Genomic DNA, 57671 nt, shown 5'->3' with positions numbered 1-57671 from the left:
CCTGGACGAGCAGGAGCTGCACGTCACGCTTTACATTGACTGCAGCAAATCGATGGGCTACGGGGAGCCGCCCAAGCTGGAGCGTGCCGTGCAGCTAGCCGCTGCACTCGGGTACATCTCCCTGTGCCATCTCGATTACGTTTCGGTGTACGCCTTCGACCGGGAGATCATCGCCTCCTTGCGAAATTTGCAGGGAAAAAACAAGGCGGCACAGCTTTTTGACTTTCTCGCCTCGCTTTCGGTCCGTGGGACGGGCGATCTGGAGCAAGCGCTGCGCTCGCCCGGTGCCGTCCACGGCAAGACGGGCGTTTCCCTCGTTCTGTCCGACTTCTTGTTTGAATCCGGCTACGAGGACGCAATCGCCTATCTGCAGGCGACCCGGCAGGATGTCACACTGGTGCAGCTATTGTCCCGGGAAGAGCGCGAACCCGCGTACCAGGGGGAGCTGCGCCTGATCGACAGCGAGACGGGGACGGGCAAGGAAATTTCCGTGACCCATGCCTTGATGGATGAGTATCGGAAAACGGTCCGGGATTACCAGGCCGCACTCGCGCAATTTGCTTACCGCAGGGGGATTTCCGCCGTCGATGTAAAAACGGAGACGCCCCTGGAGGAAGTTGTCTTTCAAGTATTTCGGCAAGCAGGAATGATTCGCTAGGGAGGAGGAGCTTTGATGCAGTGGTTGGCTTTAGGCAATCTCGGTTTTTTGCTGATCGTGCCGGCGATCGCGGCTCTCTATCTCCTGAAGCGAAAGGTGGAAGATGTAGAGGTGCCCAGCACCCTGCTATGGCAGCGGACGCTGCAGAGCTGGGAGGCCGTTCGGCCATGGGAGAAGCTGCAGCGAAACCTGCTCTTGCTGCTTCAACTGCTGGCGGCCATCCTGCTGGTGCTTGCCTTGGTCCGCCCGGCTGTGCCGATGGCCGGAGCGATAGCCGAACACACGATTTTGGTTGTAGATACTTCGGGCAGCATGCTGGCCAGGGAAGGCGGGCAAACCCGCTTTCAAAGGGCCGTGGCAGAAGCGGAAAAGGCGGTGGAAAATCTGGGCAGCGGGCAGGCCGTGACGTTGATCGAGGCAGGCCGCGAGCCAAAGGTGTGGCTGTCCAAAAGCACGGAGAAAGAGAAGGTTTTGCAGGCGCTCCACTCGCTCGCTCCAAGGCCCGGAGAGACTGATCAGCACGCAGCCCTTTCCCTGGCGGGAGCCATCGCCTCAACGGAAGAGGGAAGCGGCGTGATGTGGTTTGGCGACGGCGGGGGAGAAGATCTGCACGAGCCGGGGCAGAGCACCGCTGCAGCGGTTTCCATTCCGGGGCCGTTCCGTTTCCATGCTGCCGGCCGCTCCACGGAAAACGTGGCTGTCGGCGCTTTCGTCACACAGACCGGAAGCGAAGGCACGGAAGGCTTGCTGCGCATCGACAATCACGGGTCGCAACCGAAAAAAGGCAATATCTCGATCTTCGGGCTTGACCAAAATTTGCTCGACGTAGGCACGTTCTCCGTCGAGGCGGGAGCTTCCCAGACGGTTGCCTTTGAACGATTGCCCGCGATGCCTGCGTACCGGGCCGTAATTGCAGCGGAGGCGGACGGTCTGGCCGAAGACAACGAGGCTTGGAGCGTTCCGTATGGTTCGGGCAAAGGCCGGGCCGTACTGGTGAGTCCAGGGGGAAACCGTTTCCTCCATCAAGCCCTGCAAACGGTAGGAACCGTAGAGCTTGAGACTGAGACGGCACTGCCGGGCGGGAAAAGCGGCGCAGCCGATCTGTGGATTTTTGACGGTGTGGTTCCGGACAAGCTGCCGGAGGGAAACATCTTGCTGATCGCGCCCGATAAAAAAACGGACTGGCTTCCGTACCAGGGAGTGGCGGAGGTGACTGGCAATCTCGAATCCGTGCAGGCGGATGACCCGCTGATGAAGTACGTGGACTGGCGGGAAGTGCATGTATCCAAAAGCGCTGTCTGGGGTTCGATTCCCGGCTTGCGCACACTCGTGCGGGCGGGAGAGAACGAGTTGATTGCAGCAGGTACGCTGGAGGGCAAAAAAGTTGTCATCATCGGCTTTGACCTGCACGACTCCGATTTGCCGCTGCGGCCCGCCTTCCCGATCTTCATGCAAAATGCCGTCACCTGGCTCTCTTCGGTGCAAAGCGTCCCGATTGGTCCCGCGTTGCCGGGCGAAGCGCTTGCGGTCTCCTTGACGCCAGGCGCGGCCAAGCGGGTGCTGACGCTGCCTGACGGCACATCGCAAACGCTGGATGTACAGGGAACGACCTGGCTGTTCCAGGTTCCCGAGCAGACCGGGCTGTACCGGCTGACAGAGGAAACAGACGGCGGGTCGGCCCCTGTCGAACGCTATTTTGCCGTCCACATGAGCGAGGCGGAGTCCGATATCGCTCCGCGTATGCTGCGTGTCTCTTCTGGCAAAGCCGCAGGGACGGACAACGATGAGGACAGCATAGAGGGCGATGCCGCTGGACAGAGCCTGGACGGCAACGCACAGGCGACGGGGGCAAGGGAGCTTACGTATTGGATCGCTGCGCTGGCGCTTTTGATTGTGTTTGTGGAATGGAGGGTGTATCGCCGTGGGTATTGACGTACAGCAACCGTGGTTTCTGCTGCTCCTTCTCCCGGCGGTATACGCGGTGCTTCACTGGTGGCGCGGGCAACAGCAGATGCCAGTCAGCCGCAAAAGCGTTATCGCCGCGATCCGGACAGCGGTCTTTTGTCTGCTGATTCTGGCTTTGGCCGGCATCCAGGTTCTCTACCCGGTACGGGCCGAGACCGTTGTTTTCGTCTGGGACAGCTCGGCTTCGATCAAGGACGATCAGCAGCCCAGCCGTTTTCTCAGGGAAGCGGTGGAAGGCAAGCGGGCAGAGGATCAGTACGGCATCGTCGCGACAGGGGCCAACGCGGCGGTAGATCAGCCGCTGACGACGAGCAGCCAGGTCCAGCCTGTCTTTGTGGAAGTAAACCGCCACGCCACCAATCTGGCGGAGGGAATCCGGCTTGCGCAAGCGATGATTCCTACCGGCGCCCGCGGCAAGATCGTGATCATCACCGACGGGATGGACACGCACGGAGATACGGCGCGCGAAGTCAAGCTGGCCAAAGAGCGGGGGATTGCGGTAGAAAGCGTCCTTTTCGAGCAGCCGCAGGGCGATGAGGTCGTGCTGTCTGCCGTTCAGGTGCCGGATCGGCTGTACGCGGGAGAGGAATACGCGATCAAGGTTGAGCTGGAAAGCACCGTTGCGACCAAAGCGGTGCTTCGCCTCTACGAAGGAAACCGCGAAGCCGGGACACAAGTCGTTCAGGTCGAAAAGGGGAGGAACCGCTTTCTCTTTTCCCAAAAGGCTATGAATGAGGGCTTTCACCGCTACCGGGTGGAAATCGAGCCGGAGCGTGATACGGTGCAGGCCAACAATCAGGCATTTGCCTATACGCAAGTGACGGGGACGCCGTCTGTTTTGGTTCTGGAAGGACATCCCGGTGCCGCCAGCAACCTCGTCCAGGCTCTCCAGGCTGGCAATATCAAGGTTGAGACGAAGGACGTGGCGCTGCTGCCAAAAGAGCTGGAAGGCTACAAGCAGTACGCTTCCATCATCCTGGCCGACCTGGCCGCAACACAGGTCAGCGATGCCGATATGGAGCGGATCAGAACGGCTGTCCGCGATCTTGGCGTCGGGTTGATCATGACAGGAGGCTCCGACGGTTTCGGTATGGGCGGCTGGTTCCAGACTCCGATCGAAGAGGCGCTTCCCGTGCATATGGATTTGCGCAGCAAGGAAGAGCAGCCTACGCTGGGACTTATGCTGGTCATCGACAAATCGGGCAGTATGGCATCCGATGCGTATGGCGTCGACAAAATGGAGCTGGCGAAGGAAGCCGCGATCCGGGCCACGACCATGCTCAACCGCCAGGACGAGATCGGCGTGATCGCGTTTGACGGCAGCCCGTGGGAAGTGGTGGCCCCTCAAAACGTCACCGATCTGCCTGCGATCCAGGGGCAGATCGGGAGCATATACGCAGACGGAGGCACCGATATATTCCCGGCGCTGCAGATGGCCTACGACCGGATCAAGACAATGAAGACGAAGCGCAAGCACGTCATCCTGCTCACAGACGGACAATCCGGCCGCGAAGACAATTACCAAGGCATGCTGGAGCAGATGATCGGGGAAAACATCACAGTTTCGACCGTTGCGGTCGGGGATGATTCCGACACAGGGCTCTTGCAGGACATCGCCGATTGGGGAAAAGGACGCTACTACTTTGCGAGCGACGCGACCTCGATTCCGAAGATTTTCAGCAAGGAAACGGCCCTCGCCAGCCGGACGTTTATCGTTGAAAAACCGCAATACCCCGAGCGCACGGGGGCAGGCGACTGGGGGACGCTCCGGCAGCCGCTTCCGCTGCTTCGCGCCTATGTGGCGACGACACTCAAGAAGACGGCAGAGCCCGTCTTGATGAGCCAGGACGCCGACCCGATCCTCAGCCGTTGGCAGTACGGTTTGGGCCGAGCCGTCGCCTGGACGAGCGATCTGGAAGGCAAATGGGGACCGGATTGGGTCGCATGGTCGGGCAACAGCCGTCTCTGGACGGAGATCGTCGGCTGGACGCTGCCCCAGGTCGAGACCGGACGTTGGCAGGTCGAGACGCAGCTTGACGGGTCCAGAGGAAAAGTGACGGTATCCTTGCCAAAAGGCGAAAAGCTGCCGCAGGAGCTGGAGGCTGTCGTCGTCAACCGGGAGATGAAGCGGGAAGTGGTCCGGTTGAAACCTGTCGCTCCAGGGACACTGGAAGGAAGCTTTGACGCCGCCGAGCCGGGCAGCTACCTGATTCAAGTGACAGAGAAAGCAAACGGAAAGGTGACGGCCGGGCAGACAGCCGGGCTAAGCGTATCGTATTCTCCCGAGTTCGGATTGCAGCAGGACGGCGAAGGGCGGATGCAGGAGTGGCTGTTGGCAGGGGGAGGCACGAGAATTTCCGAACCGTCAGAAGTATTTTCCGGCAAGCTTCCGTCCAAATGGGAAACACAGCCGATCGGCGACTGGCTGCTGATGCTTGCGGCTCTCCTGTGGCCTCTCGACGTTGCGGCCAGGCGCTTGCAGCTCCCTGAGCGTTGGTGGGCAAGGGTGACTGGATGGCTTCGGAAGCGAAGGACTGCAGAAGCTGTGGAAGAGACGGAAAGCGCCGCCGTGTTTGCTCGACTCGGGGAGAAACGGGGACAGCGTTTTAGAAGCAGCGAGAGCGGTCAAGACAGGCAAGGCAGCCAAACCAGCCAAACCAGCCAAACCAGCCAGAGCAGTCATAGCACTTCAACCAGCCAAACGAACTTGGGCAATCAGGCCGGAGGACAATTGGACAATGACTCCCATGCAGCCACTAGTTCCAACGGAGCCACTGGCTCCAACGCTGCCAATGTCTCCGCAGGCTTGAATGCCCGGGATCAAGGCACATCCGCCGGTTCGCTTTTTGACAGACTGGACAGGGCAAAGACCGAGCGCGGGAAAAAAGGGACTGGCACACCAGCGAGCGGGCTGGGGCCGTCTGCAGATTCCTCACGACCGTCCAGTGCTCCCCAGTCGGACCAGCCTCAAGCAGAGAGCAAGGGGACGGAGCAGACTGGAGAGACCTTCAACAGGCTGCTTGCCGCCAAAAAGAGAAAGCAAAAGTAATCACATTCATTAATTATGAAAGTGTGCGTTGGCGCTGAACTCCTGGATATAGAAGTTCTTTTGGGGAAAGAGGAGGAAAAAATGGACCGACAAAAATGGTTTGACTGGTTGCTCGAAGAAGCCAAAGTACCGTTTGAAGGCTGGGATTTTTCCTACGTCGGGAAAACAGGACGGTTGAAGGAAGCGCCACTTTCCTGGAATTACACCGGCCTCGTCATGCGCAAGCTGCCGGAGATCGGCAGCCTGCTCGATATGGGTACGGGGGGAGGCGAATTTCTCTCCATGCTAAAGCCGCTTCCCGCTCAAACATACGCTACGGAAGGCTACAAGCCCAATGTGGCGGTTGCCAAAGGCAGGCTGGAGCCTTTGGGCATTACGGTAGTCGAAGCGGATGGGGAGGACGCCCTGCCGTTTGCAGATGAATTTTTTGATCTGATTATCAATCGGCACGAGTCTTTCGATGCGGCCGAGGTATTCCGTATCGCCAAAACAGGGGCTTCCTTTCTGACGCAGCAGGTCGGGGGTGAAAACGATCTGCTGCTCAACCGGCTCCTCGGGGCGCCCATTCCAGAGGAATACTTGCATTGGAATGCAGACTACGCAGTCAAGCAGCTAAAAGAGGCGGGCTTTGCCATCGAGGATTGCCGCGAGGAGATGGTGCCGACCCGGTTTTACGATGTAGGAGCGGTAGTCTACTATCTCCGTGCGGTTCCGTGGCAGATACCAGACTTTTCGCTGGAGAACTACGCGGACGGCTTGTGGGAGATGCACTGTCGGATGGAAAAAGACGGATATATCGACATCCCGAGCCATCGTTTTCTGGTCGCTGCAGTCCGCCAGTAATCACGCGAGAAGCAAAGCATAGGCAAAACATTGCAGGCACCTGCTCAAATCAGAGCGGTGCCTGTTTCTGTTTACCCTTTGATTTTCAATCAAGCCTGCTGCTGCCAGTCCCATTCCGGCTTTCATGCGTGCCTGCCGTCGTTTATCGATGACATTCGCTCAAGATGACTTGGGCTCGTTGGTCCATGTCAGAGCAATGGTCCCTTGCCCGCCGTGAACGCCCAGTACCGGACTGAGCGGATACACGAGCACCTCGATATCCTGATACTTGCTTTTGATCGTTTCCTTTAATTCCAGCGCTTTGTCCATGACATTGCCGTGCAAAATTTCCACTTGGGTAATTTTGTGGATTCCCCGGGCCAGGTCAAGCTGATCCATGATTCGCCGGAAGGCTTTTCCTTCGGTTCGAACTTTTTCGAACAATTCGACAACACCGTTCCTGATGCAAAAGATCGGCTTGATTTGAAGCAGCGTGCCAACGATCAACTGAGCGTTTGACAACCGCCCGCCTTTATGCAGCTGTGACAGCTTTCCGATCACGATGTAGTTTTCGTTTTTGCTCGCCTCTTCCCTCAGGGTGGCGGCAATCTCCCGATAGTCCATGCCTTGCTCCGCCAGCGAAATCCCTTTCAACAGCAAGGTGGTGATCGGATAAGAGACGATTTGGGAATCGACGAACTCGACGGGAAACTCGCTCATGGCAGCGGCTGATTTGCTTGTATTGTACGTGCCGCTCAATTGGCTGGAAAGGTGAATGGCGATCGCGCAATCATAGTCCTCCGCCAGTTGCTCATACAGCTCGACAAATTTGCCGATTGCCGGTTGCGAGGTTTTCGGTACGGTTTTGGAGTGGTCGATTTTTTCATACAGCTCGCTGGAAGATAATTGAATCCCGTCCGCGTAGGCGCCGTCTTCAAAGATAACGTCCAAGGGAACGACGTGGATGTCGTATTTCTCCCGCAATTCATCGGGTACAACGGCCGTGCTGTCTGTAATCCAGGCAATTCGCTGTTTCAAAAAAGAAAGCCCCCTTTGCGTTCACTAGCCCTATCATACTAGAAACGCCAACGCAGGGGACGAAGAGATTATTCCAAAACGTTGACAAGTTCCTGGTAAATCAAGCCAACCGGGTTTTTCACCGATTCTCGTGATATGGCAGATTGCACGCAACTGACCGACAGAGTGAGGGCCTCCAAAAAGGAAAAAGCCCACAAGCAAAATAACGAGCGAATGGGGCAGGGCCGGGCAAATTCAGGTGTAAATCGGTGAATTACCTTCCTGTTCCCACAGATACTATATCCGTACATGTTCATGCGAGGCTTGTTTCACAGGAGGGAGAAAACATGGACAGCTTCGGATTGGTTCTCCAGGGAGGAGGCATGCGCGGAATCTATACGTCGGGGGTTCTCGACTGCTTTCTGGAGCACGAGCTGATTGCTCCGTACATCATCGCTGTTTCCGCAGGGGCTTGCAATGCCCTTGCTTACGTGGCAAGGGAAAAGGGAGTGGGGAAATACATGTTTATCGAGCATCTGTGCGACATGCGGCATTTCTCTCTGCGCAATCTGTATCGGCATGGCTGCATGGTCGGCATGGACTTCATTTTTGAAGAGCTTCCCCGGCGGATTCTCACCTCTTCCTTTCAGGGACTTGCGCAAGCACCGGAGAAATTGGTTGTCGCCGCGACTGATTTTAAGACAGGCGAGAGCATCTACTTTTCCAAGGACGAGCACGATCAAGAGCTGTTTCTCCTTGCGGTTCGCGCTTCGTGCAGCATCCCGCTGCTATCGGGAACGGTCTGTGTTCAAGGGGCGAAAATGCTCGATGGCGGCTTGGCAGATCCGATACCGATCGGCAAGGCGATAGAGGATGGAAACGAGCGGAACATCATCGTGCGGACAGGTACGGAGGAATTCATCCGGCAGCCAGCCAATCTCGCGTGGGCCACAGACCGGCTATTTCCCCGCTACAAGCATCTGATGCGGGTCGTTTTCGATCACCATCGGCGCTACAACGATACGCTTGCCCGCATCCGGCAACTCCGTGAGGAACAACGGGCCTTTGTCATAGCGCCGAGCAGACCGATGAACATCCGGCGTGTGGAGAGGAACCGAAATCGCTTGATGGAGCTGTACACGCTCGGTTACGAGGATGCGAATAGGTCGCTTCGCCCTCTCTATCAGTGGCTGGAGAAAGTCCGCCTATAGCGGGCTTTTTTTATTGCCATTTTGAAGTGTGCCAGGCCCGTTTGGACCAGGTCCGTTTGTACTGGATAACGTGTTCTTTCCATTCCGCTCCGTTGCACATTTTTTATAGAAATAATGAAAAATCTGGTCAGCGGTACAAGCAATGAAAGCGAGACGGCATATACAAGTAGTATGAGTCCGGAGGGGGTGGGACCTTGACGCCAGAGCATCAGAAGACGCAACAGGAGAATGTACTGCGGATTTCACAACGATTGGACAAATTCGAAGAACGGATCGACAAGCTGGAAGTTCAGATGACGGTAGCGACCAAGTGGCTGGAACGGATTGAGCATCGATTGGTAAAAATGGAAGAATCGCGCTCAGAACTTTTGCAAGCGATAACCAAATTGCAGACAGAGCTTGAGCTAAAACGGGGATCGAAAGAGAAGGAAATTATTTTGCAGATGTTGGACAATGACAAAAGCGATATGGAAAAACTCACACAGCTCATAGAAGGAGACAAGAAAAGAAAACAAGAGAGATTTTTACGAGTATGGGCCGTCCTGGGACCGGTAATCGCCTCCGTTCTCTCTTCTTTTTTCACCAAATACTTCATGTAATCCGTGCTGGTTCGCATTGTGGAAAGGTTGTGGAAAAGGATTCCATCTTTCTTCCGTACTCTGTGTCTATTATAATGGCACAAGGGATGAGAGAAGAAAGAGAGGACCAATGATGAAGAAGTTCGATTTATCCATGCTAACCATAGCCATACTGGTTTTGGCTCTTGTGATTGTCGGCGTTGCATTGAAGCCGGCTGATGATCCTGTCATTGCAACTACGGGCAAATCTCAAATTACGCAGGGGCAGCTCTACGAGCATATGAAAGAAAGCTACGGAAAACAGACGCTTGGCATTTTGGTCAGCCGCAATCTGGTGGTGGAAGAAGCCAAGGAGCTCGGCGTGTCCGTCCAGGAAAGCGAAGTCGATCAGGAAATCAACAAGCTGAAAGAGCAGATCGGCTCCGAGGAAGTTTATCAAAAAACGCTGAAAAGACAGGGCTACACCGAAGCAAGCTTCCGCGGTACGCTGCGGACACTTCTTTTGAGGGACAAGGTATTCGCAAAAGCATATCCGGTAACGGACGAAGAAATCCAAGACTACTACAATAAATACAAGAGCAACTTCGGAGATCCCGCGCCTGCTTTGGAACAGTTGCGTCCTACGATCGTTGAAGAGTTGAATGCGTCCAAACGCAAAAAGTACATGGACGAATGGCTGGACGGCCTGGAGAAAAAGTTTGGGGTGCAATATCTCGATCCGTCGCTCTCCTTGAAGAAGGAAGAGCCGAAAGCGGAGGAACAGAAAACGGAAGCTTCCAAAAAAGAAGAACCGAAGACGGAAGCTCCGAAAACTGAGGCTCCGAAAACGGAAACGCAGAAAACAGAAACCCCAAAAACGGAAGCACCGAAAAGTAATTGATCCGTTTGGGAAAGGTAAACCTGTGCCGAGTGCAATCGGCGCAGGTTTTTTTATTGACTTTTTTTTCTAGTGCCCGTACCATAAAGCAATTCAAGCAACAACAACGGCATACACAACACCCTTGATCGGAATGTTGTCTGGCTTATGTGGAGGGAAGGAAATACGGATGAAACCTGCAACAAATAAGCGTAATGTGACGATTGCGGTTATGATTGCGACCTTTTTGGCCGCTATTGAAGGAACGATCGTCAGTACGGCGATGCCGACGATCGTCAGCGACCTGGGCGGCTTTCACTTGATCAGTTGGGTCGTTTCGATCTATTTGCTCACCTCGGCGGTGACGACGCCCATATACGGCAAGCTTGCCGACTTGTTTGGGCGCAAGCCTGTGTTCAACATTGGGGCGATCCTGTTTTTGCTCGGATCAGCGCTGTCCGGCCTGTCTCAGACGATGGAGCAGTTGATCTGGTTCCGGGCCTTTCAGGGACTGGGAGCGGGTGCCATCATTACGATTACGTATACGATTGTCGGCGATATTTACCCGTTTGAGGAAAGAGGAAAGGTACAAGGGTGGATGAGCGGCATCTGGGGCATATCCGGTATCCTGGGGCCGTTGACCGGAGGCCTTCTGGTCGACTATGTTTCCTGGCACTGGATTTTCTACATGAATATCCCGTTTGGCATTGTCTCCATCGTTTTGATTTGGTTGTACCTGCATGAAAATATCGAGAAAGTCCGCAAGCACATCGACTATGCCGGAGCAGCAGTTTTTACGATCAGCGTTTCCGCGCTGCTGTATGCGTTGTTGAGCGGCGGGACTGAACATCCCTGGAGTTCGCCGCTGATCGTCGGTCTGCTGATCTTTTCGGCTTTGGGCCTCCTGCTGTTTATCTACTTGGAAAAAAGATCGCCGGAGCCGATGCTTCCCTTGCAGCTGTTTACGATTCGGAAAATGAGCATCGTGAACTTCGCCGGATTTCTTCTCGCTTCCGTGCTGGTGGCTGTCTCGTTTTATCTTCCGCTGTGGATTCAGGGCGTGTACGGATTGGGTGCGACCGGTTCCGGGCTGACTTTGATTCCGATGTCCGTTGGCTGGCCGATTGGTGCTGCGCTGAGCGGGCGTCTGCTGGCCAAGATCGGGATTCGGCCGACATCGCTCTTTGGCGTATGCGTCTTGATTGTCGCTACCGTCTGGCTGTCCATGATTGAACCGGCGACACCTCATGTCATGCTGTACGGGATTACGTTCCTGTTTGGCCTAGGCTTTGGCTTCGCTTTTACTTCCTTTACCGGAGCGGTACTGAGTGTGTCCTGGAATTTGCGCGGTGTTGCCGTTTCTACGAACTCCTTTATCCGCACGTTGGGACAAACCCTCGGGATTGCGCTGTTTGGAACCTTGCTGAACTCTTATGTACAGAGCGCACCCGGAGCGGAAAACATCGACGTCAACAAGATCCTGAATCCGCATGAAGCAAGCCTGCTGCCGCAGGAGCTGTTGCAAACAGTGAGGGAGCTGGTAGCCGGCGGGCTGCACCAGATTTTCGTCATTTTGCTCGCATTGGCGGCAGTCAGCCTGATCGTAACCTTGGCTTACCCGCGAGAAAGAGAGCAGGAAGCCGCCTAGTTGAAGCGGTCCAGCCAATCATAGGGCGCGTGGGAGGGGCTCGATGACATCCCACGGCACAACAAACGGCTGTTTTTGCTTCGACTAAGCGATTCTGTATACGGGCATACTGTGAAAACCTGAAAAAGGAGGAAGCATGCCTGTGTACGGATTGCTTGTCAAGCTGATTACTGCTCCGCTCGTAGTCGTCCTGGCCGATGCGCTGTTCCCCGAGGTAGACTATGCAACCCTTTACCAGTCCATCGGCGTCGGCCTGGTGCTTGCCGTTGCCGGACATATGCTGGAGCTATTGCTGCTTCGGCGCGGGACGCTGTGGATGAGTACGGCAGCCGATATGATTTTGGCTTTTCTGGTCGTCTGGCTGAGCAGCGGCCTCTTGGTGGGAGCGAGAATCACGCTGATCGGTGCCGGTTTTACTGCGATTCTGTTTGGTGCAGTTGAATACATTCACCACGTCTCGCTGATCAAGAGCGGACGTGCAGAAAAGACATAGGGCATATCTTTCAAAAGGTGTGCTCTATTTTTTTCGGGATTTTGACAGCGAGACCGCAGAGTTATATGCTTACAATTGAGAATCTTCAGAGAGTGGAACTGGAAAGAGGGAGTCAACATTTGAAGGCGATTGTACTTGGAATTGTCGCTGCATTTTTCTTCGCTTTTACATTTGTATTAAACAGAGCGATGGAGCTGGACGGAGGAAGCTGGATCTGGAGCGCATCCCTGCGTTATCTATTTATGGTGCCGTTTCTGCTGCTGATCGTGGCCATCCGGGGCAACCTTGGGCCGCTGTGGCAGGAAATGCGGAAGCATCCGTGGCAGTGGCTGCTCTGGAGTTTTGTCGGGTTTGGCTTGTTTTATGCTCCGCTCAGCTTTGCCGCTGCATACGGTCCTGGCTGGCTGATCGCCGGTACCTGGCAAATCACGATCATCGCCGGGTCGCTGCTCGTACCCTTTTTCGGGCAGAGGATCCCGTACAAGGGGCTGGCCATGTCTGTCCTGATTTTGGCGGGAGTGGCGATCATGCAACTGCACGAGGCGAAGATGCTGGGAGCGGCGGAGGTGCTGTACGGGATCGTGCCGGTCGTGATCGGAGCGTTTGCCTATCCGCTCGGGAACCGGAAAATGATGGCCTTGACCAGCGGGCGAATTGACGCGTATCAGCGCGTTCTCGGAATGACGCTTGCCAGCTTGCCGTTTTGGCTGGTCCTCGCAGGCTTTGGCGTGACGACGGCGGGAATGCCCAGCATGGGTCAATTGGCGCAGTCGCTGCTCGTCGCGATCACATCGGGAATTATCGCGACCGTGCTGTTCTTTCAGGCTACAGATCTGGTCAAGGGCAATCCGGTTCAGTTGGCCGCGGTAGAAGCTACCCAGTCTGCGGAGGTCGTCTTTGCCGTCCTTTTGGAAATCGCGATTCTCGCGGCCCCGCTGCCCTCGCTGTGGTCCGGTACGGGCATGCTCGTCGTCATGATCGGCATGGTCCTGCACAGCTATGTCTCTCATCTGCCAAAGCAGCCTTCCGCTCCGGTGAAATCGCCATCAGCCGCCTCATGAACGAGGCGGCCGCATCCGCTTATTCACCAGCGTCTCAAACCAGCGCCAGGGAAGCCACTGCTTGGCGAGGATGGAAAGCCTGACCCCGCTCCCGACAGGGTAGCGGAAGGAAGGCCGTGGAGCCAGAGCCGCGCGAACGATTACTTCTACCACTTCATCCGGGGCAGGGGCCCGCTCGGCTATTTTGGTTACCATAGTTGTCAGGGACTCCATTTGCCTGCTGTAGGGAGAAGCGGGGCGAGAGGGGGCATTTCCGAGTCCCTTTTCCCAGATGCTTGTCTTGTACGAGCCCGGCTCGACCAGGACGACATTGATGCCATGCGGGAGCATCTCCAGACGGAGCGACTCGCTGAAGCCTTCCACCGCATGCTTGGAAGCGGCATAGGCGGCCAAACCGGGAAAGCCGATTCGCCCGCTGATGCTGCTTATGTTGATGATCGTGCCGTATTGGCGTTCGCGCATATGGGGCAAAACGGCCTGTGTCACGCAAATCAATCCGAACACGTTGACTTCAAATTGCTCCCGCCATGCGGCAAGCCCGATTTCTTCGACAAAGCCGCCGCAGGCAAAGCCCGCGTTGTTCACGAGCAAATCAATGTTTTGATGACGCGCGAGCACGCCGGAGACTGCAGCTATGACTTCGTCAGGCCGGGTCACGTCCATTTGCACGACTTCCAGACAGTCGGTTACGCCATTTTGGGCAGCCAGCTTGTCAAGCTCTTCACGCTTTGAGATGTCCCGCATCGTGGCGATGACGAAGAAGCCCGCTTTGGCGAGAGCGACAGAGGTGTGCAGCCCAAAACCGCTGGAACTTCCTGTAAGGAAAGCGATTCGTTTGGATGTGTTGGTAGCCAAAACTATCACATTTCTCCCTTCTACTACCTGAATATCCGTCTGCTGGTAGTAAACTTTACGAAAATGTTCATAAATTTGTTAACAGAATTATAACAAATGGACTCCGATATTCAGATAAATTTATGTATACTGAAAGAGTTAATCGCAAAGGTAGTATTTTACTGCGGCCCTTACTCCTTCTTTAAATGTCTTTAAACCGATGTTGCTATTCCTTTTCGCTATTGGTTATCATAGTGGAGGAAAGTAGCAACTCCGACTATTTATTGGCAGCGGAGGAGTACGAAATATACGCTCCCGCCGTACATACGACAGGGCGTAATCAACATGAAAGAAAGAGGGGTTCATTGGTATGAAGAGTTGGCAACAATCATGGCGTCAGCTTTTCCTGTTTGGGTTGCTGGCGCTGACGCTCTCCGGTTGCGGCATGAGAGAGCTCTCTGCACTTCAGCCGCAGGGGCCGGTTGCAGCCATGCAATTCGACTTGATGAAGCTGTCGGCTTCCATCATGATCGGGGTCTTTATCGTCGTTATGCTGATCCTCACCTACGTACTTATTCGTTACCGCAAGCGTCCAGGACAGGAAGGCATTCCCAAACAAGTGGAAGGCAGCCATACTCTGGAGATCATTTGGACGGTCATTCCGTTCCTGCTGCTCATCGTAATGGCAGTACCAACTGTTACTACAGGATTTACTCTTGGTAAAGAATACAACAAAGATGAAGCGCTTCAAGTTCGTGTAACCGCTCACCAGTTCTGGTGGGAATTCGAGTATCCGGACCTTGGCGTATCTACAGCGCAAGACCTGGTATTGCCTGTCAATCAAAAAGTCCAGTTCACTTTGACATCTGCTGACGTTATGCACGCATTCTGGATCCCTGCACTCGGCGGAAAGATCGACACCAACCCGGGACTGGAAAACAAAATGTGGCTGCAAGCTGACAGAACCGGTGTCTTCTACGGAAAATGCGCAGAGCTCTGTGGAGCGTCTCACGCATTGATGGACTTCAAGGTTGACGTCCTGGAACAAGACGAATTTGCTGCCTGGGCAGAAAAAATGAAGGGCGTTCAATCTGCAGAACCTGCAGCGCCAGCTTCTGCAAACGCTGTCCAAGGACAACAAATCTTCGAAAAGAGCTGCTTGGGCTGTCACGCTGTCGCAGGCAAAGGCGGAAAACTGGGGCCGAACCTGACAAACTTCGCCGATCGCCAACGCGTAGCCGGTATCATGCCTAACGATGCTGAACACTTGGCCAAATGGCTGAGAGATCCGCAAAAAGAAAAGCCGGGCAACAACATGCCAAATCTGAACCTGAGCGAAGATCAAATCAATTCGCTGGTTGAGTACATGTCTACGCTCAAAGTACAGGAAATAAAAAGATAAAGTTAATGAATGGAATCGTCATGAGGCAGTGACGCTAAAAAGGAGGTAAAACCGTGTCTGCACATGCTTCTCATGCACCCAAGCGGTCGGGAATCGCTGATTGGCTCACTACCGTGGACCATAAGAAAATCGGCATTCTGTACCTGATCGCCGGTGGGATCTTCTTCTTGGCCGGCGGTCTTGAAGCCCTGCTTATTCGCTTGCAATTAATGTATCCAGAGCTCCAAGTGGTCGGTGCGAAGACGTTTAACGAACTGATCACCATGCACGGAACTACGATGATCTTCCTGGCAGCGATGCCGGTGATCTTTGCACTGATGAACGCGATCGTACCTCTTCAGATCGGTGCGAGGGACGTTGCGTTCCCGTTTGTGAACGCACTCGGTTTCTGGCTCTTCTTCTTCGGGGGCGTCCTTATCAATACAAGCTGGTTCCTCGGCGGCGCGCCGGATGCCGGTTGGACGTCCTACGCAACTCTTGCTTTGAATCAATATAGTGGATTCGGGATCGACTTCTACGTACTCGGTCTGCAGATCGCAGGTCTGGGTACCCTGATCGGTGGTATCAACTTCCTGGTAACCATCATCAACATGCGTGCACCGGGCATGACCTTCATGCGCATGCCGCTGTTCACCTGGGCGTCCTTCGTGACATCCGGATTGATCCTGTTTGCTTTCCCGGCGATTACCGTCGGCCTTGTACTTCTGATGTTCGACCGTCTGTTCGGGGCAGCGTTCTTCAACCCTGATGCAGGTGGTAACGTTGTTATCTGGCAGCATCTGTTCTGGATCTTCGGTCACCCCGAAGTGTACATTCTGATTCTTCCTGCCTTCGGTATCATTTCCGAGGTAGTAAGTACCTTCTCCAGAAAGCGCCTGTTTGGTTACAGCTCCATGGTATTTGCGACAGCACTGATTGGTTTCCTTGGCTTCATGGTGTGGGCGCACCACATGTTTACGACTGGTATGGGTCCGATCGCCAACACCTTGTTCGGTCTGGCAACGATGCTGATTGCCGTTCCGACCGGTATCAAGATCTTCAACTGGCTCTTGACGATGTGGGGCGGGCAAATTCGCTTCCCTACCGCAAACCTGTTTGCTGTTGGTTTTATCCCGACCTTTACAATTGGTGGTATGACAGGGGTTATGCTCGCGGTTCCGCCTGCTGACTACCAATACCATGACAGCTACTTCGTAGTTGCTCACTTCCACTACGTAATCGTTGGTGGTCTCGTATTCGGTCTGTTCGCCGGTCTTTACTACTGGTGGCCAAAAATGTTCGGCAAAATGCTGAATGAAACGCTCGGGAAATGGAACTTCTGGACCTTCTTTATCGGGTTCCACCTGACCTTCTTCCCGCAGCACTTCCTCGGCCTGATGGGTATGCCGCGTCGCGTATTTACGTACCTGGCTGGCCAAGGTCTGGAACTGGGCAACTTTATCAGTACCATCGGTGTCTTCGGAATGACGATCGGTACGATTCTCTTCCTTGTCAATGCATACGTTTCCGCGAAGAGCTCCAAGCGCGCGCCTGCGGATCCGTGGGATGGCCGTACGCTGGAATGGTCGATTCCTTCTCCGCCGCCGGAGTACAACTTTGCGCAAACTCCGCTTGTTCGCGGTCTGGATGCCCTGTGGGTAGAAAAAATGGCTGGCAACAAAGGCATGACTTACGCAGAACCGCTTGGTTCGATTCATATGCCGAATGGCTCCTTCCTGCCGTTCATCATGTCTCTGGGCCTGTTCATCGCAGGTTACGGTTTCATGTACCACAATTACGTTGTAGTCGGAATTGGTATGGTAATTACGTTCGGATGCATGCTGATGCGTTCTTTGAAAGACGACCCTGGCTACCATATCGAACCAGATGAAATCGAAGAAAAGGGGGTTAAGGCGTAATGGCGACCCATCACGTAAATGCGGTTCTGCCTGATGAACCGGAAAAAGCCACCCTTGAAGGCAAGAACAAGATTCTCGGCTTCTGGCTCTTCCTTGGTGGAGAGACCGTCCTGTTCGGTTCGCTGTTTGCGACGTTTATCGCGCTGCGCGACCAGACAAATGGCGGGCCAACCTCCCAGCAGCTGTTCGATATGCCGCTTGTGGCGTTGGCTACCTTGCTCCTTTTGACCAGTTCGCTTACCAGCGTGTTTGCGGTTCTGGCCTTGCACAAGAAAGACCTGAAAAAAATGCAAGCCTGGATGACTGTCACGGTTATCCTTGGCCTCGGCTTCCTGGCTTTGGAGATTTACGAGTTTATGCACTACGTCCACATGGGACATAAAATGACTTCCGGTGCATTTGGATCGGCCTTCTATACGCTGGTCGGATTCCACGGAGCTCACGTGGCATTCGGGATTCTCTGGATCTTGACCGTTCAACTGCAGACCGTGAAAAAAGGTCTGACAGTGGTAACGGCTCCGAAGTTTTACGTAGCCAGCCTGTACTGGCACTTCATTGACGTCGTGTGGGTATTCATCTTTACCGTGGTATATCTCATGGGTATGATCGGTGGAAAGGTGGGATAAGACGATGGGAGCACATGTACATGATGAACCGCGTAAGCCCAAGGTAAAGCACGATGGTGCGAAAAAGCATGTCATTGCGTTTATTGCATCTCTCGTCTTGACCGCACTGGCATTTGCCGCTGTAGCTTTTGAAGCGATTCCGGTCGGATTTACGGTTCCGTTTATCGTCGGTCTCGCATTTGTCCAGGCGCTGTTCCAGTTGTTCTTCTGGATGCACATGGACCAAAAGGGACACGAGTTTGCACGAATTTCGATTTTCGCCGGATTGACCTTTATCCTGATCGCGATTATCGTGTTCGTATTCTGGGTTTGGTGGTAAAAAGAGAAGAGGCAGACGAAATTTCGTCTGCTTCTTTTTTTTGATTCTGTGGAGAAAAAGAGTCTTCTTGAAAACGGCTCTGTTATACTCCGTCAATAGCTTGTTCATGTCAAAAGGTGACATGAATTTTTTTGTACCATGAACAAATTTCCCTACTTTAAAATTTTTTATGAGAGGGGGCAGCTCCCTTTTTCGTCTATAGTAGTGTACAACCAAAAAGGTACGGCTGCGCAGCAACCTTTTTGCGAGGAGGTAAAAACATGCAGGACGATCGGGAGATCATTGCGGAGGTACTTCAAGGAAACAAAGAAGCTTATGCTCTGATCGTCAACAGGTATAAGGGAAAAGTCGCTTCGATTCTGCGAAAAGCGATGGGGCATTCCCATGAAGTCGAGGACATCGTGCAGGAAGTGTTTATCAAGGCGTACTACAGTCTGCCCGACTATCGACCGGGACACTCCTTTTCGGCCTGGCTCTATCGAATCGCCATGAACCGGGGCATTGACGAATTGCGAAAGCGAAAACGAATGCCTGGTGTAGCCGAGGTGAGCAGTGAACTGAAGGACGAATCTCCGATCCCGGAGGAAGTTTTTTTGGAAAAAGAGCAACGGGTCGCTTTGCGGCAGCAAATCATGGCGCTGAATAAAGACTACGGGACGCTGCTGGATATGCACTATCTCCAATTTTTGAGCTACAGGGAGATCAGCAGCAGATTGTCGCTGTCTGTCGATACGGTGAGGATGCGCCTTTCCCACGCGAGAAGAAAGCTTCGAGACCGCCTGAGCAAAAGCGAAAAATAAGGAGGGAATCCACTTGAAATGCCTGACGCAAGAACTCATGGTCGACTACATGGAAGACAAACTATCTCCGGAACACAGAAGAAAGCTGGAGCAGCATTTCGAGCATTGCAAGCACTGCCAACGACAGTTGGAGCAATGGGTCGACGAGCTGGAGGAAGCGGGCAAGGCCCTCGTGGAAGAACCCCTTTCCGAGGATTTGGACCGCAGGATCATCAGCGCCCTTCCCGCGCATCCAGTGAAAATGCTGCACCGGGCTGCCGATACGAGGCAGTTGCCTATTTGGAAAAAGAGGAGTCTGGATATTATGAAAAAGACAACGATAGCCGCAGCGACATTGGCAGTAGTCATTTCCGGCGGCATGATGTATTCACCGACGTTTTCTACTTATGTGAACGGCGTATTTGCCAGCAGTCCGACGAACAAAGCGGAGCCTGTGGGCGTTGCGGGCAACGGCCTGCTTACCAGGCTGGGTGACGATGGCATTGAGGAAGCCGCCAAGAAAGGATTTCTCCAAACACCGAATGCAAGTGTTGCCGACCAAGGGTTTACCCTGACAGTCCATGAGGTAGTAGCAGATCCCTTTCGCATATGCATTCTGACTTCCATTAAGGATAAAAGCAATAAAAAGGAATCGCACTGGGATGCTTATCAGAAAGGACAAATCACGATCAAGGATAAACAAGGGAATGTTTTGCATTCTTCGACAGAAAAAGGAGCTTTGAAATGGGGGCTTACGGGAAAAGGCACGGGTAAAGGCGTGAACGAAGATGGCCCTTACATGGAGCTGGTACACGATCTCAGCAGCCTGAACGGCGGCAAAGGGCTTCCGGATGAGCTGATTGTAGCATTCGACATCAAAAAAATCGGCGAGACAAACGGAAACTGGCAGCTGGAGGTTCCGGTGGACCTCAAAAAAGCGAAAGCGGCGACCAAAACGTATGCTGTAAACAAGAGCTATACCACTCCGCAAGGGTTGAAGCTGGACGTCAAGCAGATTACGTTTGCGCCAACCGGTGTCGAGCTGGTCGTTGACCGGAACACAAAAGAGATGGAATACAGCTTTGAGCTTGTGGATGAACACGGTTCTGTTCTGGGAGCTTGGGCCCCTGGCTTTATTTACGGAAAAGACGGGGAGAGGAAAAATCTGATGAGCGATCCGAGACGGAGCAAGTGGCGTCCTTCTGAGGAAATCGGGGAAAGCGTAAGGGATTTCCACTACTTCCAACCGATCGACGAAACGAAGAACATGATTCTCAGGCTTGGCCCTGTCTATAAACAGGAGCCGGCAGCGTTCCAGGCAAAGCTCGACCTTGCGAAGCTTGAGAAAGCCCCGGTTACGGTAGAGGAACAAGGCAATCGCTACACATTTCAGCATGAAAAGAACCAAGCCGACGAACCTGATCATTACATCGTCAGAGTCGAGGCTACGATTGGGAACGGAACGGCACCGATGAACCCCTTGTCCACATTCGGAGTCATTACGGATGAAAGCGGCAAGAAATACGATAGCGCATTCCTCAACGATGAAAGAAAGTATGAAAACGGACAGCTTCATATTAACGGTGGACTTCTCCTAAAGGGCGTCAAAAAACTGCCGAAGGAACTGATCATCTCCTACGACAAAAAGTATACGGAGCATCACGATGCAAAATGGGAGGTCCCGATCCAGACCGGAAAGTAAGAGATGCGGCCAGGCATAGTCACGACAGGCACGGGCAAATGTTTGACAGAAAGCGATGAGTCAGCCAAAATTTGATTGCAGATCCCCTTTATGCAGACAGGAAATTGCATCTTCCTTCCTGTTGGCATGGAGGGGATTTTTCCATATTCGTTTGTCAACATATTGTTCATTTTTAGGAGAGGAAGTCGGGCTGAATTAACGGTATAATGAAGATTGTATAGAGGGCACCCTTTCTAATATGAAAGGAGGATTGAAAAATCCGATGCATGATCATCACCAACATGGAACGCCCGTTGATGGCGGGATTGGTTCGTTTTCTGATATGTGGAGCCCGACTGTTATTTTGATTACCATTTTGCTGACGATCCTTTACTTTGCACTAACAGGGCCGCTGCGTCACCGTTTTGCGGATTCAAAACCGGCAACGGCAAAACAGAAGGTGCTGTTTGTTTTGGCCATGCTGTTTTTTTATGCGGGTGCAGGCAGTCCGATCAACTACGTGGGACACCATTACCTGTTCAGCATGCACATGCTTCAAATGTCCCTCCTGTTCTTTGTATTGCCTCCGCTTTTGATGGTAGGAATTCCGGGATGGCTGTGGACGGCGATTTTCAGCAACAAGAGAATGTACGCCTTGCTGCGAATCTTCACAAAACCGATCGTGGCGGCTGTCGTTTTCAACGCTTTGCTGTCTTTCTACCACGTTCCGTTCATTCTTGATACCGCTTCTCTGAATCACGATGCGATGAATGCTTTCCACGCTTTCCTGTTCTGTACGGCTTTCTGTATGTGGTGGCCGATCGTAAATCCGCTGCCAGGCCAACCGGAGCAGCTCGCGGGCCTGAAAAAAATGGCGTATTTGTTTGCCAACGGGATTTTGATCACACCGGCATGTGCGTTGATTATCTTTGCCGGAGAGCCGATTTATCAGCATTACATGAATGCGCCACAGTTGTTCGAAGGGTATACCGCCTTTGTTGACCAACGGACCGGAGGCATCATCATGAAGCTGGTTCAGGAAATGGTCTACGGCTCTGTTTTGGCCTACATTTTTTATAAATGGCGCAAGGACGAAAAGCAGGACGACTTGCCGATGGATCAGCAGCCTGCAGCCCAAAATATCGGTGTGCTGAAGCCTGCGACCGATCAGGGCAGAGCATAAGGTATTGATAGAAAGAGAAAGTTGCGATACGAGGTGTAGATATGCACATTTTACTGCCTACGATAAGTACGTCCTTCATTGCCATTAGCGGGATTCTCGTAGCTTTTGGCTGGTATTTCATTCGCAGCCGCCAGACAGAAAAACACATCAAGACGATGAAGTGGGCGGCCATCTGTGCGACGATCTTCTTTATTACGTATGTATCCCGTACCGCTCTGCTGGGGAATACTTTGTTCGGCGGTCCGGACAACATTCGTATTTTCTATCAGATTTTCCTCATCTTCCATATCATCCTGGCAACGATAGGGGGAGTGATGGGACTGGTCACGCTTTATTACGGATTTAAAAGAAAGTACGACAAGCATAAGAAAATCGGTCCGTGGACGTCTGTCATCTGGTTTGCCTCTGCCATCACAGGCGTGACTGTTTACACTCTTCTCTACCTGATCTACCCAGGCGGCGAGACGACGGGAGTCCTGGATGTCATTTTCGGCTGGTAATCGAAGAGCTGATCATACAATGATTTTACGGTACGAAAAGTCTTGCAATGATTATGAGGGAATAGATTGCGTGATAAACTGCCACTTCCTTGTGAAGTGGTGGTCTGGCGTGTAAGGGATTTTTAGCAGACAGGAGGTACAAAACGTGGACCAGCAAGTGACGATGCAGGAGTCGATCAACACCGATCCTGCGGCGCAGTCCCAACCGGCAAGAAGGGCCACATTGCAAGATTATGTGCAGCTGACAAAGCCGGGCATTACGATGTCCAACCTGATGACCGCATTTGCGGGTCTGTGGCTGGCATCGTATGGATACCCGAACTGGGTTCTGGCTATTTGGACGATGATCGGAACCGCCCTGGTGATCATGTCTGGTGCAACACTGAACAACTATTACGACCGCGATCTGGATAAAAAAATGAAGCGCACCCAAGACCGGGCGATCGCTTCCGGCCGCATCTCCCCGCTGAAGGCATTGTTGATCGGAATTGGTTTGCTGCTTGTTGGACTTGTTGTTCTGGCCTATTTCGTCAATCCATTGGCAGCCGTATGGGGATTAATCGGCCATATCTTTTATGTGCTGATTTATACGCCGCTCAAGCGGGTAACCACGCTGAATACAGTTATCGGCGGCATTTCCGGCGCTGTTCCGCCAGTGATCGGCTGGGTAGCTGTCACCAACAATATGGACCCGGCTGCATGGCTTCTGTTTTTGATCTTGTTCTTGTGGCAGCCGCCGCATTTCCTCGCTTTGGCGATGCTCAAAACGGAGGAATATCGGGCAGGGGGCATTCCGATGCTGCCCGTCGTAAAGGGGTTTGCCGAGACGAAACGTCAGATGTTTATCTGGGGTGCCGTACTCATTCCCGCTTCGCTGCTGCTCTTTTTCTACAGCAGTGTCGGGTATCTGTATCTGGGTGTCATGGCTGTCATGGGCATCATTTATTTGGTGCTGTTGTTCAAGGGCTTCCAGCTTAAAGAGGAAGATGAACTGCCCTGGGCGAGAAAGCTGTTTGGCTATTCCATCCTGTACCTCACTGTTTTCTGCGCTGCAATTGTTGTGAGCACGATGCTGGACAACTTTTGACACGTAACGATCACAAAATGGAACGGAACATCCCTTGCACGGCAGGGGATGTTTTATTATCGTGATAGTGAGGATACGCAACATGAGCATTTTGGTACGATAAAATATGGAGGTTGTTCAAAAAGCTGAAATACCCCTCTTTTTGAACAGTTCTCTCTCGAAGTCAGGTGTAACAATTATGGACAAATGGCTGAAATGGTTTGCCATTGCATCCACCATTATTACCTTCATGGTCATGATCGGTGGCTCACTGGTGACCAAGACTGATTCGGGTTTGGGCTGTGGCAATGACTGGCCACTCTGTAACGGAAGATGGGTACCCGAATACACGTTGGAATCAATGATCGAGTATATGCACCGCTTCGTCACCGGAATGACCGGTATCATCGTCGGGATTTTTTCCATCCTGGCATGGCGGAGATACCCGCGGAATCGGGAAGTTCGCGGACTTGTGATGTTCAGCATGTTTTTCTTGATCCTGGAGTCTTTCCTGGGAGCATCCGCGGTTATTTGGCCGCAGTCCTCTGCCGTAATGGCCTTGCACTTTGGGTTTTCACTTCTGGCCTTTAGCGGGGTTTTGCTGTTGAGCATCTTCGTTCTGCAGCGGAACAAGGTGGAAAAGCTGGTCCGGGGAACGGTTTCCAAGGGGTTTCGATGGGCCATATGGATTGTGACCATTTACGCATATGGTGTCGTTTATTTGGGCGCGTATGTGCGTCACACCGGCTCCAATCTGGGCTGCAGCGATTGGCCGCTTTGCCAGGGCAAGCTCATACCGGAGCTGTCGGGACAAACAGGGATTCATTTTATGCACCGTGTAGCCGCGATTGTGTTGGCGATTCTACTGGCCGCCGTGCTGGTTTATGTTTTGCGCCACTTCAAAGAGACGCGGCGTGACTTGTACGGTGCGGGCATCTTGTCATTTGTGCTCGTGGTCATTCAGGTGCTGAGCGGCGGCTGGGTTGTCTTGTCCCGCCTGACGCTGTACTCGACGATTTTTCACTCTGCCGTCATTACATGTCTCTTCGGAACGATGTGCTATATGTGCCTGCAATCGTTGAAGGCACCGGAGAAGGGGACAAAAAGACAGCAACAATAGCAAGCAAGCAGAAAGCCGCCTTTCCCGGGATCGCCGGAGAGGCGGCTTTTTTATGGAGCAGCAAAGATGCCGGGCTTTGAGCGGGCTGAAATCCGCTGGTCAGTTCTTTGCGGCAGCAGCAGATGTAAAGCGGCCGTTTTCAAACGGAAAGACGTGAACTTCTGTCTGCACAGAGGAAGAAGAAAGGGGCTTTCCGCTATCAGGGTCCAGCTCACGCATCGTTTTCCAGTAGTAAAGCAGAGGAACAGGGCCCGTCTGGACAATTTGATATTGGCCGATCGTCTGGAATGACTGGCCTCCGGGTACGGAGCCCGTTTCCAGCATTGTCCCTTCCCAAGCCTCCACAAACTTTCCGTTCTCGATATACCACAGATGGGCGTAGTAGACGCTTATGCCGGTGCCCCCGGATTTGTTAAGCGTTTCAAACAGCCGTTTTCCCCCTACCTTGCCTTCTTCACCTGAAGGGATGGTTGACCAATTGGGATTGTCAAAATGATTGTAGTCCCAACGCTCCAGGTCCAAATGCGGGACATTCCACGGCTGCTCGGTCAAGAGCGCATAGGTGCCGTTGGGGCGGCGGTCGAGTACATAGAAGTGGCCCAGCCGCACACTGTCATTTATTTTTGCCACAAGCTCGAGCTCCGGGTCGTCATCCAGTTGAATCCAGCGATAGCTGAAGTCTTCCAGTCGATCGTCCGCTATTTTCCTCTTCGCTTCGGCATTGATCCATGCCTGTACCTGCCGGATTTCACCCTTTGCAGAAGAGGCAGCCTTTACTGATGGAGTTTTAGGTGAAGCTTTGGCCGGAGCTTCGACAGGAGCTGCTTTGGCCGGAACTACCGCAGAAGCTGTATCAGCCAAAGCAGCTGTACCGGCTTGATTGTTGCCGGGCGGAGATGACGCAGCATCGGCAGAGACAGAAACCGAAAACGCCAGCAAGAGGGCAGGGACAGCGACGAACAGGTTGGCAGGTTTCACGCGTTTGGTTAACCCCTCTCATGTTTTCTACAGGTGAGGACGAGTTTGAGAGAGAAAAAGTTACATGGAAGTGGCGATTATTGTTAACTGTTCAATGGCTCGGCAAACACCGGGTTTTCTGTGATACAATGAACGCAAACACATGATCGGGAGAAGGTGCAAGCATGCGTATTTTACATACGGCGGATTGGCATTTCGGTCGTCAGTTGGAGGGGCGTGACAGACGGGGAGAACAATCTGATTTTGTGGACGAGCTCTGCCGGATTGCGGAGGAAAAAGACGTTCAGCTCGTGTTGATTGCCGGGGACGTCTATGACTCAGTCAACCCCCCTGCCTGGGCGGAGGAGCTGTTTTATACGGCGCTGGAGCGCTTGTCCGCTGGAGGGCGGCGGGCTGTCGTCGTCATTGCGGGTAACCACGATCAGCCGGAGCGGGTTCGGGCGGCGGCGCCGATTGCGTCGAAACAGGGCATCGTTCTGTTGGGACTGCCCAAAGAAACGCCGATCTTGTCGGGGAGCGACGCCCCCAGAGATAAGGTGCGGGTACTGGACGGAGGGCCGTCGTGGATGGAGCTGGCCGTTCCCGGCGTGGAACACCACGCGGTCATTCTGGCCCTGCCGTATCCATCGGAAGCCCGCCTCAAGGAGCTGTTAAGCGATACGTTTACCCAGGAGCAGATGCAGCTCGCATTTTCTGAGCGGATCAAGACGCTGCTTGACGAGCTGTCGGTACATTTCCGTGAGGATACGGTCAATCTGGTGACGAGCCACCTGTTTGTCATGGGCGGCAGGGAAAGCGATTCCGAGCGGCCTATTCAGATCGGCGGAGCCTTGACCGTCTCCCCGTCGGCTTTCCCGGAAAAAGCGGATTACGTGGCGCTCGGCCACCTGCACCGTCTGCAAAAGCTGGGAGAGAAGCCGCTCATTCGCTACAGCGGGTCGCCGCTCGGGTACTCCTTTTCGGAGGCAGGACAGAGCAAGGCTGTCGTGATCGTGGATGTCGTTCCCGGAGAGGAAGTGCAAGAGGAGATCGTCTACCTGACAAGCGGCAGGCCGCTGGCGCGCTGGAAGGCTACAGAAGGGATTGCGCAGGTGGAAAAATGGCTGGAGGAAGGCAGGGACGCCGGCGCATGGATCGACTTGGAGCTGCACGTATCGGACGTGATCGACCCGGCTGAATTTCAGCGGCTGCGCAAAATGAGCGATGATTTTCTCAAAGTACAGCGGGTTGTGGTGCGCGAGGAAACGGCGGACTCGGCGAGCGAGCAGCGAGCGGAGCTGAGCGAGCTGCTGCCTGACCAGCTGTTTCGCCGCTTCTATGAACGAAAGCGCGGGGCAGAGCCGGACGAGAAGCTGGTCGCCTTGTTTCAGCGTCTGCTGAACCAAATCGGTGAAGAGGAGGGAACGAGATGAAGCCGATACGACTGAAGCTTGCCGGCTTGCATAGCTATCGGGAGATGCAGGAGATCGATTTTGAAAAACTGTGCGAAGCCGGTCTCTTTGGAATCTTTGGCCCGACCGGGAGCGGGAAATCGACGATTTTGGACGCGATCACGCTCGCGCTTTACGGACAGGTCGTCAGGCTCGGCGGCGGCAGCCATCCCAAGGATGTGCTCAACCAGTTGGAGCAGCGGGTATTTGTCTCGTTCACCTTTGAGCTGGGATCGGGTGCTGAGCGGAAGCGGTATACGATCGAACGGGAATTTGGCCTGAATAAAAACGGAAACTGGAGACAGCCGGAGGTCCGCCTGATCCAGTGCGGAACAGACGAAGAGACGCCGGATGTCGTGCTGGAATCGAAGGCGACTATGGCAACGGCGGCTGTCGAGTCTTTGATTGGGCTTACGCTGCAGGATTTTACCCGGGCTGTCGTGCTGCCGCAGGGACAGTTTTCCCGCTTTTTGACGCTCAAGGGGAGCGACCGCAATGAGATGCTGCAGCGGATGTTTCATCTACATATCTACGGTGAAAAACTGAGTGAGCGCGTTCGGGCGGGACTGGAAGCGACTCGGGAGCGGCTTCATAAAATCGAGCTGGAGAAGGCGGCGCTCGGGGATGCTGGACCGGAGGCGCTGGAGCAAGCCCGGAAAACGTGGGAGGAAGCCGCTCGGCAGGAGCGCGTCTATGCAGAGCAGCGGGATGGCCTCGCGGGAATGATCAAGGAGCTGGAGCAGGTATACCGCTGGCAGGAGGAGCTGGAGCGTGTCCGCGAGCGCCTCGCAGAGCAGTTGGCCCGGACGGAGGAAGCCGCTGAATGGGAGCGGCTCGCAAAGCAGCTAGATGCAAGTGTCAGGCTATGGCCGCAGGTCCAGCAGTTTGAACGTCTGGACACTGAGTGGAAGGAGACGGCTGTTCAACTGGAGGACGCGCGCAAGAAGCAGGAAGTCGTCCAGCAAGCGCATCTGCAGGCGGAGGAGTCGTATGTGAAATGCGCTTCCGAGCTGCAGCGGGAGGAGCCGCTTATGATCGAGCGGAAAAGCAGGCTGATCCAGGCTGCGGAGTGGGAAGAAGAGCTGTCCGCTCTGCGCGCGGAATGGACCGTGCTTGAACAGGAATGGCAAAAGGTGTCGCAGGAGCTGACTGTGCTAAAACAACAGCTGGCCCGTGACAAAGAGTCCTTGAACCGCCTGGAGAGCGAGCGGGCCGAACTGGAAAAATCGCTGGAAGCGGCCCAGGTAAAGCCGGAATGGCGCGATTTCATCGTCGCCCTGCGGGATGCCAAGCTGATCTGGGAACGGGAAGAACAGAAGCGCAAAGAGCTGGCTACCGAGCTGGAGGGTGTTGAATCGGAGCGGAGGTCTGCCGCCTCGGAGCTGGAGATGGCACAAAAGGAATGGGAGAAAAGCGCCTCGCAGTTGGCGGAAGCCAGGACGAAGCTTGCCCAGCTTGAGGCAACTCCGCCTTCGTCCGAAGCCGAGTGGACCGAGAAACTCGACGCCCTGTCCCAGATCAAGCAATGGGGCAGGCAATGGCGCGAGCAGGAGCAGGCACTCGCCAACTGGGAGGAGAAGCGGCAGACAGCCCAGCGCGAACAGGAACAGGCCGCAACCCGTCTGCACGCATGCGAAGCGAAAGTCAAAATGGAAGAGGAAGCCCAGGCGAGACGGCGGAGCGAACTCGAACGTCTCCGTGCTGAATGGGAGCAGTGGCGGGAAGCGAATATGGCCAGAATGCTGCGTGATCGTCTGAACCCCGGGGAAGCGTGCCCGGTATGCGGTTCGTCCCATCATCCTTGCCTGGAAGAGCCGGAGGAGAAAAAGCCTGAGTCGGACAATCAGCAGGCTGCAGGAGAAAGCATCCGTCAGCAGATGCGGGAGACGGAGGAAGCTGTTCGTCACGCGGAGCAGCAGATCCGGACAGCGTTCGAGGCCTTGCAGACGGCAAAGGGAGAGTGGAAGCTGTGGGAGCAGCGGATGATCTCCCTCGGCGAAGAGCGTGCAGTATTGATGGAAAGAATTGACGCGATCCGTCGCGAGTGCGCTGCCCTTGGAGAAAAATGGGCGGTGGGCGACATCACCAAACTGCTGCAGATGTACAAGCAGGAAGAGGCGGCTCTGAAGAGCGAAGCGGAAGCGCGAGAGGCGTACAGAGCGGAACGGGAACGCCTGCAAAAATGGGCGGATGGGCTGCGCGACCGGGAAGCGGAGAAAAAGCGCATGTATGAGCGAAGCGCCGTTCTCGGCGAACAGCTTTTGAAAAAAGAAGCAGCCGCAAAAGCCCGTCTGGAAGCCGCGGCCGTTCAAGCGGAGGAAGCCAAACGGCGCTTGGAGGACAGACTGGGCGACGTCAAGGTTGAGGAAATAGAAAAGCATTGGGAAGCGATCGGAAAGCGCGACCGGGAAACGTCGGTTCTGCAGCAAGCGAGGGCGGAAAAGGAGTCGCTGTACCAGTCGCTTTTGGCAGGCTATCAGGAAGCGGTCTCGCGCCATGCCGCCCTGCACTCGCAGCAGGCGCTGCTTGGTGAGCGGCTGGAGGAAAAAAAGCGGCTGTGGGAGCAAAAGCACGGGATGTGGCTGGAGCGGACGGGCGGACAGCCCGCGCGGAAGCTGCTGACAACCGTGGAGCAGACTCTGCAGCAGCTTCGCACCTCTTTGGACGAAGCGGAAAACAAGCGCAAAGAAACACGAGAGGCCCGGGAAGAGGTGCAAAATGCCGTAGTCAAGCTGTCAGAAGGCTATGCGGTACTGTCCCGGCAGCGAACGGAAGCGGCAGAACAAATGCACCGCTCGCTGGCGGAGAGCGGCCTCGGCACTCCGGAACGGGCAGGAGAGCTGTACCGTGAGCGGGATCGGCTTGTGTCTTTGCAGGAGCAGCTTTCCGCGTACCAGACGGAGCTAGCCCGTTTGCAGTACGATGAGGAGCGGCTGCTGAAGGCATTGGACGGAAGGCATGTCACCAAAGAGGAATGGGAAGCGGCCAAGCAGGCCTGGGACGAAGCGGAAGCGGGGCATCAGGCGGCCAAGGAGCAGGTGGCAGTCACCCGGCAAACGTTTGCCCAGGTAGAGCAGAACCATGAAAAATGGCTTTCAATCGAAAAACGGCTCGCAGAGGAGATGGACGAGCAAAGCCGTTTGGAGGAGCTGAAAAAGCTGCTGGAAGGAAAGGCGTTCGTGCAGTTCATCGCCGAGGAAAAGCTCGCCTCGATCGCCAGAGACGCTTCCTACCACCTGATGCGGATGACCAAAAACCGCTATGCGCTGGAAATCGGCGACGAAGGCGAATTTGTCTTAAGAGACGAGGGCGCGGGAGGAATGCGCAGGCCGATCAGCACGCTGTCAGGGGGAGAGACCTTCCTGACGTCCCTGTCGCTGGCTTTGGCCTTGTCCATGGAGATTCAGATGCGGGGCGGCAGATTGGAGTTCTTTTTCCTCGATGAAGGCTTCGGTACGCTTGATCCGGAGCTTTTGGAGGTGGTCATGGACGCATTGGAGAGATTGCGCATGGACGACTTTACAATTGGCGTGATCAGCCATGTTCCGGAGATTCGTGTACGCATGCCGCGAAGACTGATCATCACGCCGGCGGAGCCTATGGGCGAAGGCAGCACGATCAGGATGGAGACAGAATAATCAACAACGACGAGGAGGAGTGCTCATGGCAGTACAATTTGTCCTGGGCCGTGCCGGAACAGGCAAGACGCAAACCATCCTGAACCAAATGGAAGCGCGGCTGAAGCAGTCCGCGCTCGGTTCGCCGATGATTTTGCTCGTTCCTGAGCAGGCCAGCTTTCAAGCGGAGTACGCACTCGCTTCCATCCCGGGACTGCACGGTGTGATCGGCACACAGGTCCTCAGCTTCGGGCGGCTGGCGCATCGGCTGCTGCAGGAGCTTGGCGATTTGACGCTCGTGCCTGTCGATGACCTGGGCAAGCAAATGGTCCTGCGCCTGCTGCTGGAGCGCTACAAGGAAGAGCTGCAGGTATTCAGGCGGGCAGCGCTGCAGCCCGGTTTTACGTCCCAGTTGGGCCGTCTGATCAGCGAGTGCAAGTCATACGGCGTCAGCTTTACCCATACGGAAAACGTCGATTGGGGAAGCGGGACGCTCAATCAAAAAATACATGATCTGAGACTGGTCATGAATGCGTACGAGGCTCATCTCGCCCAAGGGTACTGGGATGCGGACGATATTTTGAACCGCGTTGCTGTCATGATCAAAGATTCCGCTTACATCGCCCAGACCGAGATTTTTATCGACGGTTTCAGCGGATTTACGAACCAGGAGCTGCGGGTGATCGAGCAACTGATGGTCTGCGCCAAAAAGGTCACGATTGCGCTTTGCCTCGACCCGTCCGAACGGGATGCCTCCCCTGATGAGCTCGGATTGTTTCATCCGACTCTGCGCACCTACCAAACATTGGAGAAGATGGCCAAAGAAGCGGGTGTAGCGGTCGAAAGCCCGATTCTGTTGACCGGGCCGGGGAGATTTGCCGACAGTCCGTGGCTTCGCCAGCTGGAGGATCGTTACTTTGCGTGGGGAGACCCGGGTACTCCTCCGCCTCCCGCAAGAGCGGATGAAGTAAGTCTGCTGTCGGCCGCCAATCGCCGGGCCGAGGTGGAAGCGGTCGCTCTGCAGATTCTCGAGCTTGCGCGCACGGAGGGGTATCGCTGGCGCGACATGGCGATACTGCTGCGCGAGATCGGCACCTATGCGGACGAGCTTGCGACCGTGTTTACCGATTACGGGATCCCGTTCTTCCTGGATCAGAAGCGCACGGTCATGCACCATCCGCTGATGGAATTGGTCCGTTCCGCTCTGGAGGTGGTCACGGCCAGATGGCGGTATGAAGCGGTATTCCGCTGCCTGAAGACAGATTTGGTCACACCGGAGGGACGCGTTTCCGACAGCGGGGAGCAGGTTCCACTGAACGTGATTCGGCGAGAAGTCGACTTGCTGGAAAACTATGTGCTGGCACATGGCGTATACGGCTCTTATTGGTCGGATGAGAAGCCGTGGCGGTTTGGCGGAGAGTCTGCGGAGGATCAGGCGGCAGATGAATTGCGAAGACAGTACGCAGCGCCCTTGCGCCGGTTTGAAGAAGAGCTGAAGCAGGCGGAAAAGAAAGATGTCCGCGCGATGGCGACAGCTCTCTACCGCTTTTTGGTCAGTCTCGACGTACCAGGCATACTGGAAAAGTGGCAAAGAACGGCAGAGCAGTCGGGAGAGCTGGACGATGCCCAGATGCACGGACAGGTCTGGAACGGGCTGATGAGCCTCTTTGACCAGGTCGTCGAAGTGATGGGCGAGGAGCAGATGGACATCGACACGTTTGCCAGCGTCCTGGAGAGCGGACTGGAAAGCATTGAGCTTGGCCTGGTGCCGCCTGCGCTGGATCAGGTATTGGTCGGGTCGATGGAGCGTTCCCGCCAGCCGGATGTACGGGCTCTCTTTCTGCTTGGGGTCAACGAAGGAGTCATTCCCCTCAAGCCGAAGGAAGACGGCGTGCTGGACGAGGCGGAGCGGGAAAGGCTCGCGGAAATGGGAATGGAGCTCGCGCCGACAGCCAAGCAGCGGCTGATGGCCGAACCGTTTCTGCTCTATCAGGCGATGACCCGTCCGGCGGAGCGGCTGTATTTGAGCTGTGCGCTGGCAGATGAAGAGGGGAAAGCGCTTTTGCCTTCTTCGGTGTTTGCCCGCATCCGGGAAGTTATCCCGGATGTGCCTTACCGGTTTTTCCACAATGAGCCGAGCGGGAATGCCGAGGCGGACTCCTTTTTGCTGGGCTCGCCGCGACGCGTATTCAGCCATTTGCTTACGCTCGTGCGGGAAATGAAGGAGAGCGGCAGCCTGCCCGTTTTCTGGTGGGAGGTATACGACTGGTTTCTGCGGCACTCTCCCGACGCGAGCAGAGAGAAGTGGCTTCTGTCCGGCTTGCGCTACACAAACCGGCCGATGCCGCTGGACAGGAAGACGAGCCAAGCCCTTTACGGGGACCGTCTCAAGATGAGCGTCTCCCGGCTGGAACGCTTCCAGACCTGTCCATTTTCTCATTACTCCTCGCACGGCCTGCGCTTGCGAGAGCGGCAGCTATACAAGCTGGAGCGTTTTGACGTGGGCGAGCTATTCCACGCCTCGCTCAAGCGCGCAGTCGAAAAGATGAACGAGGAACATTTGGAATGGAGCCGTTTGACCGAAGCGAACAGCATGCAGTTGGCCGGTGAAGTAGTTGACGAGCTGGTGCCGTCGACCCGCAGCAGCATCCTCACCCGGACGGCCCGGTACCGATACCTGTCGGGCAAGCTGAAACGGGCGGTCGGAAGAGCCATCTACGTCCTGGGCGAGCATGCGAAGCGGAGCCGCTTTGCCCCTGTAGGTCTGGAGGTGGCGTTTGGCCCTGGCGGAGATCTGCCTGGACTCGAACTGCGGCTGGCCAACGGCTCCTCTGTCCAGTTGATCGGGCGAATCGACCGTGTCGACCAATCTCTCGACAGCGAGATCCCGTATTTGCGCGTGATTGACTACAAATCCAGTCCGAAGCAGCTCCTGCTGTCTGATGTGTTCAACGGTCTGAATCTGCAGCTTCTGGTCTACCTCGATGTGGTCGTGACGAATGCAGAGGAATGGCTCGGCCAAAAGGCAGAGATGGCTGGTGTCTTTTACTACCAGGTAGCGGACCCGTTTGTCACGGCAAAGCGGCTTTTGACCAGTGATGAAGCGGCCAAGGAGCGGGCAAAGCGATTGCGGATGAAAGGCTTGATGCTGGCCGACCCGGAATTGGCCCGCATGATGGACGCACAGGTGGAGCAGGGGGCTTCCGAACTGGTTCCGTTTGAATTGAAAAAGGACGGCACCTTGTCGGCTCGTTCCTCTGTGGCAACGGCGGAGCAGTTTCAAGCGCTCCAACAGTTCGTCCGCACCACGGTAAAAGAGCTGAGCGCGCGGATGACAGACGGCGACATTGAGATTTCCCCCTATGTGAGCGGAACGTTGACTGCTTGCGATCGATGCTCGTACAAGCCTGTCTGCCAATACGACCCGGATGGAGACGCAAATCAGCTGCGCCAGCTTCCCAAGTGGAACAACAAGGAAATATGGGATATGCTCCAGAGCGGGCAATTAACAGATGCGGAGGTGGATAGCGATGGAGCAGCAATCGAGTCAGCCGCAGGCAAAGCCTGAGCAGTGGACCGACGAGCAGTGGCAGGCGATAACGAGCCGTGGAAGCAATTTGCTGGTGGCGGCAGCAGCTGGCTCCGGGAAAACCTCAGTGCTCGTAGAGCGGATCATTCGCCGGATCATGGACGAAAGCGATCCCGTCGGGGTGGATGAATTACTGGTCGTTACCTTTACCAATGCGGCCGCCGCGGAGATGAGGCACCGGATCAGCGAAGCGTTGCGAAAGGCGCTCAAGGAAAAGCCGCAGTCCGCTCATTTGCGAAAACAATTGGCCCTGCTGCAGCGGGCCTCCATCACCACGATTCACTCCTTTTGTCTGGGGCTTTTGCGCCAGTATTACTACCTCGTGGAGCTTGATCCCGACTTCCGCATTGCCGACCAGATGGAAGGCGAGCTGCTCCGCCAGGACATTCTGGAGGAAATGCTGGAGGAGTGGTACGAGCGAGACCCGGATTTTCAACGTTTGGCCGATCTGATGCTGGACGGACAGGATGACCAGATCCTTGTCGGGCTGCTGTTGCGCCTGTACGAGTTTTCACGCAGCAATCCGGATCCGAAGGGATGGCTGGAAGAAGCTGCCGAGATGTTTGCGACAGCGTCCGCAAAGTCGATGGACGGCCTCAAGTGGACGAAAAGCATCCTGCAGTCGCTGAGATGGGAATTGCAAGGTCTGGAAGGAAAGCTGAGACGAGCCGTTCTCCTGGCTGCTTCACCGGAAGGGCCTGCTGCTTACGTTCCGCTGTTGGAAGCGGAGGCGGCTGGCCTGGAGCGGGCAGTAGCGGCGTGCCGTCAGGGATGGGCAGAGACGGAGCAGGCAGTCCGAGGCATTTCCTTTGCACGTTTGCCGTCTGTCAAGGATGTCGACCCGGATCTCAAGGAACAGGTGCAGGGGCTTCGCAATGAGGTGAAGAAAGCGCTTGGCGAGCTGGTCGAGCAAAACTTCTCCATGCCGGCGGAGCAGTACCTGGCGGACCTTGAAAGGCTGGCTCCGTCGATGCAGACGCTGGCCCGATTGGTCACGGAGTTTGACGCGGCTTTTGCGCAGGAAAAACGGGCGCGGGCGCTGGTTGACTTCGGTGATTTGGAGCATCTGGCTCTCCGGCTTTTGACGAGAGCCGATGCTGAGGCGGAGGAGTCAGACAGCAGCGGTGGTGGCGGGAAGCAGCCTTCAGCGCTTGCCCTCCAGTTGCGCGATCAGTATGCAGAGGTCCTCGTCGACGAGTATCAGGACATCAACCTTGTTCAGGAAACGATTTTGCGCATGGTATCGCGTGAACCGGATTCGCACGAAATAGCAAACCGCTTCATGGTAGGAGATGTCAAACAGAGCATTTACCGGTTCCGGCTGGCTGAGCCCAATTTGTTTTTGGAGAAATACTTGAGCTATGAGACCGGCTCTGAGAGCGACCGGCTGGAGCAGCACGAAGCGGGTGGAACAGACTTGCAGGATGCATCGGGAAACAGCCGGGGGACGGGACAGCGGATCGATCTGGCGGCCAACTTCCGCAGCCGCCGCGAAGTCGTAGACGCGGTCAACTTCCTGTTCAGGCAGATCATGTCGCCGGGCGTCGGGGAAATCGACTACGACCGTTCGGCTGAGCTGATCTGCCGCGCCTCCTATCCGGAGGTGGAGCCTGACCGTCTGCAAGTGGAGCTGCATCTGATTGACCGGACTTCACAGGAAGAGGCGGAGGATCAGGCGAATCCCCCCGCAGAGGGCGGAGAAGCTTCCGCAGACGGAGGAGCCGCTCCGGGACTGGGAGAAGCTTTGGAAGAAGCGAGCGCGGCCCAAATGGAGGCCCGACTGATCGCAGAGCGCATCCGCCGCTGGATGGAGCCGGGGAGTGGCGAGGCGCCGCTTCTCGTTTTCGATAAAAAGGCAGGAGGGCTGCGACCGCTCGCTTACCGCGACATTGTCATCCTGCTTCGGGCCACCTCGGCGTGGGGAGAGCCGATGATGGAGGAGCTGCGTGCAGCCGGAATCCCCGTCTATGCGGAGCAAAACCAGGGCTATTTCAGCACGACAGAAGTAGAGGTCATGCTCTCGCTTTTGCGGGTGATCGACAACCCGTTTCAGGACATCCCGCTTGCGTCTGTGCTGCGCTCACCGATTGTCGGCATTGCCGAGCCGCAACTGTCGCAGATTCGCATCAGCTATCCGTCGATCCCCTTTTATCAGGCTGTTCATCGGTATATCGAGGAGCAGCAGGGAGAGGCGGATTGGGAGAAGCGTTTGCGCCGCTTTTTCAGCAAGCTGGACAAATGGCGCACGCAGGCCAGAAGAGATTCTCTGGCCGAGCTGATCGCAACGATCTACCGCGAGACGGGCTATCTCGACTATGTGGCGGCGCTATCGGGCGGCCAGCAGCGTCAGGCCAATCTTCGCGTCCTGTACGACCGCGCCCGTCAGTACGAGGCAGGCTCGTATCGGGGATTGTTCCGCTTTCTCCGTTTCGTCGACCGGCTCCGGGAGGCGGGCAACGATATGGGGGAGGCACGCACGATCGGCGAAAACGAGGATGTCGTCCGCATCATGACCATTCACAAAAGCAAAGGGCTGGAGTTTCCGGTCGTCTTTGTCGCAGGAATGGGCAAGCAGTTCAACACGATGGATATGAAAAGCCACTTCTTGCTGCACAAGGACCTTGGCTTTGGTCCGATGGCGGTAGAGCCTGAGCTGCAGGTGCGATACCCGAGCCTGGCTGCACTGGGCATCCGCCAGCAGCTGCGCCGCGAGATGCTGGCGGAAGAAATGCGAGTAATGTACGTCGCTCTCACCCGGGCAAGGGAAAAGCTCGTCCTGCTCGGAACCGCCAAGGATTTGTGCAAGAGCATCGTCTCATGGGGACGCCAGGGGGACGGCGAGCGGCTGCATGACGAAGACCTTTTGCAAGCAAAAGGCTATCTGGATTGGGTCGGCAGAGCGCTTCTGCGCCATCCGCTCGCAAGTCCCCTCCGGTCTTATCCCCGCGAGTGCGGAGGCGGCGACGAAGTGATGGTGCGAACGGTTCCGGACGAGTCCATATGGTCGTTTTTCTTCCACCGCGCGGACGATCTGAGGGCTGAGGCAGACCGGAATTCCGGCCAGCACTCTGACTGGGAGCGAATCACCAGGCGCGAGACCGTACCGGATAGGCCTGTTGATCCTGAAAGCGCGCGGCTGATTGAGCGCAAATTGGGCTGGAGCTATCCACATCAGGCAGCTTCCCAGGTGATGACCAAATGGACCGTCAGCGAACTGAAGCGGCGGGAACAGGCTGTTTCCAGAGGCTATCCGCTTCGCGTCCCGACGATTGTGGAAAAGCCGCGGTTTTTGATGGAGGAGGGCGCTCACACGCTCACGGCAGCCGAGCGGGGAACGATCACCCATCTGATCCTGCAAAACATCGATCTCAAACGATCACTGGACGAGGACGATGTCCGCGACCAGATTGCCTCGCTGTTGTCCCGCCGCTTTTTGACGGAGGAGCAGGTTCAGGCTATCGACTTCATGCAGATCGTTCGTTTCTTCGCCTCGCCGCTGGGAGATCGGATGAAGCGGGCACGGGTGGTCCACCGTGAATTGCCGTTTACCCTGGCGAGGCCAGCTTCTCTCGTGGAGCCTGAAATGAGCGGTGCAAGCGAGGAGCAAATCATCGTGCAGGGCGTTATCGATTGTTTGCTGGAGGAAGATGACGGCGGGCTCGTATTGCTTGACTTCAAGACAGACAGAGTAGCGATGGAGAAATCCGAAGCTGTGAAACAGAATATGATTGAGCGGTACGGCGAGCAAATACGCCTCTACCGGCAGGCAATCGAGCAGATTGTCGGCAGGAGCGTGAAGGAGAGCTATTTGTACCTTCTCGCTGGCGGCTACGCCCTCTCGTTTGATGACGAGGTCCGGTTCCTTTAAGGGAACCGGAATTTTTTTTGAGCAAAATTGAAACAAATTCCAGATTCACCCGAATATTGGAGTGAAAGCAAGTATGATGGAGAATGGAAGAGGAGGAAATCATTGTGAAAACAAAAAGCTACGCGTTCGTTGCCCTGTTGGCCAGTCTTGCAGTTGCCGCCCCGCTGCAGGTATCGGCAAATCAGCCATTGCCTGCGGCTGGTAAAACCGTCCAGGTACAGGTAGTGCCGGCGCTCATGGAGCAGGCGGACAAAGCGCTGGAGCAAGCGAAAAAAATGCTCCCTTATCTTGATCAATACCCCTATAAAGTAGTCGAGCCGGGAGAGGGTGGCCAGGTGGTGGTCGTCTTGCAGCAATCCAAGGAAACGCCATTTCCCCGAATTTCCTTGTACGTGGACGGAAGTACGGGAGAGTGGAAGGGATTTCACCGGATGAACGGAGGGACGACTCCTCCTTCCACATATTCGCTGGACAAAGCCATTGAAAAGGCGACAGCTTTTATGAAGAAGTGGTACGGAGAAGGCATGGGCGACTATCAGTACAATCCGAGCTTGACTGCCTCTGCGGACTCGATCGTTTTTTCCCGGGGTGTGAATGGAATCCCCTTGCAAAATGACAGTGTCATGATCGATGTGGACAGCAGCGGTGAAATTGTCGGCAAGACCGTTATGGCTTCTCTGGCGCTTTCCCGGGACAAATATGTATTTCCGAAGCCCGAGGGAGTGATAACGAAGGACCAGGCCGAAAAGGAGCTGGCACAATACCTGCGTTTGCAGTACGAAACGAAGGAGGGCAGTGCAGCTCTCCGCTACACCTTCGCTTTCTCTGGTGAGCTGGATGCCAAGACAGGGAAGGACACAGGAGAGAACAGCTATCACAAGATCATTCAGGTCCAGCCCAAGGGCGAGGCTCCTGTCGCAAAAAATGCTGCAGAAGCCGCCGCTTTCCTGGCAAAGCGGGGCATTCAGACAGAGGGAGCCGTCGCAAGCGAGGACATAATGGAAAAATTCAATCGAAAGACCATCGAATGGACGAAAGACGAGGAACGGATCGCTACTGCCGTCATCGATACCAAGACCAACAGCCTTCTTTCCTACGAAAATACGGCACATGTCATTGCCGGAGGAAGCAAAGAGAAAAAGATCACAGCGGAGCAAGCCCTGCAAACGGCAATCAAGGAGATCGAAACGTATCTGCCCGCGAGCGAAAAGGAAGTCATGCTGCTGGAAAGCCCGCGCTACATGAAACACGGCAACACCTATCGCGCAGAATTTGCCCTGTTGCACGAGGGAATTCCGGTACGGGAATGGCGATACGAAGTGAACGTCGATGCGGAAACAGGAAAAGTCATCAAAACATCGCTCAGTGTCCGAAAGCAAGTGAATTTCCCGAAGGCTGATCAAGCGATTGATCCGGCGGAAGCGGCAGCTCATTACGTGAAGGAATTTCCGTTGACGCTTGTATATACGCTCGGAGAAACGGATCAGCAAGCAAGGCTTGTGTACAAGGCAGCAGACGTCGTCCGCGGGCAAAGAGTTGACGCGGTTACGGGCAAAGTGCTCTCCTGGAAAGAGTAATTTTGAGGAAGCGCAAGGCTTCTTTTAAATGGCTGGCAAATATACAACCTGGAATGGCTGGCAAACATCCGACCACGCAGAGGAGAAGGAGGGGAAGCGGTGACGGACGATCTCGAGCAGCGCATTCGAACGATCTACAAGACCTATTACGAGGATGTTTATACGTTCCTGTATTACTTTACCGGGCGCCGGGAGGATGCCGAGGATATGACCCAGGAGGTGTTTACGCGCCTCTTGAAAGCTCTGCCTCGCTATGACGGACGCGTCTCGATGAGAACCTGGCTGTTTTCCATCGCAAGGCATGCCGCCATAGACCAATACCGGAAGCAAAAGTGGCTCCGTCTGTTTTCCGCCACCCTGCTGGATGACATGAGGTCCCAGGACGGGCTTCCGGAAGAATCGCTTGCGGCAAAGGAAGAGATGCGGATGGTAAAAGAAGCGCTGCAAAAGCTGAAGCCGCACTACAGGGTAATCGTGATCGTCAGAGGCATCAAAGAGTATTCGATCAAAGAAACAGCCGAGCTTTTGCACATCTCGGAGGCAAAGGTCAGGGTCGACTATCACCGGGCGCTGAAAATGCTGCAAAAATATATGGGCGGAGAAGAAGGAGGGGTGATCAGTGAGTTTGCCAGATGAAGAACAGATCGAAAAATCTCTTCGCAGGTACCGGGCGACGGTGCCGGCTCCGCGGGAAGAGTGGGTCCGATATGGGGAGGAAATGCTGGCCCGGCAGGCGAGAAAGATGAAACGGACAGAGAGGATCACCAGAGTAATGACCTACTCGCTTGGCACTTCTGCCGCCATTTTGATCGGCGTGTGGATGCAGGGAGCAGTTACAGAAAAAGCGAATCTTCCCTCCACAGCAGATCACGGACAAAGGGAGGAAAGCGCCTACGCAGCTTCGGCACCCGTACAAGTCCCGGGCATTTTCCGCTCCCCGGTTGTCCCCCCGTATTCAACAAACGGAGAGCTTTCTTCTGATGGGGAGAAAAGCTTGGTTTTGCCGCAGACGGCAAATGGGCAGGGAACAGGACACAAGCTCGGTATAGAGGAAGCAGGGGAAACAGAAGAAGCCGGAGAAGCCCGGGCGCAGCGCGAAAGAACCGTCCACAGCGAAGAACAGTCCGCAGAACGATCGGCAGCAGTTACGGGAGACGGTTTGTCGGCAGCGGACCAGAAGTCGGTCAGCACGAGCGGGCTTCAGAGGCAAGCGGAGAGATATTTGCAGGAAAAGCTGGGGCAAGAGAGCAGGCAATACCGTTTCAACCCTGCCCGCTCCCGGTTGGCAGAGGGGATCGTCGCTTTCAGTCGCGTCGTAGAGGGAATTCCCGCAGAGGAAAGCAGTTTGGTTGTGAAAATAGACAAAGGGTCGGAAGTAGTCGGGATGGAAATCTATCCAAGCGAGCAACATTCATTTTCTTCCGGCTCCGCTCAGAAGCCAATGATCGATCAGGCAGAGGCCGCACAAAAGCTGGCGACTACGCTGCGACTCGTCTATGCCAAAGGCGAAAAGCCTGTCTTGCGGTATCAGCCGCTGCAAATCAGCTATGTGGACGCCCTTAGCGGAAAAGTAGCGGCACATGGAAGCCAGGCAGCGGAAACCATCCGCGTACAGCCTGAAGCAAAACCGCTCCGGGCATTAGACGTCGATGCGGCTTCCGGGCTGCTGCGAGATGAGTTCGGAGTAAAGATAAAGAATGGAAGTAAGCCTGTCAGAATGATCAATGGTTCAACCTTCGAATACCTTTGGGAGTGGGACGGAGGAAAATCCGCGAGAATCCGCATGGACAAAAAGGGAAATGTTCTTTCGTTCACGACCAGAAACGCTGCTGCGAAGGCAGGGAATCAAGAAATCGGAGTGGAGGAAGCCCGGCGGATCGCGATAGAAAGGCTGGCCCGTTATCTGCCTGCCGGCGTGGAAGAGATAGAAATGATCAGTCAGGTGCAGGACGGACAACAAACGCTGTACCGGTTCTCCTGGGTGCATCAGGGGATTCCGGTGATCAATCACAGCTTTGACGTATATGTAGACAGAACCAGTGGAACAATCGCGGGCATGGCTGGTCCGTTCGGAGAAGCACTCCCCCAGTTGCCAAACGCAAAGGATGTTATTTCGCTGGAGGAGGCCATGAAGGTGTTCGCGGAGAAGGTGAAGCCAGAGCTGGCTTATCGCACAAATGACCAGGGGAAAACAGACACAGGTATGCAACTGGTTTATCCATACCCCATGCGGAACGAGAAGCCGCTTGCCATTGATGCAAAAACAGGGACACTCATTCAACCATAAAAGAGAGAGCATTTGCAGCCGGTCAGGATATGGCCGGTTTTTTTTGTATGCCGGCTTGCTTTTTTACAGGAACAGGGAAAACATGTTACAGTGAACGTGGAAACTAGGGAAAAGGAGAATGCAGGATGAAACGAAAAAGAGCCGATCGGCCCAACTGGCGGCGGGTAAAAAAGCTGGGCTACCTGGAGAAACGGGTGGAATCTGCGGAGTTCACGGGCTATGCTGTCCGCTTGACACTGGATCAGGTGCATGAGCCGGCATTTATGACGGTGGGCGGAAAGCGTATGTGTGTAGGCGACAAGGGGTATTGCTACCTGCAGTATTTCCCGGACGGCTGCGGCTACGCTGTGACCAAAATGCTGGATGCCCAGGGAAGAACGATCCAATGGTATATCGATATTTGCAAGCGGCACGGAAAGGATGAGCAAGGATATTTGTATTACGACGACCTGTATCTCGATATCGTGGTGCTGCCGAACGGCGAAGTGTATTTGCTGGATGAGGACGAACTGGAGGATGCCTTGAAGAAAGGGGCCATCGATGAGGAGGAGCATCAGTTTGCCTGCAGGACTGCGGCTGCCCTGCTGGAAAAATACAGCGCCGGACAAAGAGAATGGTTTGACTATCCAAATCCTTGGAAATAGGTCTTTACAGAAGAGAGGAGATGCTCCTATAATGCGAGTATAAACAAGTGAGTAATCACTCGCTTTTGGTTTGCAAGGAATTTCATGCATCTTTTTCACCACAAACGGACGTACCGAGCAGGCAGCCATTGTCTTTGGTGGACAGGATGTTTTTTTATTCGCCTAAAAATGAGTGAGTACTCACTATTAAAAATGAGGTGATCCGATGTTTCGCACAATGCCGTTTTCTTTGCTCGCTGTATCGCTTCTCTTTTTATCCGGCTGCTCGCTGTTTCAACCGGATGAACGGCCGCTTTCCGGAACGATTGAAGCGGAGGAGGTGCCGATCGTAGCAGAAGCGGCCGGGCTTGTTCAAAGCGTCAAGGTCGGGGAAGGAGACGTTGTTCACAGTGGCTCGGTGCTGGCGGAGATTGACAAGCGAAATTATGAGGCGGCAGTAAACGAAGCCGAGGCGGCCAAAGCGCAGGCGCAGGCCAAATTGGATGAAGCCAAAGCGGGAAGCCGCAATCCGTCCATCCAAAAAGGAATTGCCCTCGTTCAGCAAGCGGATGCCACAATTGTTCTTCAGGAAGCGCGCGCCAAGCAGGCCCAGGCGGCTCTGGCCCAAAGCAAGGATCAGGTTGCCCAGGTCGAAATGCAGTGGGAAGGTGCCAAAAGAACGCTGGCCTTTCAGGAAAATCGCTTGAAGGAAGCAGTTGCCTTGTTTCAGCGGGGGGCGATTGCCAAAAAGGAGTATGAAGCCGCCCAGGAAGCGGTCAACCAGGCCCAGACCCAGGCAAATCAGCTGGCGGCACAGTTGGAGGCAGCGCGTTCCCGGTATGATTCCGTTCAGCAGGACATTGCGGCAGCCCTCGCGCAAAAAGGGACGGCAGAGGCACAGAGAAAGGGAGCTGTCGCTGATCTGGAGCTTTTAAAGGAGGGAAGCACGAGCCATTCAATCCGGGCATTGCTGGCCGCGGTACAGCAGGCGGACGCCCGTCTTGACCAGGCGAAATGGCAGATGGAAAAGACCGTAATCAAAGCGCCTGCTGACGGCATTCTGCTCAGATCCTCCGTAGTGGAAGGGGAGGTAGCCAAGCAAGGGGCGACGCTTTTTACCATGATGAAAACCGATCATCTGAAGCTGAAGGTATACATCCCGGAAGCGGAATTAGCCCGGGTGAAGATCGGGGAAAAGGTGGAAATACGAGTGGATGCGTACCCGGACGAAGTGTTTGCGGGCCAGATTCAGACTATCGCCGACAAAGCGGAATTCACGCCGAAAAACGTACAAACCCCGGATGAGCGGACCAAGCTGGTGTTTGCTGTCACGATTCGGATCACCGAGGGCCTGGATAAGCTGAGGCCCGGCATGCCTGCCGATGTCCGCTTTCTCGCAGAGGGGGAAGCGCGATGAAAAGGAGAGAGGCCGACAAGCAAATGCACGACAATCAGCCAAATGACGTCGCGATCAGCTGCGAGCGGCTGACCAAGCGATTCCAGGAGCGCATCGCGGTCAACAGCTTGACGCTTTCCGTGCCCAAAGGCTCCATTTACGGCTTTCTCGGCCCGAACGGCTCCGGGAAATCGACGACGATACGGATGCTCTGCGGACTTTTGACGCCGACCTCGGGGCGTGGCACTGTTCTCGGCTACGATGTGATGACGCAAAGCGAAGCGATCAAACAACGAATTGGCTACATGTCGCAAAAGTTTAGTCTGTATGAAGATTTGAGCGTAGATGAAAATCTTGACTTTTACGCCGGTGTGTACCAGCTCGGCAAAGCGGAACGCATCCAGCGGAAGAGGGAGCTGATTGAAATGGCCGGTCTGACCGGGCGGGAAAAACAGCTGGCCGGCTCTCTTTCCGGAGGGTGGAAACAACGGCTGGCGCTCTCCTGCGCCCTTTTGCACCGTCCTGAATTGTTGATCCTCGACGAACCGACCGCAGGGGTCGACCCTGTTTCCCGCCGCATTTTTTGGGAGGTCATTCACGACCTGGCGAGACAGGGAATGACCATCCTGGTGACGACCCACTATATGGATGAGGCGCAGACTTGCGACTGGATCGGATTCATTTTTTTCGGCAACTTGCTCGTTCAGGGATCGCCGTCCGAGCTCATTGAGCACCACGGGGCAGACAATCTGGAGGACGTGTTTATCAAGCTGGTAAAAGAGGAAGAAGCGCGGCAGGCGGCTGGGCAAAAGGGCGGCGGCGGGGGAACAGGAGACGTCCTCGTGCCGGTAAAGGGGGAGGGGAGATGAGCCGCTTTTCACCTGCACGCTACTGGTCCGTAGTGAAAAAGGAGATCATTCAAGTAAAGCGGGACCGCCCCAGTCTCGCCATTGCGCTGGCGATGCCGCTGATGATGCTGTTTTTGTTCGGGTATGCGGTCAACACGGACGTCAGTGACATCAAGACGGCAGTCTGGGATCAGAGCCCTTCCGCCTACAGCCGTGAGCTTGTCAGCCAGTTGGAAAACACCCGCGTCTTTCAGGTGACGGCGCACGCGGGAAGCTACCGCGAGATCGAAGCCATGCTGGACGACGGGAGTGCCAGTGTAGCGCTCGTCATCCCGCCGGATTACGCCCGAAAGCGCGATCGGGGGGAAATGGCAGAGGTGCAAATGCTGATCGACGGCTCCGACCCGAACATCGCCCGGACGGCTTCTTCGAATGCCCAACTGATCGTCCAGAACAACGCGATCACGATACAGGAGGAGCGCATGCAAAAGCAGGGCCTCGGCCCGATGGAGCCAGCCGTTGAGCTGGACACCCGCGTCCTGTTCAATCCCAACATGGAGAGCATCGTCTTCAACATCCCCGGCCTGATCGGCCTTATCATGCAGAACGTAACGATGATCCTGACCGCGTTTTCCCTGGTGAGGGAAAAAGAGCGGGGAACGATGGAGCAATTGATCGTCACGCCGATCCGTCCGTTGGAGCTTTTGCTCGGCAAGATTACGCCTTACGTCTTCATCGGATTTTTCTCGTTTTGCCTGGTGCTGTTGCTCGGTACCGCCTGGTTTGGCGTCCCGGTAAAAGGCAGCGCTGCACTCCTGGTTTCTCTGTCAGTGCTGTTTCTCGTCACGACGCTGACGCTCGGCATCTTCATCTCCACCGTGGCCCGCACTCAGCTTCAGGCCATGCAGATCGCCTTTGCCTTCATTCTGCCCAGCGTCCTGCTGTCCGGCTTCATGTTTCCGCGCGAGACGATGCCAGTCGTGATACAATGGTTAGGCGGGATTGTCCCGCTGACGTATTTTCTGGAAATTCTGCGGGGGATCTTTCTCAAGGGCGTCGGTTTGGAAGCCCTGTGGAAGGATATGATCGGAATGGTTGTCTTTTTCCTGCTGATGATCAGTGTAGCCATTCTTCGTTTCCGCAAAAAAATAGAGTAGATGCACGAGTGCAATGATAGAGAAGGATGGAGGAGCGAGGCCGTGGATTCTGGTAAATCGTTTGAAGAGAGTCTGTTGCAGTTCGTCGAGGAGCTGAAGGACGAGAGCGAAATGACGGAAAAGCAGCGCAGCATCATGCAGGCGTCGATCAAGCTGTTTGCGACCAAAGGCTTTCATGCAAGCTCGACAGCGGAGATCGCCAAGGAGGCGGGCGTGGCGGAAGGGACCATTTTCCGCCACTACAAATCCAAGAAGGACATTTTGCTGGCTGTCGTGGCGCCTGTCCTCGTCAAAATTGCCACCCCGTTTATCCTCCGTGATGTGCGGGAGATTTTCAACAGACAAAAAGAGCTTTCGTTCGGCGAAATTCTTCAGGAGCTGTACCAAAACCGCTTGAGCCTGGTGGCGGCCAACGAGAAGCATGTCCGCATTTTGCTGCAGGAGGCGTTTTTCCACGACGAGATTCGCGAGACGCTTTTGTCTACGGTCTTTCAGGAAATCAAGCGGCTTGCCGCCCAGTTGATCAAGGATCGGACGGAGGCAGGCGAGCTGCGGCCGCTCCCGTCTGATGCCGTGTTCCGGGCGATCCTCTCCTCCCTGATTGGTTTGGTGCTGTTCAAGCATGTGACCGATCCGGACGAGTTTGCCAAGCGCACGGACGAGGAACAGGTCGCAGCCACGGTGGATATTCTGTTGTACGGTATCGCCAACCGTCCATGACAGTATGTTCCTTACTCTTTTTCATTGAGGATGTAGCGGAGCGTACGCTTGGAAATGCCCAGCTTTTCGCTGAGCAGCTGCCTGTTTCCGTCCGTCTCTTTAAGGCCTTTCAGGATGATGTGACGGCCGATCTCTGTCTCCAGCCTGCGAATTCGTTCCATTAGCTGCTCAAAATGAATCTCGTCTACCGACCCAATCCGGTCGACGACGCTCTCGACAAAGCGGATCGCTTCCTGCTCCACAAAACGGTGGACAGCAAGCGGTCCGTTTGTATTTGCGAGGGAACGAGGCGAGCTTTCGACGATATTTGCGGGCAGGTGTTCCGGCAGCAAAACCGGGCAATCGTGTATGGCAGCGGTTTGGTTCATTACGTTGAGCAGCTGCCGCACATTTCCCGGCCAGTGATAGGCTGTAAGCAGGGCCATCGCTTCCGCATCGACCCGGCGTGTGCCGCCAAATTTCTTTTCCAGATAGTCCTGGACGATGAACGGTATATCATCGGGCCGCTCCCGCAGCGGCGGGATGGACAGCTTTACCCCCTCCAGCCGGTACAGCAAATCGGCGCGATACCCGTTCTTTTCCACTTCCTGCTCCAGACTTCGGTTCGTCGCCGAGATGAACCGGATGTTGCTCTTCAACGTCTGCTCCCCGCCGATGCGCATGAACTCGCCCGTCTCGATGACGCGCAGCAGCTTGACCTGAATGGACAGGGGAGCCTCTCCGATCTCATCGAGGAACAGGGTGCCATTATGGGCCAGCTCAAAAAAGCCTTTCCGCGCCTTTACGGCTCCTGTAAAGGCCCCTTTTTCATGGCCGAACAATTCGCTCTCCAGCAGCGTTTCCGGGATCGCGCCGCAGTTTATGCCGACGAAGGGGAAGGATGACCGCGTGCTTGTACCGTGGAGAAAGCGGGCCATCAGCTCCTTGCCGGTGCCGGTCTCGCCCTCGATCAGGATATTGATTGCCTTTTTGGCCAGCTTCTCGGCGAGGGACAATACTTTCACCATGGGGCTTGCCGGTGCGTAAACCATGCCGTAGTGGCGGGCTGTCTGGGCCAGCCGATCATAGCGCTCGGTGCTTTTCTCCAGGACGGAAAAGATGGCCGTCTCCAGGCTGTCCAGGTCGTCAAAAGGCTTTTCCAGGTAGTCTCTGGCACCGAGCTGCATGGCGGTGACAGCGGATTTGATCGTGCTGTAGCCGGTCATGACCATGGCTTCGCACGCGGGAAACCGGTTCTTGATGGCCGTCAGCAGCTCCAGTCCATTGGCATCGGGCAGCTTCAAATCAATCAGCGCCAACTGATACCCGGCGGAAGCGTTGTCTGCGAGCAAAAGCTCCACTTCTTTTCCAGAATGGGCGACGGTCACATGGCAGTTTTTCGCCTTGAGAAAATACGTAAAGAAGGAAGTCACTTCCACTTCGTCATCGATGATGAGTACGTTTTTCCTATTCACCGTCATTCTCCTCATGAGCTGTAGTTGGCAGCAGCAAGGTGAAGCAGCTGAACTTGCCCGCCTCGCTTTGGGCCATCAGCTTGCCGTCGTGGGACTCGGCAATGCCCAGACTGACCGACAGGCCGAGTCCCGTTCCCTTGGCTTGCTCCTTGGTCGTAAAAAAGGGATGAAAGATTTGCGGAAGATGCTCTTTTTCAATGCCGACGCCGTTGTCGTGAACGGATAAGCCGACAAATGGGCCTTCTGGCAAAAAGGTTTGGAAGGTTTCGATGGTGATCGTCGGTGACGGCACACCTTGAAGGGCGTCGCGGGCATTGAGCAAGAGATTGATGATGATCTGTTCGATCTGGTGCCGGCTGCCCCGGAAAAGCAGCGGCTTGTCCGACCGTTTTTTGGCGATGGTCACCCCGGAGACGGTAAGCTGGTAGCCGATCAAGCCGAGAACATCCTCGACCAGATCGTTCATGTTCAGCCGCTCGAAGGGATATTCCTCCTGCCTGGAGAAGGTCAGCAGATTTTGGATGATCTTCTTGGAACGGACACCGCATTGATATATATCGTTCATCATTTGCGAATACGGCTCTGTCTTGATTTCCCTCATCAGGAGCTGGATGTTGCCGAGAATCGCCGTCAACGGGCTGTTCAACTCGTGAGCCACGCCCGCTGCCATCTCCCCGATTGCTGCCATTTTCGCCGATTGAACAAGCTGTGCCTCGATTTTCACTTTCTCGCTCACATCTTTGAACAAAATCATGTTTTCCACGGAAACGCCGACGTGCTCGGCGATTTGCTGGAACAGGACAAGGTGCTCGGAATCATTTTCGACAGGCGTATCGTGCAGCAGCGTGAGAAAGCCGAATACGCGCTGCAGCCTGCTTTGCAGCGCAACCGATGTCACATGGCAGTCCGGATGCTCCGTTTGAAGCAGGGCGTTCAACTGTTCGGTGCTGACAGGTGTTTTTTGCTGAAGCGGACGCGTAACTGTACGGCAGTGCCAGTCATCCTGCTCGCGCTGTGCGATGTGGGAAAACATCGTCGCTCGCTCGACCAGGGTAAGGATGAACTGATCGAACGGGATCAGCCGGGAAAGCTGCTCGGCCAAATAGAGACTGACTTCCGTCCAGTCGGCGTCTACCTGGATTTTGGTCAGGCGATTCATAACCTCCAGCTGTCGGTTTTTCTTTTTCATCTCATCGACGACGAGGTTGAGCTCCTTATAGTACGTTTTGCGCGACGATTCCACGCCGGTCAGCTTTTCGAGGATTTCCCTTTTGTGATGCATACGTCCTCCTACATGGCTTTTTGGAACAGGGCCTTGACGTCTTCTGCGCTCATGTCGCGGGGATTGGTGGCCATGCATACGTCCTGAACGGCGTTGCGGCTCAATAGCTCGATATGCTCGGGCTGCAGGCCCAATTCGGACAAAGTGACAGGGATCTGCAGGTCGCCGGTGAGATTGGTAACGGCTTTCATCATCAGCCGCGAAGCATCGTGGAGGCTGAGTCCGGCGACGTTTTCACCCATCGCTTCCGCCATCTTGCGGTATTTTTCCGGAGCGGCAATGTAATTGTATTCCAGCACGTAGGGAAGCAGAATCGCGTTCACCTCGCCGTGTGGAGTATCCAGCAGGCCTCCGAGCTGATGCGACATGGCGTGAACGGCCCCTAAAATGGCGTTGGAAAAGGCGATGCCGGCTTGCAGACTGGCCATCGCCATCGCTTGCTTGGCTTCGAGATTGTATTGGCTGGCAACAGAAGGCCGCAGGTTTTGGGAGATGATCCGCATCGCGGAAAGAGAGAGCACTTCGGTTAGCGGCGTGGCGGCCAGCGAAATGTAAGATTCGATAGCATGGGTCAGGGCATCGATGCCGGTGTTGGCAGTCAGCCGGCCGTCCTTTGTCATCAGCGTCTGTGGATCGATGATCGCGATGTCGGGAATCAGCGACTTGGAGATGATTGCCATTTTCACCTTGCGGGCAGAGTCGACGATGATTGAAAATTGCGAAACCTCAGAGCCGGAACCGGCTGTGGTCGGAAGCATCACCATGGGCGGCAGAGGCCGTTCGATTTTGTCCACGCCTTCGTATTGAAGAATGCTTCCGTCGTTTGTACCGAGCAGAGCGATTGCTTTGGCTGCATCCATCGCGCTGCCTCCGCCGACGCCGACGATGGCGTTGCATTCGTGGTCACGGTATTCCGCGGCACCGGCGTGAACCTCGTAGTCTTTCGGATTGGGGGTCACATGGGTCCAGAGGTGGTAATCCAGGTTGCTCTCTTTTATATGCTTGATGGCCTGCTCTGCCCATCCGGCATCAAGGACTCCCGGGTCGCTGACGAGAAAGACCTTTCTGGCGCCCAAGCGGCTCAAGCTTTCCCCGATCTGGCTGATCGACTGGTTGCCAAAAATGATTTCCGGAGTGGCGAACTTGGATATTTGCATCTGAACACCCCTTTATTTCCAAATTAGCTGTTCTCGTTTTCATTGTAATATATGCCTGAAATCGTTTCCAAGGACAAATCGTCGGCTGATGGGCCGTTATTTTGTCCCGGGTGCCAAAATTTTGGCCGAACCTGCATATTTTTCCTGAAAATTGGTATTATTTAGAACTGGCATGTTGGTTGCATGAAGAAAACTCCAGAGTGACCCACTCAATTTTCAAGGAGGGATTCTTCATGAAAGCAGCAGTCGTCAATCAGTTTCACGAGAAATTGGAAGTGAAGGAAGTGCCTGTTCCAGAAATTGGTCCAGGGGAGGTGCTGGTAAGGATCAAAGCATGCGGCGTCTGCCATACGGATCTGCACGCAGCTCACGGGGACTGGCCCGTCAAGCCGAAGCTTCCGGTCATTCCCGGTCACGAAGGCGTCGGGGTCGTCGAAAAAGTGGGAGAGGGAGTCGCCTCCTTGAAGGTGGGAGACCGTGTGGGCATCCCCTGGCTGTACTCTGCCTGCGGCGAGTGCGACTACTGCCTGACCGGCTGGGAAACGCTGTGCCAGAAACAGCAGAACGGCGGATACTCGGTGGACGGCGGCTATGCGGAGTACTGCAAGGCTCCGGCAGCCTATGTAGCCAAAATCCCGGACGGAATCAGCGATGTGGATGCAGCTCCGATCCTTTGCGCCGGCGTCACGACATACAAGGCGCTCAAGGTAGCAAATGTAAAGCCGGGCGAGTGGGTGGCGATTTACGGCATTGGAGGACTGGGACATTTGGCGCTCCAGTACGCCAAGGCGATGGGCTACAACGTGGCGGCGGTGGACATCCACGATGAGAAGCTGGAGCTGGCCAAAGAACTGGGAGCCGATGTCACGGTGAACGGGGCCAAGGTCGATCCGGTTCAGGCGATTTCCGAAGAGATCGGCGGCGCGCATGCAGCGATCAGTGTTGCCGTTACCAAAAAGGCTTTTGAACAGGCGTACCGTTCCGTTCGGCGCGGGGGCTCAGTCGTCGTCGTCGGTCTGCCCAATGACGAGCTGCCGATCCCGATCTTTGACACCGTATTGAACGGCGTTTCGGTAAAAGGGTCGATTGTCGGCACGCGCAAGGATATGCAGGAGGCGCTTGAATTCGCCGCCCGGGGAAAAGTGAAGGCCATTATCGAGACACAGCCGCTCGACAAGATCAACGAAGTGTTTGACCGGATGGTAAAAGGACAGATCAACGGACGCGTCGTTCTGACGATGGAGTAAGCGGGTAATTTATGGGAGGGATTTTGAGGATGATCTACACACAGCCGGGACAACCCGCCAGCAAAGTAACGTTTCGCACGCGCTATGAAAACTATATTGGCGGCGAGTGGGTAGCTCCTGTACAGGAGGAGTATTTTGAAAACGTTTCCCCGGTCAATGGAAAGGTGTTCTGCGAGGTAGCCCGGTCCCGGGCGGAAGACATTGAAAAGGCCCTGGACGCTGCCCATGCTGCAAAGACAGCGTGGGGCAGTACGTCTGTCGCAGAGCGAGCCCTTATTTTAAACCGGATCGCAGACCGGATGGAGGCAAATCTGGAGATGCTGGCCGTGGCGGAGACGTGGGACAACGGCAAGCCGATTCGCGAGACGCTCAATGCCGACCTGCCGCTTGCCATCGACCATTTCCGCTATTTTGCCGGTGTCGTTCGGGCCCAGGAGGGAACCATCAGCCAAATCGACAATGACACGGTCGCCTACCATTTCCATGAACCGCTGGGCGTGGTGGGGCAGATCATCCCCTGGAATTTCCCGCTCTTGATGGCGACGTGGAAGCTGGCTCCGGCGCTGGCGGCAGGCAACTGCGTCGTCCTGAAGCCGGCAGAGCAGACACCCGCCAGCATCATGGTGCTGATGGAGCTCATCGGGGACCTGCTGCCGCCCGGCGTGGTCAACGTGGTCAACGGCTTCGGCATCGAGGCAGGGAAGCCGCTCGCCACCAACAAGAGAATCGCCAAGATCGCCTTTACCGGGGAAACCACGACAGGGCGTCTGATCATGCAGTACGCTTCCGAGAACATCATTCCCGTGACGCTGGAGCTGGGCGGCAAGTCTCCGAATATCTTTTTCAAAGATGTCTTTGACCAGCAGGATGCTTTTGCCGACAAAGCCCTGGAAGGCTTCACGATGTTCGCCCTCAATCAGGGCGAAGTGTGCACCTGCCCGTCCCGCGCCTTGGTACAGCAAAGCTTTTACGGGGAGTTCATCGAGAGAGCCGTCGAGCGGACCAAACAAATCAAACAAGGCAACCCGCTGGATACGGAGACGATGATCGGGGCCCAAGCGTCCAGCGATCAGCTAGAGAAAATTCTTTCCTACATCGATATCGGCAAGCAGGAAGGGGCAGAGGTGCTCACCGGGGGCGAGCGAAATGTGCTGCCGGGCGATCTGGCGGACGGATACTATGTGAAGCCGACGATCTTCGCCGGGAACAACAGCATGCGCATTTTCCAGGAGGAAATCTTTGGACCAGTCGTGTCGGTCACTTCCTTTGCGGATTTTGACGAAGCGCTGGCGATCGCCAACGACACGCTCTACGGCCTCGGCGCAGGCGTCTGGACGCGTGACATCAACACGGCTTACCGGCTCGGACGCGGAATCCAGGCGGGCCGTGTCTGGACCAACTGCTATCACGCCTACCCGGCCCACGCGGCCTTTGGCGGATACAAACAGTCAGGCATCGGCCGTGAAACGCACAAGATGATGCTCGGCCACTATCAGCAAACGAAAAACCTGCTGGTCAGCTACAGCCCGAATGCACTCGGATTTTTCTAATTGGTGAGAGAAGTCATCATACGGAGGGCAAAGTGATGGTCCAAAAGGTAGTAGCGACTCCGGAAGCGCTGGTCTGGATCGACAAGCTCCGAGAGCAGCATGGCCCGCTCATGTTTCACCAGTCAGGCGGCTGCTGCGATGGCAGCGCTCCGATGTGCTATCCCCAAGGGGAGTTCCGGGTGGGCGATCAAGACGTGCTCCTCGGGGAAATCGGCGGCTGTCCGTTCTACATCGGAGCAGCGCAGTACGAATACTGGAAGCACACGCAGCTTATCATCGACGTCGTAGTCGGCAGGGGCAGCGGCTTTTCTCTGGAAGCTCCTCACGGCGTCAGGTTCCTCACTCGTTCGCGCTGTTTTACGGAGGAGGAAGGGCAGGGGGGAGTATAGCGGGTCCAAGGACAGGAGAAAGATCAGAGGATCTGATGTTTAAAAGAAATCCGGGTAATCTCACCATACTATGCGTGACTTATCAGATGGAAATCAATCTGAGGCAGGATTCAGGATTGAAAAGAACTTAGGTGGATAAAGGCTCCGGGACCAAGAAAGTCCTGGGGCTCTTTCATTTCTCCTTTGTAAAATTCAATCATTTGCCGGTCATAGAGGCGGACTCTTCCTTCATGAAGCAGCCGAAAACGAGCGAGCGTTCATCTTGAGAAGGTAGTTGAAAAACACACTGGTTAAGCACTTTGTTTTTTCAGCTATCGGCAAACCCCTAAAGGATTTCCGTCCGGGTCGTAAAAAGTAAAAAATCGGGTAGCCCCTTCACCGCCAATCGAATTGACTTTCACTCCCTGCTCAATCAAAAGCTGGTGAGTTTTTTCAATGTCATCCGAAATAAAGTTGTAGTATTTGCCTACGCCGAAGTTATTTTCGGGAAACTCCATCGGCTGGTGTTGTACCGTTTTTACAAGGCATACGACCGTTTTTGACTCATCTGAAATCTTCAAAACGGCCGCTTCTGCTTCCACATAAAGAAGTTTGAAGCCCAATTTTTCTTCGTACCACTTGGCAGATAATCCAGGGTTTTTGACCGGAATAAATACACCTTCAATCCCTTTTAACAGCGGTTGCGGCATTTTGCTTCTCCTCTTCGGTAAAATTTTTGTAAAAGATGTTCGCTTCAGCTATTTGGAATTCCTCTTTCAAACAAGCGGGAACGGGAGGTTTTTCAAATAGGTTTGTTACTTCTTCAAACAGCATCCTGAGCAGTTTTCTCCTTTTTCATCTCCTCCACTAAGGTTTGAGCAAAGCCTTCTTTATTACATGCCAATCAAAAAAGTTCGCTCGGAGCATCAATGTCGGACATGATATAATGTCAAAAACATTTTCAAACAAAGTTGGAGGAGTAGAACCATGCATCTTTTGTCAGAGAGAGAATGGCTGGCGTACCGGCAAAAGAACAAGGATCGGGCCCGCATGCTGATTTCCTGCCCCGATCGCGCCGGGATCGTCGCCGCTGTATCCCATTTCCTGTTCGAACAGGGAGCCAATATCGTTCAGTCCGACCAGTACACGACCGACCCGGAAACAGGCCGCTTTTTCATGCGCATCGAATTCGACGTCGTCAATCTGGCCGAGCGCTATGAAGCGATCAAGGAATCGTTCCGCCCGGTCGCGGAAAGCTTTTCGATGGAATGGTCGCTGGTCGAGGCCAACCGACGCAAAAAAATGGCCATCTTCGTTTCCAAGGAAGACCACTGTTTGCTCGAATTGCTCTGGCTGTGGAAGTCGGGTGCCCTGCATGCCGACATCGAGGTCGTCATCAGCAACCATCCAGACATGAAAGAGACGGTGGAGTCCTTTGGCATTCCATATCGGCACATTCCCGTCCTCAAGGATCGCAAGGCCGAGGCGGAGGAAGCCCAGTTGGCCGCTGTGCCGGACAATGTCGACTTTCTGGTGCTGGCTCGCTACATGCAGATTTTGTCCCCGCGCTTCTTGCAGGAGTACCCGATGCAAATCATCAACATTCACCATTCGTTCCTGCCTGCATTCGTCGGAGCCAAGCCTTATGAACAGGCGTACCGCCGCGGCGTTAAGCTGATCGGAGCGACAGCCCACTACGTGACGGAGGAGCTGGACGCAGGCCCGATCATCGAGCAGGATGTGCAGAGAGTGACGCATCAGGAGGATGTGGAAACGCTCAAGCAGTTGGGGCGTCAGGTAGAGCGGACCGTGCTGGCGCGTGCCGTCGGCTGGCATCTGGAGGACCGTGTACTGGTGTATGGCAACAAGACGATTGTTTTCCCGTAACGGCCTCAAAGGATAAGGCGAGAAAGCGCTCCATCCGTGAGCTTATATTTTCGCAGATACAGAGAAGCTCCCATTCCAGGAAGGAAGGGAGCTTGCTATTTCGCCCTTCCTGACAGGAAGGGCGTTTACATTTGTTGGAAAATCTTGGCTTGCGGTCGAACCATCTGCATTTCTTTTACGGCAAAAGACTGGGGCGGGATCAGGAAGCAGGAGACAGGAAACAAGAAACAAGAAACAAGCAACCAGCAACCAGCAACCAGCAACCAGCTTTCCCTTGGACGGCTGTATGCCTGCCGTTTCACTTCGTTTCTGACATGACAGTTACCGAATGTCAACTTGCCCCAGCGGTTTACGGCTGTTTCTCCAAGGCAAGCTTGACGCCGAATCCGAGCAGAGCCACGCCTGTCATCCCCTGAATCACGCGCTGTGTCGACGGTTTTTTCATCCAGGCCCGAATCCAGTTGATGAAATGGATATAAAAGAAGAACCAGATGACTGTCAGGACCGTATAGGTAAGTCCCATGGCGAGAAATTGCCAAAAGGCGCCGGTACCCGGCTTGACAAATTGGGGCAGGAACGTCAGAAAAAAGACGGCGACCTTCGGATTCAGCACATTGGTGAGAAAGCCTTGAAAAAAGTGAGATTTGTGCTTGTAGGCATTTTCGCTTGTCTCATCCCCGCCAGTCGCTTTTCTTCGCAGCGACCACAGGGAGGTAATCCCCAAATAGATCAGATAGATGGCCCCGACGTATTTGAAGATGGAAAACAGAAACGCTGACTTGACCAGGATGGAGGAAAGCCCGAGAGTAACTGCGAGCGTATGGATCATCAGCCCCCCGGCACTTCCCAGAACGGTTTTCATGCCCCCCTGTTTTCCTGCCGCCAGTGTATTTTGCGTAATCAGTCCTGTGTCTGGTCCGGGAAGGATGATCAGCAGAATGGACATCAGAATAAATAAAGAATAATTCTCCATACGAACCTCCCGCTGTGTGACTTTGGCGTTTATCATAACACGGAGGAGGAGTCGGATTCTATATTTTCCGACTTGTGAAAAATCTTTTTATCAGGATCGTCTTCACAGGAGCGCCTCCTGTCTTGAAAGTGGTATCAAAGAAGTGGCCAGCACTTCAGGCGTTCCAAATTACCTTCCATTAATCACAAAGAGAAAATGATTAATTGATTGTTAACTCCGGCCTTTTTCCTGTTTCGCAGGCATAAGAGCCCTCCTCTTGCTCCGTTGTACCCACTGGATTTTCATACTTTTGCTGCATGTGGCCTTTTCATCCAAATACTACCATATGGAAAAGAAACGATTGCAGAAAAGGAATGTCCGGAGGAGTAAGGAGGGGCACTGGTGATTCGGAAGCACTATTTGTTATTGATTCTGGCAATGATTCTTTGTCTGCCGCTGGCCACGTATGCGGCAGACAAGCCAAAGCCAAACATGCTGCGCGCAGATGAGCGAAATGATGCGATTTCGGGCGGAACCAGAAGAGAGGGCGCACCTCCCGACGAGCTGATGAGATTCAGGATCATGTACGCGACATATGCGGAAAGTATGTGGGACGGGCGGATACCGGGCCATTTGCACGGGGATGGGGACGACCTAGGCAGAGGCGGAGACGACCGGGGCAAAGGCGGAGACAACCTGGGCAGAGGCGGAGACGACCGGGGCAAAGGTGGAGACAACCTGGGCAAAGGTGGAGACGACCTAGGCAAAGGTGGAGATGACCGAGGCAAAGGCGGAGACCCGGAGCACGGTACTCCAGCCCATGAAAACACCCGCGCTCCTTTTGATCCTACAGCCAGCGATCTTGACCCAAAAAGCGGCGACCCCGATGGGAAAGGCGACGAACTGAAAGCAAAAGAG

Annotated in this window: 46 protein-coding genes (1 of these 46 running past the window's edge); 37 read left to right on the top strand and 9 right to left on the bottom strand. The window is 54.9% G+C overall.

The window, feature by feature from the left end; genetic code table 11:
* The 4 genes from EDM54_RS11475 to EDM54_RS11460 form a co-directional block, all read left to right on the top strand.
* Window positions 1-658, top strand: the 3' portion of a protein-coding gene (locus tag EDM54_RS11475) for a DUF58 domain-containing protein (protein ID WP_039071526.1). 224 nt of this gene lie to the left of the window's left edge; 658 of the gene's 882 nt are visible here — the last part of the coding sequence; its start codon lies beyond the left edge, outside the window; its stop codon occupies window positions 656-658.
* A gap of 15 nt (window positions 659-673) precedes the next feature.
* Window positions 674-2590 (top strand): vWA domain-containing protein, encoded by a 1917-nt coding sequence (locus EDM54_RS11470; RefSeq protein ID WP_122958209.1) that lies wholly within the window; start codon window positions 674-676, stop codon window positions 2588-2590.
* A complete protein-coding gene (locus EDM54_RS11465) occupies window positions 2580-5672 on the top strand; it encodes a VWA domain-containing protein (protein ID WP_255320340.1) in 3093 nt (1030 codons plus the stop codon). The genes EDM54_RS11470 and EDM54_RS11465 overlap by 11 nt, the downstream gene beginning before the upstream one ends.
* Before the next feature lie 81 nt (window positions 5673-5753).
* Window positions 5754-6515, top strand: coding sequence for a class I SAM-dependent methyltransferase (locus tag EDM54_RS11460; protein WP_024983596.1), 762 nt, complete (start codon window positions 5754-5756; stop codon window positions 6513-6515).
* Between the two features lie 159 nt (window positions 6516-6674).
* Here the strand turns inward: EDM54_RS11460 and fakB are convergent, their stop codons facing one another.
* Window positions 6675-7532, bottom strand: coding sequence for a fatty acid kinase binding subunit FakB (gene fakB / locus EDM54_RS11455; protein WP_039071261.1), 858 nt, complete (start codon window positions 7530-7532; stop codon window positions 6675-6677).
* Between the two features lie 326 nt (window positions 7533-7858).
* Between fakB and EDM54_RS11450 the strand changes: the two genes are divergently transcribed.
* From EDM54_RS11450 to EDM54_RS11425, 6 genes are all read left to right on the top strand, one after another.
* Window positions 7859-8722 carry a patatin-like phospholipase family protein gene (locus EDM54_RS11450; RefSeq protein WP_122958208.1) on the top strand — a complete coding sequence of 288 codons (864 nt, stop codon included), beginning with the start codon at window positions 7859-7861 and terminating at the stop codon, window positions 8720-8722.
* A gap of 194 nt (window positions 8723-8916) precedes the next feature.
* The gene (locus tag EDM54_RS11445) at window positions 8917-9321 is read left to right on the top strand and encodes a hypothetical protein (RefSeq protein ID WP_003391780.1); all 405 of its coding nucleotides are present in this window, start codon (window positions 8917-8919) and stop codon (window positions 9319-9321) included.
* 112 nt (window positions 9322-9433) lie between these two features.
* A complete protein-coding gene (locus tag EDM54_RS11440) occupies window positions 9434-10180 on the top strand; it encodes a SurA N-terminal domain-containing protein (protein ID WP_051925285.1) in 747 nt (248 codons plus the stop codon).
* A gap of 166 nt (window positions 10181-10346) precedes the next feature.
* Entirely contained in the window at window positions 10347-11804 is a 1458-nt protein-coding gene (locus EDM54_RS11435; RefSeq protein WP_122958207.1) for an MDR family MFS transporter, read from the top strand.
* Between the two features lie 142 nt (window positions 11805-11946).
* A complete protein-coding gene (locus tag EDM54_RS11430; RefSeq protein ID WP_003391775.1) occupies window positions 11947-12297 on the top strand; it encodes a DUF2512 family protein in 351 nt (116 codons plus the stop codon).
* A 119-nt stretch (window positions 12298-12416) separates the two neighbouring features.
* On the top strand, window positions 12417-13358 hold the full coding sequence (locus EDM54_RS11425; RefSeq protein WP_003391774.1) for a DMT family transporter: 942 nt from the start codon (window positions 12417-12419) through the stop codon (window positions 13356-13358).
* Here EDM54_RS11425 and EDM54_RS11420 read toward each other — a convergent pair.
* Window positions 13353-14222, bottom strand: a complete 870-nt coding sequence (locus EDM54_RS11420; RefSeq protein ID WP_122958206.1) for an SDR family oxidoreductase — start codon at window positions 14220-14222, stop codon at window positions 13353-13355. The two genes, EDM54_RS11425 and EDM54_RS11420, sit on opposite strands and share 6 nt — an antisense overlap.
* A gap of 340 nt (window positions 14223-14562) precedes the next feature.
* On the opposite strand from EDM54_RS11420, the gene coxB reads away from it, so the two are divergent.
* The 10 genes from coxB to EDM54_RS11370 all read left to right on the top strand — a co-directional run bounded on the left by coxB (window position 14563) and on the right by EDM54_RS11370 (window position 24766).
* Window positions 14563-15594 (top strand): cytochrome c oxidase subunit II, encoded by a 1032-nt coding sequence (gene coxB / locus EDM54_RS11415; RefSeq protein ID WP_003391770.1) that lies wholly within the window; start codon window positions 14563-14565, stop codon window positions 15592-15594.
* A 53-nt stretch (window positions 15595-15647) separates the two neighbouring features.
* Window positions 15648-17492 (top strand): cytochrome c oxidase subunit I, encoded by a 1845-nt coding sequence (ctaD, locus tag EDM54_RS11410; RefSeq protein WP_003391768.1) that lies wholly within the window; start codon window positions 15648-15650, stop codon window positions 17490-17492.
* Window positions 17492-18118 carry a cytochrome c oxidase subunit 3 gene (locus EDM54_RS11405; RefSeq protein ID WP_003391767.1) on the top strand — a complete coding sequence of 209 codons (627 nt, stop codon included), beginning with the start codon at window positions 17492-17494 and terminating at the stop codon, window positions 18116-18118. Before ctaD ends, EDM54_RS11405 begins: the two co-directional genes overlap by 1 nt.
* A 4-nt stretch (window positions 18119-18122) precedes the next feature.
* Window positions 18123-18437 carry a cytochrome C oxidase subunit IV family protein gene (locus EDM54_RS11400; RefSeq protein ID WP_003391766.1) on the top strand — a complete coding sequence of 105 codons (315 nt, stop codon included), beginning with the start codon at window positions 18123-18125 and terminating at the stop codon, window positions 18435-18437.
* Between the two features lie 260 nt (window positions 18438-18697).
* Window positions 18698-19237 (top strand): RNA polymerase sigma factor, encoded by a 540-nt coding sequence (locus EDM54_RS11395; protein ID WP_122958205.1) that lies wholly within the window; start codon window positions 18698-18700, stop codon window positions 19235-19237.
* 13 nt (window positions 19238-19250) lie between these two features.
* Window positions 19251-20918: a DUF4179 domain-containing protein gene (locus EDM54_RS11390; RefSeq protein ID WP_122958204.1), complete on the top strand. Its 1668-nt coding sequence runs from the start codon at window positions 19251-19253 to the stop codon at window positions 20916-20918.
* 262 nt (window positions 20919-21180) lie between these two features.
* A complete protein-coding gene (locus EDM54_RS11385) occupies window positions 21181-22080 on the top strand; it encodes a cytochrome c oxidase assembly protein (protein ID WP_051567352.1) in 900 nt (299 codons plus the stop codon).
* 41 nt (window positions 22081-22121) lie between these two features.
* The gene (locus EDM54_RS11380) at window positions 22122-22580 is read left to right on the top strand and encodes a DUF420 domain-containing protein (RefSeq protein ID WP_003391757.1); all 459 of its coding nucleotides are present in this window, start codon (window positions 22122-22124) and stop codon (window positions 22578-22580) included.
* Between the two features lie 145 nt (window positions 22581-22725).
* Window positions 22726-23667 (top strand): heme o synthase, encoded by a 942-nt coding sequence (cyoE, locus tag EDM54_RS11375; protein ID WP_003391753.1) that lies wholly within the window; start codon window positions 22726-22728, stop codon window positions 23665-23667.
* Window positions 23668-23845: 178 nt separating this feature from the next.
* Window positions 23846-24766: a COX15/CtaA family protein gene (locus tag EDM54_RS11370; RefSeq protein WP_003391752.1), complete on the top strand. Its 921-nt coding sequence runs from the start codon at window positions 23846-23848 to the stop codon at window positions 24764-24766.
* A gap of 99 nt (window positions 24767-24865) precedes the next feature.
* Here the strand turns inward: EDM54_RS11370 and EDM54_RS11365 are convergent, their stop codons facing one another.
* The gene (locus tag EDM54_RS11365; protein ID WP_122958203.1) at window positions 24866-25744 is read right to left on the bottom strand and encodes a hypothetical protein; all 879 of its coding nucleotides are present in this window, start codon (window positions 25742-25744) and stop codon (window positions 24866-24868) included.
* 164 nt (window positions 25745-25908) lie between these two features.
* On the opposite strand from EDM54_RS11365, the gene EDM54_RS11360 reads away from it, so the two are divergent.
* From EDM54_RS11360 to EDM54_RS11305, 12 genes are all read left to right on the top strand, one after another.
* Window positions 25909-27156 (top strand): exonuclease SbcCD subunit D, encoded by a 1248-nt coding sequence (locus EDM54_RS11360; RefSeq protein WP_024983588.1) that lies wholly within the window; start codon window positions 25909-25911, stop codon window positions 27154-27156.
* Window positions 27153-30812, top strand: a complete 3660-nt coding sequence (locus EDM54_RS11355; RefSeq protein WP_122958202.1) for an AAA family ATPase — start codon at window positions 27153-27155, stop codon at window positions 30810-30812. Before EDM54_RS11360 ends, EDM54_RS11355 begins: the two co-directional genes overlap by 4 nt.
* Before the next feature lie 25 nt (window positions 30813-30837).
* The gene (gene addB, locus EDM54_RS11350) at window positions 30838-34359 is read left to right on the top strand and encodes a helicase-exonuclease AddAB subunit AddB (RefSeq protein WP_031931641.1); all 3522 of its coding nucleotides are present in this window, start codon (window positions 30838-30840) and stop codon (window positions 34357-34359) included.
* The gene (gene addA, locus EDM54_RS11345) at window positions 34322-38248 is read left to right on the top strand and encodes a helicase-exonuclease AddAB subunit AddA (RefSeq protein ID WP_031931640.1); all 3927 of its coding nucleotides are present in this window, start codon (window positions 34322-34324) and stop codon (window positions 38246-38248) included. Before addB ends, addA begins: the two co-directional genes overlap by 38 nt.
* Window positions 38249-38352: 104 nt before the next feature.
* Window positions 38353-39825 (top strand): PepSY domain-containing protein, encoded by a 1473-nt coding sequence (locus tag EDM54_RS11340; RefSeq protein WP_170208384.1) that lies wholly within the window; start codon window positions 38353-38355, stop codon window positions 39823-39825.
* 99 nt (window positions 39826-39924) lie between these two features.
* Window positions 39925-40461 carry an RNA polymerase sigma factor gene (locus EDM54_RS11335; RefSeq protein ID WP_003391727.1) on the top strand — a complete coding sequence of 179 codons (537 nt, stop codon included), beginning with the start codon at window positions 39925-39927 and terminating at the stop codon, window positions 40459-40461.
* Window positions 40445-42112, top strand: coding sequence for a YcdB/YcdC domain-containing protein (locus EDM54_RS11330; protein WP_122958200.1), 1668 nt, complete (start codon window positions 40445-40447; stop codon window positions 42110-42112). The genes EDM54_RS11335 and EDM54_RS11330 overlap by 17 nt, the downstream gene beginning before the upstream one ends.
* 125 nt (window positions 42113-42237) lie before the next feature.
* Window positions 42238-42756, top strand: a complete 519-nt coding sequence (locus tag EDM54_RS11325) for a ribonuclease FAU-1 family protein (protein WP_122958199.1) — start codon at window positions 42238-42240, stop codon at window positions 42754-42756.
* Between the two features lie 205 nt (window positions 42757-42961).
* The gene (locus EDM54_RS11320) at window positions 42962-44152 is read left to right on the top strand and encodes an HlyD family secretion protein (protein WP_122958198.1); all 1191 of its coding nucleotides are present in this window, start codon (window positions 42962-42964) and stop codon (window positions 44150-44152) included.
* Window positions 44149-45000, top strand: coding sequence for an ABC transporter ATP-binding protein (locus EDM54_RS11315; RefSeq protein ID WP_003391717.1), 852 nt, complete (start codon window positions 44149-44151; stop codon window positions 44998-45000). The genes EDM54_RS11320 and EDM54_RS11315 overlap by 4 nt, the downstream gene beginning before the upstream one ends.
* Window positions 44997-46136 carry an ABC transporter permease gene (locus EDM54_RS11310; RefSeq protein WP_024983580.1) on the top strand — a complete coding sequence of 380 codons (1140 nt, stop codon included), beginning with the start codon at window positions 44997-44999 and terminating at the stop codon, window positions 46134-46136. Before EDM54_RS11315 ends, EDM54_RS11310 begins: the two co-directional genes overlap by 4 nt.
* 42 nt (window positions 46137-46178) lie before the next feature.
* Complete coding sequence (locus EDM54_RS11305) at window positions 46179-46856, top strand: TetR/AcrR family transcriptional regulator (protein WP_003391715.1); 678 nt, start codon at window positions 46179-46181, stop codon at window positions 46854-46856.
* An 11-nt stretch (window positions 46857-46867) separates the two neighbouring features.
* On the opposite strand, the gene EDM54_RS11300 is transcribed toward EDM54_RS11305, so the two are convergent.
* From EDM54_RS11300 to EDM54_RS11290, 3 genes are read right to left on the bottom strand one after another with little or no spacing between them, the layout of a single operon-like run.
* On the bottom strand, window positions 46868-48310 hold the full coding sequence (locus EDM54_RS11300) for a sigma-54-dependent transcriptional regulator (RefSeq protein WP_003391714.1): 1443 nt from the start codon (window positions 48308-48310) through the stop codon (window positions 46868-46870).
* Window positions 48303-49592 (bottom strand): ATP-binding protein, encoded by a 1290-nt coding sequence (locus EDM54_RS11295; protein ID WP_003391713.1) that lies wholly within the window; start codon window positions 49590-49592, stop codon window positions 48303-48305. The genes EDM54_RS11300 and EDM54_RS11295 overlap by 8 nt, the downstream gene beginning before the upstream one ends.
* Window positions 49593-49600: 8 nt before the next feature.
* Window positions 49601-50749: an iron-containing alcohol dehydrogenase gene (locus EDM54_RS11290; RefSeq protein WP_003391712.1), complete on the bottom strand. Its 1149-nt coding sequence runs from the start codon at window positions 50747-50749 to the stop codon at window positions 49601-49603.
* A 233-nt stretch (window positions 50750-50982) separates the two neighbouring features.
* Between EDM54_RS11290 and adhP the strand changes: the two genes are divergently transcribed.
* The 3 genes from adhP to EDM54_RS11275 are packed head-to-tail and all read left to right on the top strand — an operon-like array spanning window position 50983 to window position 53935.
* Complete coding sequence (gene adhP / locus EDM54_RS11285) at window positions 50983-51996, top strand: alcohol dehydrogenase AdhP (protein ID WP_003391711.1); 1014 nt, start codon at window positions 50983-50985, stop codon at window positions 51994-51996.
* A 29-nt stretch (window positions 51997-52025) separates the two neighbouring features.
* Window positions 52026-53546, top strand: coding sequence for an aldehyde dehydrogenase (gene adh, locus EDM54_RS11280; protein ID WP_003391710.1), 1521 nt, complete (start codon window positions 52026-52028; stop codon window positions 53544-53546).
* 35 nt (window positions 53547-53581) lie between these two features.
* Window positions 53582-53935 carry a DUF779 domain-containing protein gene (locus tag EDM54_RS11275; RefSeq protein WP_122958197.1) on the top strand — a complete coding sequence of 118 codons (354 nt, stop codon included), beginning with the start codon at window positions 53582-53584 and terminating at the stop codon, window positions 53933-53935.
* Between the two features lie 311 nt (window positions 53936-54246).
* On the opposite strand, the gene EDM54_RS11270 is transcribed toward EDM54_RS11275, so the two are convergent.
* Together EDM54_RS11270 and EDM54_RS26455 are read right to left on the bottom strand one after the other, a co-directional pair.
* Complete coding sequence (locus tag EDM54_RS11270) at window positions 54247-54624, bottom strand: VOC family protein (protein WP_003391708.1); 378 nt, start codon at window positions 54622-54624, stop codon at window positions 54247-54249.
* Window positions 54596-54748: a hypothetical protein gene (locus tag EDM54_RS26455; protein WP_155807957.1), complete on the bottom strand. Its 153-nt coding sequence runs from the start codon at window positions 54746-54748 to the stop codon at window positions 54596-54598. Before EDM54_RS26455 ends, EDM54_RS11270 begins: the two co-directional genes overlap by 29 nt.
* Window positions 54749-54901: 153 nt before the next feature.
* On the opposite strand from EDM54_RS26455, the gene purU reads away from it, so the two are divergent.
* Window positions 54902-55801 carry a formyltetrahydrofolate deformylase gene (purU, locus tag EDM54_RS11265; protein WP_122958196.1) on the top strand — a complete coding sequence of 300 codons (900 nt, stop codon included), beginning with the start codon at window positions 54902-54904 and terminating at the stop codon, window positions 55799-55801.
* 349 nt (window positions 55802-56150) lie between these two features.
* Here the strand turns inward: purU and EDM54_RS11255 are convergent, their stop codons facing one another.
* On the bottom strand, window positions 56151-56774 hold the full coding sequence (locus tag EDM54_RS11255; RefSeq protein ID WP_024983577.1) for a LysE family translocator: 624 nt from the start codon (window positions 56772-56774) through the stop codon (window positions 56151-56153).
* 381 nt (window positions 56775-57155) lie between these two features.
* Here EDM54_RS11255 and EDM54_RS11250 point away from each other — a divergent pair.
* A partial coding sequence (locus EDM54_RS11250; protein WP_183189159.1) for a hypothetical protein occupies window positions 57156-57671 on the top strand: 516 nt, incomplete at its 3' end.

It is taken from the genome of Brevibacillus borstelensis (assembly GCF_003710865.1).
Classification (GTDB): Bacteria; Bacillota; Bacilli; order Brevibacillales; family Brevibacillaceae; genus Brevibacillus; species Brevibacillus borstelensis.
Note: the sequence above shows the minus strand (reverse complement) of the source record. Positions and strands in the feature narration are given on the sequence as shown.

Coding starts and splice junctions, on each gene's coding strand:
- EDM54_RS11470 (WP_122958209.1), top strand. CDS start 674: ATGCAGTGGTTGGCTTTAGGCAATCTCGGTTTTTTGCTGATCGTGCCG.
- EDM54_RS11460 (WP_024983596.1), top strand. CDS start 5,754: ATGGACCGACAAAAATGGTTTGACTGGTTGCTCGAAGAAGCCAAAGTA.
- EDM54_RS11450 (WP_122958208.1), top strand. CDS start 7,859: ATGGACAGCTTCGGATTGGTTCTCCAGGGAGGAGGCATGCGCGGAATC.
- EDM54_RS11440 (WP_051925285.1), top strand. CDS start 9,434: ATGAAGAAGTTCGATTTATCCATGCTAACCATAGCCATACTGGTTTTG.
- EDM54_RS11435 (WP_122958207.1), top strand. CDS start 10,347: ATGAAACCTGCAACAAATAAGCGTAATGTGACGATTGCGGTTATGATT.
- coxB (WP_003391770.1), top strand. CDS start 14,563: ATGAAGAGTTGGCAACAATCATGGCGTCAGCTTTTCCTGTTTGGGTTG.
- EDM54_RS11405 (WP_003391767.1), top strand. CDS start 17,492: ATGGCGACCCATCACGTAAATGCGGTTCTGCCTGATGAACCGGAAAAA.
- EDM54_RS11400 (WP_003391766.1), top strand. CDS start 18,123: ATGGGAGCACATGTACATGATGAACCGCGTAAGCCCAAGGTAAAGCAC.
- EDM54_RS11395 (WP_122958205.1), top strand. CDS start 18,698: ATGCAGGACGATCGGGAGATCATTGCGGAGGTACTTCAAGGAAACAAA.
- EDM54_RS11385 (WP_051567352.1), top strand. CDS start 21,181: ATGCATGATCATCACCAACATGGAACGCCCGTTGATGGCGGGATTGGT.
- EDM54_RS11380 (WP_003391757.1), top strand. CDS start 22,122: ATGCACATTTTACTGCCTACGATAAGTACGTCCTTCATTGCCATTAGC.
- EDM54_RS11370 (WP_003391752.1), top strand. CDS start 23,846: ATGGACAAATGGCTGAAATGGTTTGCCATTGCATCCACCATTATTACC.
- EDM54_RS11360 (WP_024983588.1), top strand. CDS start 25,909: ATGCGTATTTTACATACGGCGGATTGGCATTTCGGTCGTCAGTTGGAG.
- EDM54_RS11355 (WP_122958202.1), top strand. CDS start 27,153: ATGAAGCCGATACGACTGAAGCTTGCCGGCTTGCATAGCTATCGGGAG.
- addB (WP_031931641.1), top strand. CDS start 30,838: ATGGCAGTACAATTTGTCCTGGGCCGTGCCGGAACAGGCAAGACGCAA.
- addA (WP_031931640.1), top strand. CDS start 34,322: ATGGAGCAGCAATCGAGTCAGCCGCAGGCAAAGCCTGAGCAGTGGACC.
- EDM54_RS11325 (WP_122958199.1), top strand. CDS start 42,238: ATGAAACGAAAAAGAGCCGATCGGCCCAACTGGCGGCGGGTAAAAAAG.
- EDM54_RS11320 (WP_122958198.1), top strand. CDS start 42,962: ATGTTTCGCACAATGCCGTTTTCTTTGCTCGCTGTATCGCTTCTCTTT.
- EDM54_RS11315 (WP_003391717.1), top strand. CDS start 44,149: ATGAAAAGGAGAGAGGCCGACAAGCAAATGCACGACAATCAGCCAAAT.
- EDM54_RS11310 (WP_024983580.1), top strand. CDS start 44,997: ATGAGCCGCTTTTCACCTGCACGCTACTGGTCCGTAGTGAAAAAGGAG.
- EDM54_RS11295 (WP_003391713.1), bottom strand. CDS start 49,592: ATGCATCACAAAAGGGAAATCCTCGAAAAGCTGACCGGCGTGGAATCG.
- EDM54_RS11290 (WP_003391712.1), bottom strand. CDS start 50,749: ATGCAAATATCCAAGTTCGCCACTCCGGAAATCATTTTTGGCAACCAG.
- adhP (WP_003391711.1), top strand. CDS start 50,983: ATGAAAGCAGCAGTCGTCAATCAGTTTCACGAGAAATTGGAAGTGAAG.
- adh (WP_003391710.1), top strand. CDS start 52,026: ATGATCTACACACAGCCGGGACAACCCGCCAGCAAAGTAACGTTTCGC.
- EDM54_RS11275 (WP_122958197.1), top strand. CDS start 53,582: ATGGTCCAAAAGGTAGTAGCGACTCCGGAAGCGCTGGTCTGGATCGAC.
- EDM54_RS11270 (WP_003391708.1), bottom strand. CDS start 54,624: ATGCCGCAACCGCTGTTAAAAGGGATTGAAGGTGTATTTATTCCGGTC.
- EDM54_RS26455 (WP_155807957.1), bottom strand. CDS start 54,748: ATGCTGTTTGAAGAAGTAACAAACCTATTTGAAAAACCTCCCGTTCCC.
- purU (WP_122958196.1), top strand. CDS start 54,902: ATGCATCTTTTGTCAGAGAGAGAATGGCTGGCGTACCGGCAAAAGAAC.
- EDM54_RS11255 (WP_024983577.1), bottom strand. CDS start 56,774: ATGGAGAATTATTCTTTATTTATTCTGATGTCCATTCTGCTGATCATC.